Here is a 53,980-nt window from a genome sequence, read left to right on the forward strand (position 1 = left end):
AAAATCTTGGAAAAACCTCATAAATAAATTCCGGATCAATATCTATGAAATCATCACCATGAATCGTACCCGTGAAACCACTGTATCCAATCTGTATACAAGGAATCATATAAGACAGATCTCCAATATCTCCTGCAGCACTAATAGCATTATTATTCCAGATCTCTTCTATCTCGTTATTTTCATCAAATGCTTCACCAACAAATGTTGAAAGATACCTATCTTGAATAAACGGTAAATATCCCATTTGAGTTTTTGTCTCTACTTCCCCGTTTAGCGCAATAGCACTACCTTTGGCAGCTGCATCTAATTTACCAGCTACCTCTTTCATATAATCAACGGACCTTGTACGTAAATCGGTGCCTACAGTTATCTGATTAGGTATGACATTCGTAGACATATCTGACTCCATTACAATTGGATTAATTCTTACATTTTCCCCATCCTTTAATTGTTGTCTCCCTAACCCAACTGCTGTATTGAATAAAGTAGATATATTATAGGCATTTATTGATGAAAATGGATCAAAACCTGCGTGTGTCGCTTTTCCTTTAAACGTATATTTTTTATATAGAAATCCAGCTAAATCACAATTAATCTCAATTGTTCGTTTTGAAAACTCTCCTCCTATTGCATGCACACAAATTCCAATATCAATATCATCAAATACACCAAGTTTCATTGCTTCTGGCTTTCCACCATAATGACTGATTTTCTTCTGGCTCATTAACTCTTCTCTATACTCTAGATCTAAATATTCTTCCGCAGGTACAAAGATAAAAGTGATTTTGTAGGTTAAATCTTTATACGCTTTAGATTGATATAAGTAATTATAAAGACTTAGTGCAATCGCAACTTGTGTATAATGGCCACAATTATGTGCAGCACCTGTTTGTTCATCTGCGTACATATGAGAAGGAGCATAAACAGCATCTAATTCTGCAATAAAAGCAATATTAATATCCGCATGTTCACTTCCTAGCGACGTTCGAAAACCTGTCGTACTAAAGTAGTCCAACTTAATATTTGGATTAATTGTTGTTAAATAATTAATGATTGTTTGCTTTGTATTCTCTTCTTTATAACCTAATTCAGGATGATGATAGATCTTTTCTGCTATACTTTTTATTTCTTCATAATTATCTTTAAAGTACACTTTTTACCCTCTCCCTTTATAAAAATCATTAAATTTCCAATGACCAACAAACAAATTCCGAACATTTCTTAAGTTTAATTATAAAAATGTTCGCTTTTCATCAATAAATCTATCAATACTCACTTCAATTGTCAATATAAAATTCTTAAAATTATTACAAAAACTGACAAAATAATATTTAATTCGACAAAAATAACCAATAGCATAAAAAGTTTTATAGAATTGCAACTAATATTCTGGTTCAAACTAATACTGAATCAATTTACTAGACATAATTAATCTCATCTGTATACTAGGATATGTATTTATAGTTATTCATATAGGAGGAAAAAATGAGTCATAAGAATCAATCCAAATCGATAAAAGCATTAAATACGATAGAAAAGTTAGGGAATAAACTCCCTCACCCTGTAACAATATTCATCTTATTCACCTTAATTGTCATTTCCTTATCACATATTTTATATCTCATGGGAGTGTCAGTTTCATTCGAAGGTGTTAATAATGAAACAATGGAAAGAGAAACACTTTCAGTAGAGGCAATCAGTTTACTTACACCAGATGGTATTGCCCACATGTTTTCCAGCGTTGTCGGTAATTTCACTTCATTTGTAGCACTAGGACCAGTACTTGTTGCAATGCTTGGCGTTGGGGTTGCTGAAAAAAGTGGATATATTAGTGCTTTAATGACTAATACTGTATCTAAAGCGCCAAGACGTTTTGTTACACCGATTGTTGTATTAATGGGTGTACTTTCCAATGTAGCTGCATCTGTAGGGTATGTTGTACTTGTACCATTAGGAGCAATCATATTTTTAGGTTTTAATCGTCACCCTTTAGCAGGGCTTTCTGCAGCTTTTGCTGGTGTAGCTGGTGGATACTCTGCCAATTTAATAATAGGTACAAATGATCCTTTACTAGCTGGTATTTCTACAGAGGCAGCGAGAATTTTAGATGCAAGCTATGTTGTTAACCCAACAGATAATTGGTTTTTCATGCTGGCATCTACATTCATAATTGTAATTTTAGGTACAATTATTACAGATAAACTCGTTGAACCTAAATTAGGAACATACACTTCAGGTGAAGATTGCAATGATGATAATACCAAAGTAACTCAAGTAGAGAAAAAAGGACTTTTCTGGGCAAATATATCAATATTAATAACGATTATTGCCATAGCATTACTAGTCATTCCAGAAAATGGGCCTTTAAGAGGAGAGAATGGAAGTATTATTACTTCTCCATTTATGAGTAGTATTATTTTTCTAATGATGTTAATCTTTTTAATTCCTGGTATTGTTTATGGAATTGTTACGAAAACTGTTCGCAATGACAAAGATATAGCGAGCCTAATGACTTCCTCTTTAGAGACAATGGCCGGATTTATCGTATTGATATTTTTCGCCGCACAATTCGTTGCATTTTTCAATTATACTAACTTAGGTACTATTATTGCTGTAAACGGGGCTAACCTATTGGAAGCAATCGAATTAAATGGCGTATTCTTACTTATTGCTTTAATTTTGATTACCGCCATCATTAATTTATTTATCGCAGCTGACTCTGCAAAATGGGCAATTATGGCACCAGTGTTTATTCCAATGTTTATGCAGATGGGGATCTCTCCAGAAGTAACACAAGTAGCATACCGAATTGGCGATTCTGCAACAAATATTATCGCTCCATTAATGCCATTTTTTCCACTTGTTGTAGCATTTGCTCAAAGATATGGAAAGCAAAATGGAATAGGTACTGTAATTTCACTAATGCTTCCCCATTCAATAGTAATTCTGATTACATGGATGATATTCTTTTCTATCTGGTACATTCTTGGAATACCTGTTGGACCAGGAACAAGCTTAAACTATTAAGAAAGGATGATAAAGATGAAAGTGACTACTAAATGGACTGGCGGTAGAGCATTTACTGCTACGGGTGATTCAGGATATGAAATAAATATGGATGCAACAGAAGCTTACGGGGGCCTAGGTAAAGGCGCTACTCCAACCGAAATGCTTTTAAGTTCATTAGCAGGTTGTATCGGTATTGATGTAACGATGATATTGAGACCACACCTTGATAAAATAACAAAGATAGAAATAGAAACTGACGGTATTAGAAAAGAAGAAGCTCCGAAAGGATTTACGGATATTGTTGTTACTTTTATTATCGATGGTGATATTGATAGCAAAAAAGTATGGCGTGCAATCAATTTAGGAGAAGAAAAATATTGCTCTGTATCCGATTCATTAAAAGCAAATATCTCATTTGAATTAATTCTAAATGGAGAGAGCAAAACCATATAATTTAAAAAAGCGCTTAGAGATTAAACTCATTCTAAGCGCTTTTTTTATATCTTAAATAAGATGAAATCTACAACGCCTTCACCATACCGCCATCAACTAATAACGATTGTCCAGTTATATACGTATTGGCACCCGAACATAAGTATACTACTAAATTGGCGAATTCTTTGGGCTTCCCATAGCGTCCTATTGGAATGGATGATTCCGCTTTTGATTTTACGTCTTCATAACTTATGTCTTGCTGTTCTGCTACAAATTCATCTAAATGCTTTACACGATCTGTTCCAATTCTCCCTGGCCCAATCGTGTTGATTAAAATGTTATCCGGGGCTAATTCTTGTGATAAACTCTTCGCCAAACCAATAATTCCTGCTCTAAATGTATTAGATAGGATTAAATTATCAATAGGTTGTTTAATAGACGATGAAGCAATATTTACAATATGCCCACTTCCCTGTTTTCGCATATGAGGCAATACTTCTCTTATTAAACGCACGAAGCTAAGTAAGTTTAATTCAAATGCACCGGTCCAATCCTCATCACTTACACTATCAAAGTTTCCGGCAGGCGGACCTCCAGCGTTATTAACAAGAACATCAACAGTTCCATTTAATTCAATTGTCTTTAACACTAATTCTCTTACAGACGTTGGATTAGTAATATCGCAAACAATATAGTTCACATTGTGATTTCCAGTTACTGAACGAATTTCATCTTGTGCTTTCTCTAATTCTTCTTGATTACGACTCGAAATAATAACCTTTGCCCCTTCTGCAGCAAATTGCTTTGCAGACGCCTTTCCTAACCCTTTACTAGAAGCCGCAACAATTACTGATTTCCCATGCAAACCTAAATCCATAATGTTTTCCCCTTCCCCTTCTCTAAAAAGAGAAATTTAATCTCATTTTAGATACCCTTTTTAATTATTGTACCAATAGTTCCATTCCAGACAAAACTAGAATTTTAAGTCTACTAGCTATTACTAAATCAAGTTAATTACTTAACTCCTTAACCACTACCTTCGTCGCTTTTTCTATTAATTTATCATCATAATCTGCATCTTCTACATCGCGACTAGACATTATTGCAATAACAATTGGTTCTTCGTTATCTTCTGGCCAAATGATACCAATGTCATTTCTCGTTCCATATCCTCCTGCTCCAGTTTTATCTCCAACAGTCCAACCTTCAGGTACACCGGCACGAATTAGCGCATCACCTGTCGTATTGTTGATAAGCATGTTTGTAAGAATTTCTCTTCTATCTGCATCTAGCACATCTTCTAATACATATTGTTGAAGACTGTTTGCCATTGCTTTCGGTGTACTTGTATCACGAATATCACCTGGAGTTGCCTCATTTAATTCTGTTTCATAACGATCTACTTCAATTATTTCATCACCAATATCTCTTAACTTAGTCTCTAATTCATCAGGACCACCTATGGCTTCTAAAAGAAGGTTTGCAGCAGTATTATCACTATAACGAATCGCTGCATCGGAAATTTCTAGAAGAGTCATGCCTTCATCCACATGTTTCTCCGTAATTGGTGAATACGTAACCAAATCTTCTTCGGTATATCTAATCACTTCTTGCAATTCTGGATCTGACTTTGTTTGCAAAATGGCCCCAACAGCCAAAGGTTTAAATGTTGAAGCATACGCAAACCGATCATTTTCTTGATAATTAATTTCTTTATTTGACCCTGTATCGATGGCATACACACCTAACTTTACATCAAATTCGTCTTCCAATTTTTTAAAGGCCTCACTTCCTTTATCAGTTTTCTCTTCAACTACTTTTGGATTTTCTTCTTTACTTTCTGCTTCTTTCGAACACGCCATCAATACTGCTCCTACTAACATTAATAGTAGTAGTAGTACGCTACTTCTTTTTAAAATACTCATCATCGAGTTCCCTCCTTGAAAGTTTTAGATTACATCCGTAATCTTATATTACATATGTAATCTTAATAGGTCAACAATAATTTATAATTATTGAATACTACATATTAGAGTGCTACACTCTAAATATTACAAATGTAATAATAATCGAAACGGAGACGAGAAAATGTTTATAGACTTCCTAGTAATTGGATTTATCATTTCAACTGTCACAATTACAATTATTTTGTTCACTAGAAAACTATTTTATAGACAGATGTCCTCTAAGTGGAGATATAACATATGGTTTTTACTACTCGTCGCACTAGCAATTCCTTTTCTGCCAAGTCAACTTTTACATACAATTCAATTGTCAATTCCTTTTGAGAATAATCTACCTTCTTCTTGGAGTAGAGCTAATTTAGATCATAATGAAACAACTTCTGCTATGAACTCAAACTGGATGCAAGATTTCAGCGTATCGGTAAATCAGTCTAGTCCTGATTTCGTAAATATTTCACTAATGCTAATATGGATATGTGGAACTTTTATTTTTACTATTTTCGCTATTCAAGCATGGCTTAAATTAAGAAAAATAAAAATATCTATTGATAAAATAAAAAATAAAGATGTAACTGCAACATTTGAAAGCTGTAAAAAACAACTACACATCTCAAAAGATATTACATTAGGAACATCTTCATCTGTTCAATCACCCGTAACTTTTGGTTTCACTCATACCTATGTCGTATTACCAAGTCACATAGACAATCAGATGTCAAAAGAAGATTTACAACATATCTTCTTACATGAATTACATCATGTTAAATATAAGGATATTCACACTAATTACTTGATGATGTTTTATCAAATTATTTATTGGTTCAACCCTTTGGTATGGATAGCACTTAAAAAGATGCGCTTAGATCGTGAAATAGCTTGTGATACCTCTGTTTTAAATATGCTTGACGACTATGAACAAAATATAAAATACGGCAGAGCCATGATTAACTTCATCGATTTCACAGCAAAAAAACGTTATAACCATTTAACCAATGAATTCAATGGTTCAAAGAAACAGGTAAAACAACGATTGGAAGAAATTATGGCTTTTCAAAAAGAATCGAAACTGTTGAAATTAAAAAGTATGATTATCTTTATTGTAGTCGGTTTATTGATTACTAGTCTTATTCCATTCGTTTCCGTATTAGCTCATGACAGCAACCAATATGAAAATTTCACAGCAAAAAAAGTAATGTATGAAGATTTAAGCTCTTATTTTAACGAGAGTGATGGGAGCTTTGTGTTATATGATTTACGAGAAGATGAATTTTTAATTTACAATAAGGAAAAGAGTACAATGCGGGTTTCACCAGCATCTACCTATAAAATCTATAGTGCATTAATCGCATTAGAGGAAGGTATTATAACAAGTGAAGATAATACAATTGAGTGGAATGGTGTAGAACAAAACTATGAACAATGGAATCAGGATCAAACACTGACATCTGCGTTAACCTATTCTGTTAATTGGTATTTCCAAACACTTGATAAGGCATCTGGGCTAAATACAATTAAGGATTACTTAACATATATGAACTACGGTAATGAAGATATATCTGGCGGTATTGACGACCACTGGCTAGTGTCTTCATTAAAAATATCTCCTGTAGAGCAAGTGGAGTTACTCCAATCTTTTTATAATAATGCATTTGATTTTCAAGAAGAACATATTCAATCTGTGAAAGATGCTTTAAAAGTGGAAGAGACAGAGGCCGTAACGTTATATGGAAAAACTGGTACTGGAAATATAAACGGAAAAGATATCAATGGATGGTTTATCGGTTTTGTAGAAACCCATAATAAGACATATTTTTTTGCTACAAACGTTCAGGATATAGCAAATGCAACTGGTAGCAGAGCAACAGAGATTACATTATCCATCCTTAGAGATAAGCAAATATACTATTAGGAAATTGAAGGAGAATTTATATGAGTAAAGATGTCCCTAATATTTCAGAAGCGGAATGGGAAGTAATGAATGTCTTGTGGGAATCATCACCAAAAACAGCGAATGAAGTAATCTATTCCTTACAAAAGAAAACTGAATGGAAAGCAAAAACAGTTCGAACTTTACTAGATCGTCTTGTTAAGAAAAATGTAATTGGAGTCAATAAGAATCAACGAATCTATACGTTTTATCCACTTTATTCTCAAGACGAATGTCAAAAAGCAGAAGCAAAATCATTTATCCAACGTATTTATGGAGGAACTGTCAAATCAATGCTTGTTCAGTTTATGGAAGATGACAATTTATCAGAGAATGAGATTAAAGAGCTAAGAGAAATTCTAAATGATAAACCAAATAAAAGGAAATAAAAATACTTTACTGCCATTATCATGGCAGATTAGAGTGAAAAACTACCGAAAAAAAGCTGAGACTCTATTAGAATCTCAGCTCTTAGTTTCCAAATCTATAACTCTACTACCTTCTCACTCTTACTATGTTCTTGCATATACGTTAATGTAGCTCTTCCTAACACTTTTGCCGCAATAAGTAATCCTCTTTCATCAATATCGAATTTAGGATGATGATGTGGATAAGACTCTTCTCTTCCTTTTATCTCAGCTCCCGTAAAGAAAAATGTTCCTTTCACCTGTTGAAGGTAATAAGAAAAATCTTCACCACCCATAACTTGAGGTGATTCTTGCACCACTTCTACTCCAGGGATGTCTTTTGCTAGTTCTGCGACAAATAGCGTTTCTTTTTCATGATTGTCAAGGGTTGGGTACCCTCTACGATAATGTAGGATACCTTTAGCACCAGACAACTCACAGGTCGCAGAAACTACTCTTTTCATTTCTGCTTCAATCAAGTCTCGAACACCCTTCAATCATGGATTTTGCTCCACCAGGAATAACCTCTTCTGCATGCTGATGAATAAAAACAACGGTACCCTTTAATTCTTCTTTTATCCCATTCAATGCTTTTGCAAGCCCTAAAAGTGTGGCCGTATGTGCATCATGCCCACATGCATGCATAACTCCATCATTTTTAGATTGAAAAGACAATCCTGTTTCTTCTTTAATCGGTAATGCATCAAAGTCAGCTCGCATTGCAACTGTCGGCCCTGGCTTACCTCCTTCTAAATAAGCAACAACTCCATTTCCACCAACATTTGTACGAACTCGATGACCTAACTTCTCATGATATTCTGCAATATACCTTGGAGTATGTACTTCTCGAAATGAAAGCTCCGGATATTGATGCAGATATCGTCGTAGTTGCACGATTTCTTCATAAAGGGAATCTAGGGATTGATAAAGTTTTTCCATATTAACTACCTCTCTCTATTTACTGTTTTATAAAAAAATCAGAAAAATTAATATATATTATTTAAATATTAGAATCCTGAATCTACTTTGTCAATGATTCAACATAATATTATTTTGTTAACACCATGACAAAGAGAATTAACTAAAGATAAAATTACGTGTAGAATAGCTTAAGAATTATGAAGAAGATGCGTACATTCTTTAAAATGAGGAATATATGATTTATCCTGATTATCATACTAGTAGATCTCAAGAGGACGATATCTCAAAATAAAACAATTCATAACATGTGTGATCACTCTAATCCCTTTCCATGAGCTATTTCAGTGTATTATAATAAATATGAAATCGTGGAATAATTAAATTGTTTCAATCTACATTTGCGTCCACACTAGAGCTGTATGTAGCTACTTGGTTTATTCATAATATATCTAATTATTGCCGATTATTACACATAGATGTATAAGGGACAGCTTTACTATTTTTTTTAAAAGGATGATAAAAATATGCTAGATCAAATTAAAAATAGCTTGATTGTATCTTGTCAGGCATTATCTGAAGAACCATTGCATAGTTCCTTTATTATGTCAAAAATGGCACTTGCTGCAAAACAAGGTGGTGCAAAAGGAATTAGAGCTAACTCAAAAGAAGATATTATGGAAATAAAAAAAGAGGTTAATCTTCCAGTAATAGGTATTGTTAAAAGAGATTATAATGACAGTGAAGTTTTTATAACTGCTACTTATAAAGAAATTAATGAGCTATTGGAAAGTAACTGTGAAATGATTGCTATAGACGCTACTACAAGAAATCGTCCAAATAATATCAAACTCAAAGATTTAGTAGATTATACAAAACAATTAAATAGCAATGTTGAACTAATGGCAGATGTAGCGACTATAGAAGAAGCAAAGAATGCAGAAAAACTAGGCTTTGACTGTATCTCTACCACTCTATATGGTTATACAAAAGATACTTCTGATTTTAAATTGTATGATAATGATTTTAGTTTTCTTAAGAACATATTATCAGAAGTAAAAATACCGGTTATTGCAGAAGGAAATATAATAACTCCAGAAATGTTCAAACGATGTATAACACTTGGTGCCTATGCGTGCGTAGTAGGTGGTGCTATAACTAGACCAAAAGAAATAACGAAGCGGTTTATTGGATAATACAGTAAGGTTAGAACGCTAAAAGGTTTTGATCAAAAGACGGTTGATAGCTAAAACAAACGAAAGAATTCTACAGATATTCCTGTGGGAGCTAGCATAGGTGAGTCCCCGATACATAAACATTCGGCGGCTCACCAGCCACCACTGGATAAGTGGAATATATTTCTTAAACAGTCGTCATACTATTATCCCAGTCAACACTCTTATAGAATCAATCAATCTTTCGTACCCGGAAAATCAAATGTCAATTCATCTGATTCTTCTTGATCAAACCATCTTTCTGATATTGTCTTTGTTTTTGTAAAAAATCTTGCCGTATCAGGTCCGAACATTTGACCTTCACCGTACCTGGAAGATTTCCATCCTCCAAAATTATAGTATCCGACAGGAATTGGTATTGGTACGTTAACACCCACCATGCCTACTTCGATTTCTTGTGTAAACTTACGTGCATCCCTACCACTATTGGTGAATATAGTTACTCCATTTCCATACTGATGGTCATTGATTAAACCAATTGCTTCTTCTAGTGTCTCAACATTTACAACTATTCTTGCAGGACCAAATACTTCTTCTATATATACTTTCATATCTGGTTTTACTTGATCTAGAAGTGTTGCTCCCAGATAGAACCCTTCTTTATTCTCTACATCTGGATTTCTACCATCCACAAGCATATTCGCACCTTCCTCGAGAGCCATTTCAATGTCACGTAGAATGCTTTGTTTCGCTTCTTGACTAATAACAGCTCCAAAATCAGCATGTTCATCATCAAATGATCCAGCTTGTAATTTCTCTACTTTTACTTTTAGTTTCTCCTTAAATGTTTCCGCTGTTTGTTCCCCTACTGGCATGACAGTGGAGATAGCCATACAACGTTGTGATGCTGATCCATATGCAGCTCCGATAAAGGAATCAACAGCCTTATCTAAATTTGCATCTGGCATGACAACCATATGATTTTTCCCGCCACCAAATGCATTCACGCGCTTATGGTGTTTTGTACCAGTTTCATAGATAATTTCAGCGACTTTTGAAGAACCGACAAAACTGATTGCTTCGATATCTTGATGTGTGATTATTTCTTGAACCGTATCTTTATCTCCATTAATTACATTCCATACACCTTTTGGCAGTCCAGCCTGTTCCCAGAGTTCAGATAGAAATAAAGCAGAATAAGGTACCTTTTCAGATGGTTTTAAAATCATTGCATTTCCAACGGCTACAGCCATTGTGCTCATCGCAAGCGGTACCATCACAGGGAAATTAAATGGAGAAATACACGTTACTACTCCTAAAGGCTGCTTAATAGAATAAGCGTTAATTTCACCACCCACATTGGCAGAGTGTTCCCCTTTCAATATATGTGGTGCTCCGATAGCAAGGTCAACAGATTCAATCCCTCTTCCTATTTCCCCCTTCGCATCCGAGATTGTTTTGCCATTTTCCAAACCTATTAATCGTGCTAATTCTTCTGTATGTTCTACTATTAAATGTCGAAAGCGATGTAATACTTCTACTCGTTTCCCTATAGAAGTATTGCCCCATTTTTTAGCAGCTTGTTTAGCAAAATGAATTGCTTCATTTACTTCTTCTTTTGTCGCATAAGGAACCTCCGCAATTTTCTTCCCTGTTGATGGACTGTAAACATAACCAACTTGATCACTCTTTCCTTTTACTTTTTGTCCATTAATATAATGATTAATCGTATCTAAGGTTACAGATTCCATTTGATATTACCTCCTACATGATATCTAATTCCTTATGATTGATTCTCTGAGAATACTTTTTGCAGTACAGCAATCATAAACTCTACATCTTCTTCAGAACTAGAAAGTGGTGGGCTCAATGTTAAGATATTATTATATCCAGCCACGGTATCTCCGTTTTTACCAATAATCAGTCCATTGTCTTTACAATCAGAAATAATTTTTGCTAATCTTTCTTTCGATGCAGGTTCTTTTGTTGTTTTATCCTCTACTAACTCGATTCCGACAATCATCCCAATCCCACGTAAATCCCCTACAAAAGGATGGTTCTTCAAATCATCTAATCCTTGTAAAAGTTTGTCTCCTGATTCTGCCGAGCGTTCATATAAATTTTCATGTTCCATAATTTCGATATTCTTTAACGCCAATGCACATGCTGCCGGGTTCCCGCCAAATGTATTTACATGTCGGAAATGACTGGTATCATCTCCATTTTTAAATGTTTCATAAATATCTTTCCGAACGGCAGTAATAGATAACGGTAGATAAGCACTTGTTAACCCCTTAGCCATCGTTACGATGTCTGGTTTTATACCAAAGTGCTGGTGCCCAAACTTTTTCCCTGTTCTTCCAAATCCACAGATTACCTCGTCTATGATGAGAAGCACACCATGTCGATGACAAATTTCTTGGACTTTTTCCACATAAATTGGATGTGGAATAAGGACACCTCCGCCTGTAATGACTGGCTCCATGATTACTGCAGCAATTGTTTCTTTTTGCTCCCAAATAATTGTATTTTCCAGTTCCTCCGCTCGTTGGAGGTTATAATCTTCTTCCGTGATGCTATCTGGTTTACGATAATTATCTGGTGGAGACACATGTAAAAATCCTTGTATAAGCGGTTCATATTTATATTTTCTCATTGATTGCCCTGTAGCTGATAAAGCTCCCATAGAACTTCCGTGATACGCACGATAACGTGAAATAAATTTATGACGATCTACTTCACCGTTTTGCCGGTGATATTGTCGTGCCATTTTAAATGCAACTTCATTTGCATCAGAACCACTATTTGAATAAAAAATCATATAATCATCATCTAGCATCTCATTTACCTTCTCTGCTAATTCTATGGCTGGTTCATGACTCATTGTCATTGGTGCATAAGCTAACTTTTTGATTTGTTCATATGCTGCTAGTGCTAATTCTTCACGACCATATCCAACATTTACACACCAAAGACCCGACATTCCATCTAAATACCGGTTCCCTTGAGCATCAGTTATCCAAGATCCTTTCCCTTCTTCAACAACCATCGGAGGATTTTTCACGTTATAAGGAGAAATATGATGCCAAATTGAATTCCTATCTCTAGACGTAAGATCAGATACATTTGATACTTTCTTAATAGATTTCAATATAACTCATTCCTTTCTTAAAAAAATTCATTTCGAAACTAGAGTGTAGAACGTACATAAGAATGTAACTATTTCGCTAGAAAAAGATACCTCTCTTCTTTTTTACAAAACGTTAAATTCTTAACTTTCTAATTTGACATATTATTTTGTATATTTCATAATTAATTCTATTACGATTTAATTTTGTATTCACTTTACAATGTGTCACATCTTCTAATAAAAACATTAACGATATGAAAGGTGGCCTTTATATGGAAAAGTGGAAAGTAAGAATATCCGATATACTAAAAAGAGAACTGTTTAAACATGCAAAGCCAATTGCTGGAATCAATGGATTGGATCAAGAAATTAAATGGACCCACATATTAGAGGTCGGTGATGTTGAGTCACTGATCAACGGTGGAGAGCTAATTCTAACCACCGGATCGGGCACAAATTTCGACTCTCCTGAGGGGGTTGGTTTTATTGAAAAGTTACGTAGTAAGAGTGTTTCTGGAATCTGTATAGAACTTGGAACCCATGTCCGAAGTATCCATCCTGACATAATCTCATACGGAAATAGCTATGAATTTCCCATCATCATTTTTGAACAGATTGTAAAATTTGTCGATATTACCCAAGATCTCCATACCTTAATCATTAACCAACATCATCAAATGCTTCATCAACTAAATTCATTCTCACAAAAAATTAATGAACTTTCTTTATTACCAAATGGAATCATAAAAATATTACGAGAATTATATCTTCAATTAAACCATCCAGTCGCACTCGTTACTGATGAAATCAAGTCCCACTACTATCCTCCGATGATGAAAGACGATGTTCCGATCCTTCAATCTTTCGAAAAGACGTTAAGCGCAGGCCATTCGTTTGAAACACATGTCTATGACAATCATTATTATTTTCTTTTTCCAATTAAAGGACTTGGTCATACATGGGGATACCTATGGCTAAAAAGTTCCTCCATTGATGTAGATGAGTTCGCCCTTTCAATGATTGATAGAGTCCTACTTGCTATTGCCCAAATTATGCTTCGAAACAGAACCGTGGAAGAACGTAAACAAAATCAAGAAGAAGAAATTGTTCGTTCCCTTTTAAAAGGAAACCATTTTTATTCCTCAAGTAATCAAAAATTCTTACCAGAACCAGCTCAAAACCTAAATTATCGGTTAGTGCTTATCAATCTCCAACATCCAAACCAAGCAAAAGAGGAAGATTGGGAAGAAGTAAAGTTACAACAAACGATGATTATTCGCTCTCTTTTTAAAAGATTTGGCTTCATTCCTGCCATGTCCGTGAGCAGAAATGAAATTGCAGTGATTGCTTCCTTTTATAAGCATATAGAAGCAAAAAAAGATACAGAACGATTTATAAACACCGTAGAAGAAATGAAACAGATACAAGAGAAAAATGTATTTAATGGCGATGCATATACTTTTGGAATTAGTAATTTAAAGCATGATTATAATCACTTATCTACAAGCTACCGTGAAGCCAAAACTGTTACGATTATTCAATCCCTCAACCTTCTCCAAACGTATTTTTTTGAAAAAATTGGTGTGTATCGTATTCTATTAGACAATCCGCAGCAACATTTTTTAGAGGCTTATATCCAAGAATATTTAGGGCCTATTTTAGCTCATGACAAAGATACTAAAAGTGAATTACTGGAGACGGTTTCTACGTATATTAATTGTTTAGGATCTAAAAAAGAGACTGCTGAACAACTATTTATCGTCAGACAGACGCTATATCACCGTCTAGAGAAAATTGAACAACTATTAGGTGAAGATTTCATGGAACCAGTTAATCGTCAAGCCATTGAATTAGCATTAGCTGCCTATAAATTTTTAAAAAAATCGGTTCATCATAAAGCATTAAACTATAATAGCTTATTTATTTAGTTCAATAGCTTAGTCAACATATTTTGAATGCTTTAGAAATTATATTTAATCAGTGGGGGCAATTTGTATACCCTCACTGATTAAAGTAAATGTAATTAAATGAATAAATAAGAATAATATGGCCTTCTAGTTCAACATTTCTTATTTCTTAACCCTAAAAACCAATTAGATCTAACACGGTTTGCAAGACGACATTCACACCTTTTTCACAGTCTTCCCAGTAGGTTAGCTCATCTTCAGCATGACTCTTCCCATTTACACTCGGCACAAAAACCATAGCCGCTGGTAGATAAGTAGCGATAAACTGCGCATCATGTCCTGCACCACTCGGCATTCGTTTATAAGAGTAATTTAGAGATTTACATGATTTTTCGATAGATTCCACTAATTGATCATTGAACCACACCGTATCACGATCCCATAATTTGGTTGTCTTAACTTTACATACTTCATTAGGTACTGAATGAGATAATCCTTGAATAATTTCCTCAACTTCTTTGATTACACTTACTTCTTTATGACGTGATTCTATGCTAAATACAACTTTATTAGGGATTACTGTATGAATATTAGGACTAACATTCACTCTACCAATTGTGTACACGAGTTCTGAATCCAATTTACTCATTTTTTCACGGATTTCATTAATGAGACTATTGGTAGCGAATAGTGCATCTTCTCGCATATTCATCGGTGTCGTACCGGCATGATTCGAATCACCTGTCACTTCAATTTCATAACAACACATTCCTACTACACACTCTACGACCCCTATTTCAAATTTTTCCTTTTCCAGTACTGGGCCTTGCTCGATATGAAGCTCAATTAGTCCAGTAGCCTCATCTAAGCGATTTTCTTTTCCCCCTACAAATCCACTATTCTTCAACGCTTCTCCAAAAGTTATCCCATGTTCATCTGTGGATGCTAGCATTTTTCCTTTATCAAATTTCCCCGATATTACGCCCGATGCCATCATGGATGGTTCAAATCGCGCTCCTTCTTCATTCGTAAAATTCGCTACAATAATCGGAATCTGCGGCTTTATATCATTCTCCATCATTGTCTGTACTACTTCAAGACCAGTTAATACCCCAAGAACACCATCAAACCGGCCACCTTTTTTTACAGAATCAAGATGAGAACCAATAACAACGGGTGGCTTACCATTATCGATACCATCTAATCTCGCATACATATTTCCCATGTCATCCCATTTCACCGTCAATCCTAGGTTTTCACAGAGATTTTTAAAGTGATTTCTCACCTGAATATCTACATCTGAAAGTGCTAATCGTGTAACACCGTTATTCTCCGTTCTACCATAATCTGCAAACTCCTCTATCATTTGTTTTAACCGTTCTCCATTAATTAGTACTTGTTGTTTTTCCATCTTTACACCCTTTTCTAATTAATTTTTCTGTAATTGCTTCTTGATTAAGATTGTCGTCACATACTTTCTACTATTCGCATCTTTAAGTAGTATCGATTGTTTATCCGCAATATCATCTGTCTTCGTAAATTCAACGATATCCCCTTCTAATGTACCTTTGATTAAATGAATCGTATAACCATCATTAATAAACGCATCGATTTTCAATTTTTCATCCATGAATTCCTGATAGGTTGACATATCTTCTTATCCCTCCAACATGAAGTTTTCATTAAACTAGCTTATGAACCGAATTAGAATCTTCCGCTTCATTGTCTTCGATTGTCCAGTCCCTGCCAACAGTAATCCCTAAGTAATCTGCATCACTCGGATTAATTATTTCTGCTTGCGGGTATTTATTAAAATACCAATATTTCGCCAACACATAGTAAGCACCAGCCGCTACAACAAATCCAATAATAAATGAATAGGTCATAAACAATGTAGCAATAACCCCACCAATGCCCCAGGAGATAAACCCAACGACGTTAATACCTTTGGAATACTGATATTGACCATTATTTTTGTAAAGATCTGGGACATTCACTCGGCGTTTTCGTAGCAAATAATAATCAGCAAAGAGAATACCGCTCACAGACGATAAGACCGCCCCGATGATTAACAGCACTTGAGTTAGAACTTCATATACACTCCACGGCTGTATAACACTACCAATTATCCCAACGACAAATACAGAAATAACATTAGAAACTCTTGGACCAAAGACGTTCGAAAACACCGCAGCTGCAGGCAGTATATTCGCAGCTGTATTGGTAGACCATTGAGTTAAAACAATCATAAGTAAAAGCATTGCAAGCATCCATCCTGAAGCGGTCTCTTGTAATGCTGTTACGGGATTCGATGTTCCAGAAACAATAAATGCTGCAGCTCCGATCATAATCATAAATGCCTCTGTTAGAGGAAGGGCAATTAGACTTCCAACGACAGTTGTTTTATTTCGCTTGAACCAATTCCGTTCATATTTAGGAGCTTTAAAGTACCTTGAGATTGTCGGAATGTCACATCCAAGTGTTGCCCAATATCCCATATTCGCAAATATGACAACCATAAATGCAGTTACAGCAGCCCCTCCAGTTACTGGGCTAGACACCCATGCCCATACATTTTCTCCCTGTGCATTAATTTCTCCGGTTAAGTTTTGGTAGATAATCAGAGAGAAAATAACGATAAGTGGTGCTGATATGTCAGCAAAACGCTCTATCCATTTAATCCCCGAAGCGGTATTGATTAATTGAAAAAGTGCAAAAATAATGTAACATAAAAGCCAATTATCGAATCCTGCTACCATTGTATTCATGATGGCATTGATTGCAGTAGCACCAAAATAAGTGTTTATCCCGAACCAAAAAGAAGCAGTAATCGCCCGTGTTAACGAGGGAATATGCGTACCGATGATCCCAAATGGTGCTCTCATATAAACCGGAAAAGCCAATCCGTGTTCTACGCCAATATCACCAATAAGAGATATAAAGCCCCCAATTGCTATACATCCAACTAATGTGGCAAGTACCACCCAGGTAAGTGGAATTTCTTGTATTCCCGCAGCTCCTATATCAAATGTAGCCAAAAGAATGGCCATCCCTACCCACATTGCAAAGAACCCAATTACACCAATGGATTTCTTCTCATGATGAATCGGAAGTAAATCTGGCGACTTTAAATATGAATGCTTTTTTGTTTTTTTCTGCATTAAGAGCACCTCCTCCCATACTTTACTTATTTAAATCATTCTGTTTAATTTTTATTGCAGACCAGTTCAAAAAGAATGCTGCTTCATTGATGAATCAATCAAGCAGCTATAAATTCAATGGTAGTAATTTTTATTTTGTTACTACACTCTCTTTTTGTATTGCTTTATTAAATGTGGAGCGTTTCAAGAAATTACCCATACCTGGCTTTCCTACAAATTGTTTATCTTTAATGACATATTCACCACGAGATAATACAGAGACCGGCTCTCCAGTCACCTTCATTCCCTCTAGCGCATTGTAGTCAACTGCCATATGATGTGTCTCTGCTGAAATATAGCGTTCCGCATCTGGATCAAAAAGAACTATATCAGCATCGCTTCCGGGCGCAATTGTTCCTTTTTGCGGAAATAGACCAAATAACTTAGCAGCCTGTGTAGAGATCATATCCACAAATTGATTTAACGATATACGTCCTTTTTTGACTCCTTCTGAAAAGAGAACACTAAATCGGTCCTCTACAAATGGTCCACCATTTGGTATTTTTGTAAAATCATCTTTCCCTAAATCTTTCTGTCCAATAAAGTCAAAAGAACAGTGATCAGACCCAATCGTTTGTAATTGTCCGCTCTTCAATGCATTCCACAGTACATCCTGATTGGACTTGTCACGTAACGGAGGAGACCAAACGTATTTTGCACCTTCAAAGTTTTCTTTTTCCATATAAGATTGGTCTAGCACAAGATATTGTGGACAGGTCTCCCCAAATACACGGAATCCTTTACTGCGAGCATCAGCAATTTGATCCACTGCTTCTTTACAAGTTACATGCACGACATATAATTGCGCATCAGCAAGCGCTGTTAGTTTCGCTGCACGCCCTGTTGCTTCTCCCTCTAATTCAGGTGGCCGAGTTAACGCATGATAAATCGGATCGGTATTTCCTTGTTTAAGAGCTTCTTTTGTCAAATGCTCAATGACATCTCCATTCTCCGCATGCACCATAACCAGCCCTCCGTTATCTCTAGCAGTTGCTAACGTTTGGAATAGGGTCTCATCATCAGCTTGGAAGACATTTTTATACGCCATAAATACTTTAAATGATGTAACACCCTCTTCTTCTATAACACTCGGTATCTCTTTGAGAACATTTTCACTAGCTTCTACGATTTGCAAGTGAAAACCATAATCAATCACACTACGTTCATTCGATTTTTCATGCCACTTATCTAGTGCACTCTTCAATGTATTTCCTTTTTCTGTTAAACAAAAATCAATAATAGTTGTTGTTCCGCCATGAGCAGCTGCAATAGTTCCCGTTTCAAAATTATCCTTTGTTGTCGTTCCTCCGAATGGCATATCCATATGTGTATGTGGATCAATTCCACCTGGGAAGACATATTGTCCAGTCGCATCAATCACTTCTGCATAAACATCACTTAAATCATTTCCAATTGCTTTTATCTTCCCATCTTCAATTAAAATATCCGCCTGATACGTATCTGCCGCTGTCACAATCGTTCCGTTCTTAATAATTTTCTTCATTGCTAATTCCTCCTTTTTTTAAAAATTTTCAGGAATTTCTTTGAAGCATACTTATTGCTGATTCTCGATCGTTCCATGACATCGGTGGTTCAGTTGAAGTAAGATTAACCATATCGATAGCTCCTTCTACCGGACAAACGATAGAACAGAGATTACAGCCGACACAGTCATCCTCGCGAACTTGTAGATAGTCATTCCCATCTCCATCCTTTAGCATATCGATACATTGATGCGATGTATCTTCACATGCAATATGACACTTATTACAATTAATACAAATATCATTATTAATACGTGCAACAACCTTCGTATTTAAATCCAAATTGCTCCAATCGGTATATTTATTCACGGAAGCACCAACAATCTCACTCAGACTCTCAATTCCTTTCTCATCTAAATAATTCGATAGCCCTTCCGTTAAATCATCTATAATACGAAATCCATGATGCATGGCAGCTGTACAGATTTGTACACCTCCTGCGCCCATCAACATAAACTCCACGGTATCCTGCCAAGTTGAAACCCCGCCTATTCCAGATATCGGAATATTAATCTCTGGATTCCGTGCACTTTCTCCAATCATATTTAAAGCAATTGGTTTTACAGCTGGTCCACAGTATCCACCATGAGCTCCTTTTCCATTTACATTCGGTATCGTATCCCATGTATCCAGGTCGACACCTATTAAACTATTAATCGTATTAATCATACTTATCGCATCGGCTCCACCACGAACGGCAGCTTTGGCTGTCTCTCTGATATCCGTAATATTCGGAGTTAATTTCGTAATGACAGGAACAGTAGCTGCTTCTTTGACAAATCGAGTCGTCATCTCCACTAAATCTGGATGCTGACCAATTGCAGAACCCATCCCACGTTCCGACATACCATGCGGACAACCGAGATTCAATTCAATTCCATCAACGCCAACTTCCTCTACCTTCTTGACAATTTCGTACCATTTCTCTCGTTTTGGTTCTACCATTAAAGAAGCAATAATTACTCGGTCGGGATACATTTGCTTCGTTTCATAAATCTCTTTTAAATTAACTGCCAACGGTCGATCTGAGATAAGTTCGATATTATTGAACCCTGCAACCCTTTGTCCATTAAAGTGTGTAGCTCCAAAACGTGAAGTAACATTTAAAATAGGTTCTCCTAGTGTTTTCCATACAGCCCCACCCCAACCTGCTTCAAACGCACGTTGCACTTGATATCCTGTGTTCGTAGGCGGCGCAGAAGCAAGCCAGTATGGATTCAGCGATTGAATGCCAGCAAAATTGATACTTATATCAGCCATGATTCATCCTCCTTCTGTTATGCACTCTCGATTTTTTCTTGAAAACGTTGATGAATAGCTAGCGCAGTTTCTTTCCCTTGTTGAGCAGCAGATACAACCATTGCTTCGCCTACACCTTTACCAAAGATGACATCTCCTACTGCATACACCTTTGGATTGCTCGTAATAAATGTCTCTGAATCTGCCTTCACCACTCCGCCTTCATGTTCTAAACCGAAACTCTCAATCATCTGAACATGTCTGTTTTGTCCAATTCCTTTTACAATAAGGTCGACATCCATTAGAAATTCTGATCCAGGAATCTCAACAGGCCTTGCTCGTCCATCTTCACCGGCATCTTGTAACTCCATTCGAATGCATTCTAGTTGCCTAACGTGACCATCACTATCTCCAATCAACCGTTTTGGAGTCGTCAACCACCGAAATTCCACACCTTCCTGTTTTGCAAAATCATATTCAAAATCATACGCAGTCATTTCCGCTTCTGTACGACGATATAAAATCTTCACATTATCTGCTCCAAGTCGTATGGATGTCGTTGCCCCATCAATCGCGGTATTTCCAGCTCCAATCACTGCAACTCGTTGATTAACAAATTCTTCTTCATATATTCCATGTTTTGTTCGTTCCACTAGATCAATGGCATCATAAATACCATCAAGTTCTTCACCTTCAACCTCCAGCTTCGGCACTTCTGCCATACCAATAGCAAGTACAATGGAATCATAATTTTCAATTAAATCCTCAGCAAGGATATCTTTACCGATTTCTATATTCGTCCGAATCTGTACACCTAAGTTTTTCACTTGTTCCACTTCCCATAGAGAAATCTCTTTTGGCAAACGGAACGGAACAATCCCAAATGTATCCAATCCTCCAGCTTCACTTCGCTTTTCGAAGATAGTGACTTCATAACCTAAACGAGCTAAATCTCGCGCTGCGGAAAGTCCAGCTGGCCCACTTCCTACAATAGCAATACGCTTCCCATTCTTTTTACCTGATTTGAATAACTCTGCCTCGTTTTTAATTGCCCAGTCCGTAGCAAAACGTTGCAAATCACCAATTGGAATTGGGTTTGTTGAATGATTTAATACACAAGCTCCTTCACAGAGTTCCTCTGTAGGACAAACACGTGCACAACTAGCACCTACTGGATTCGATTCCATAATCGTGGTAGCTGATCCCTTCATATTTCCTGAGGCAATCTTCTTAATAAACGTCGGAATATCAATGTCTGTTGGACAAGCAGTAATACAAGGTGCGTCATAACAATAAAGACATCGATTCGCTTCATCTAAAGCTTCTTGCTGATTAAAACTCGGTTTTGCTTCCATAAAGTTTTCTTGTGTAGAATTAACATTATTAAGATGCTTTAATAAATTACTCAATGATAAACCTCCTTCATTAAGGTAAACACAGTAATGTGAGAAAAAGTGACATTTGCATTCAACATAGAATACAACTACCAAAAGTCTTTTATTCATTATTAAGGAAGTGAAATACTAGAAATGATATTGACTGAGTGCAACGAAGAGGAACTAATGAGTTATATAGTTTAGAAAATTCTAACTATAGTATTCTATTATAAAATGGATGCCATTGACTAACATTGGACAAAAAGTTAAACCTTTACCTCATTTATTATCCATAATGTAAACATAATATGTTAGTTTTTCTGACATAAAATGCGCAATTTGAGGTGTAAACCGAATAAGATAAAAAAGAAGCGTTCTACCCAGCCATTTGGATTGAACGCTTCTTTCATTTATAGTTGATACCACTACTTCAATTAAAACTTAAGAACTTTAAAAATATACAAACTGTCTCCTTTTATCCAAAAAAATGGCCGGTATGCACCCGACCGTTTTTTATAATCTGATTCTATTTCATAAATGCTAGGTTTAATTTAAAATGCGAACATTTTGTAATATTTATATATTAATGTTCGGATTATAACAATATGCTGGCTTTGATTGAGATGAAAGACGGAGACTCCTGCAGGAACAGCACGAGCTAAAGGACCACTTGAAAAGTGTTCTTCTTTTCAAGTTAGCTGAAGCCGTGCCTGCGAAAAAGCGTCCGTCAATGGAAATCAAACAGCGCAACATTCGGATTTTTCACCAAATATATTAATTATGAAATTGATTCACCTCTATAAAAAATTCAACATTAATTAAACTGTTTTCTTTTGAAGGTGTTTACTTTCCCCTATCTCTTCAATTTCCTCCAGTGAACGACCACGAGTTTCAGGGACACATAATCGAACAAATAGTACACCTAACAGACAAATCGCACCAAAGATTGCGAATACTGCTTCTTGTGCCATTGAAGCAACCATAATTGGGAATAATAATCCAACCAGGAAAGAGCCAATCCAATTAAACGATGAAGCTAACCCTGACGAACGTCCACGAATAATTAGTGGGAAGATCTCTCCTACTATCACCCATGTTAAAGGAGCCCATGTGAATGAATAAAAAGCAACATAAATACTTAAAAATACAACTATCATCATTGGACTTGCATTTGGAATTACAAGATTTAATATCGCTGGTAAAATAAACGATAATCCCATAACAGTTCCACCAAGTGTTAATAACGTACGTCGATTAAACTTGTCAGCAATCAGTAAAAATAGTAGTGAACCTAGAACTAGAATTACCCCTTGAATAATCGGCCACATGAGAGCTGAACTTGCTTCATTTCCCGTTGCATTCTCTACAATGAGTGGGATGTAATAGAAAATAGCATTTGCACCTTGGAATTGTTGAAAAGCAGCAACACCTAAACCAGCAATTACTAGATAACGATATTTACCACTTAACAGTGTACCCCAAGATGTTTTTTGACTTGCTTTTTCTTCCCATTTAGAAGATTCTTGGATTTTAGAAATTTCGCTTTCAATTTTTTCTTTAGGACGAATATAACTTAATACTTTACGCGCTTCATTAATTTTATTATTTTTGATTAGAAAACGAGGTGATTCTGGTAATCTTAATACCCCGAAAAATAGAATCAACGCTGGTACCGCTGCCAAACTAAGCATTAATCGCCAAGCCATTGTTTCCGGCAAATCTTTTAATACAAACGCAACAATATACGACAGCAACATTCCTGAAACAATCATCGTTTGATTAATTCCTGATAGACGTCCACGTAGACGCGCAGGCGCCATCTCAGACATATATGCTGGTACTAAAGCTGAAGCAGCTCCAACAGCAAGTCCTAATATAATGCGTGAAACAATCATGAATAAAATACCATTATGAGGGGATATCCCTGCCATTATCGAACCTAACGCAAATATAATAGAAGCTATTAAAATCATTTTACGTCTTCCTATACGGTCAGATATTTGACCAGACAGTGCACCCCCAAATATAGCACCTAGCATTAACGAAGACGTAATCCACCCTATTGCAGTAGGATCGTTTTGAAGATTCCAATCGCTTTGTAGAAAAGGTAAAGCCCCTGTCATAACACCAATATCATAACCAAAGAGAATACCACCAAAAGCCCCAAAAAAATAAATGAACTTACTTGATATTTTCTTTTCTTGAATCATTAACATTCACTCCTATAATGCTTAAACTCAGAAGTCCCACTAATAAAACGCTAACAAAATTAAAGATAATCTATTTTCGATATATTAAACGCTTTCATATTTTCTATAAATATGGGTTTTCTGTCTACTATCTAAGCTGCATTTATTTTTTTATTTAAATTACTATATTCACCCAAGGAAGGGTTACTTCCCTGGATGTTTTTTATATTACTTAATAATTATATAATCCAAACCTACAAGTTTAGCGTAAGACACAATTTGATCTGTAGTTAAATTCAATGACACAACTGTATGATGACCTCCACCATTTTCTATCCATGCCTTCACCCCATCTTGGAAATTTGGTTTTACTTCCCAAAGTACACGAGCTACTGGCAGGTTTGGAGCAGAAGTAGTTGGCTCAAACGCTGTAACTTCATTAATAAGAAGTTTAAAATGCGTACCAAAGTCAGCCATTGAGACAACGATACCGTCTCCAGCTTTTCCATCAAATACTAGTCTGGCAGGATCTTCGCGATCACCAATATCTAAAGGAAAAACAGTAATCTTCGGTTTACTGGATGCTAAGGTTGGATCTACCTCAAGCATATGTGATTGAAGGATAGCCTCTTTACCCTCAGCTAACTCATACGTGTAATCCTCCATAAATCCAGTAGATTGATTATGACTCATTACTTTTAATAAACGATCAAGAGCTGCCGTTTTCCAGTCGCCTTCACCAGCAAATCCATAACCTTGTCCCATTAATCGTTGAACTGCAAGCCCAGGAAGTTGCTTCATCCCATACAAGTCTTCAAAGTTAGATGTGAAGGCATTGTAACCACCGTCATCAAGAAAACGTTTAATGGCAATTTCGTAACTTGCTTGGACTCTGACACTTGCCTCCCAAGCTTCTTTACTGTAATTTCCATAATCAAACTCGTAACAATCTTTGTACTCTGCAAATAATGCATCAATTTCTTCTTCTTTTACAGCATTGACATATTGAACTAAATCACCAATTGCAAAGTAGTCTACTGTCCAACCAAATTGAATTTGTGCTTCAATTTTATCTCCATCCGTAACCGCAACGTTACGCATATTATCACCGAATCGAGCAACTTTAATATTGAAACTTTCATTATATGCTGCTGCAACATCCATCCATTCTGCAATTTGGCGTTGCACTTCAGATTTACCCCAATAACCGACTACAATTTTATTTTGTTTATTTAATCTTGCATTGATAAATCCATACTCACGATCTCCGTGTGCTGATTGATTTAAATTCATGAAATCCATATCAATGGTATCCCATGGTATACTTTCATTAAACTGTGTCGCTAAATGGAGTAAAGGCTTTTGTAATAGTTTTGTTCCACGAATCCACATTTTTGCAGGTGAGAATGTGTGCATCCATGTAATGACACCCGCAACCTCATCTCGATAGTTCACTTCTTTCATCACATTGGTAATTTGATCAGCGTTAATAGCTAAATCTTTTAAAATAATCGGATATGGCAAAGCACCACTTTTATTTAACGCATCTGTAATTGTTTGTGCTTGCGCTTTCACTTCTAGTAAAGCTTCCTCTCCGTATAATTGTTGAGAGCCAACTATAAACCAAAATTCTTTATCTTTTATCGTTAACATATTCATCCTCTTTTCATAGTTTAATTGTATCGCTCTATTATTTTTGTCCGTAGTAAGCATCTCCACCATGCTTACGTAAATAGTGTTTATCTAAAATCCGATTCGGCAATTCCGGTGCAAACCGGTTTAGTTCGCGAGCAAACAAATTCATTTTTGCCACTTCTTCTAGTACCACGCTATTTACAACTGCTGATTTAACATCTTTACCCCAAGTAAACGGTGCATGACCATGAAGTAAAACACCTGGGATTTCTAACACATCTAGTCCACGTTCTTCAAAAGTTTCTATAATTACATGTCCTGTTTCAGCCTCATACCCACGGTCAATCTCTTCTTGAGTCAAAAATCGAGCACAAGGTACCGCACCATAAAAGGTATCTGCGTGTGTAGTTCCCATCACCGGTACATCAAGACCTGCTTGAGCCCAGATAGTTGCCCAGGTAGAATGCGTGTGAACAATGCCACCTAGTTCAGGGTAACGTTTGTAAAGGACAGCGTGAGTTGCTGTATCAGATGAAGGATTTAGTTCCCCTTCGACAACATTTCCTTCTAAATCAACAACAACCATATCGCTGGCTTTCATTGTTTCGTAATCAACACCACTAGGTTTTATGACAAACAAACCACTTTCACGATCAAAGGCACTAGCGTTTCCCCATGTATATTTAACAAGGCCCTGTTTAGGCAAATCTAAATTTGCTTGAAAGACTTCTTCTTTTAACTGTTCTAACATGTCGGATCCTCCTATCTCATTTATTCTTTAAAATTGTCTACTGCAGCTTCTTCTATGGCTAAACCTTTTTTATAACGTTCCATAAACTTTTCAAAGCCTTCCACATCTATTCCATCAGGATAAATTTCTTTCGCAGATGCATTTTTAAAGACTTTTCCATCAAGGAATTCTTCTAAACTCTCATTTTGTTGTCTATTTCTCATGTAAGAAGCTAGAATCGCAACTCCCCATGCTCCACCGTCTCCAGCTGTTTCCATAACAGATACTGGGACATTCATAGCAGCAGATACAATCTTCTGCCCTACTAATGGCGTTTTAAATAAGCCACCATGTGCTAGGATGGAATCAATTGAAACCTTTTCCTCTTTCGTCAAAATATCCATTCCAATTTTCAAAGCACCAAATGCTGTAAATAGGTGTGTTCGCATAAAGTTTGCTAGATTAAAATTACTTTCCGGAGAGCGGACAAATAACGGTCGCCCTTTTTCTATTCCTGTAATATTTTCCCCTGAAAGGTATCCGTAACTAAGTAAACCACCACCATCTGGATCCGCTTTCATCACTTCCCCTAACATTACTTCAAATAATTGATCTGTATCCACAGTCTGCCCCATCGCTTCATAAAATTCACGGAACAAACCAATCCAGGCATTGAGATCGCTCGAGCAATTATTGGCATGAACCATTGCAACTGGGCTACCACTCGGTGTCGTCACCATATCAATTTCCGGGTAAACATTCTCAAGTTCATTTTCCATCACAATCATGGCAAATACCGAAGTTCCTACAGAGACATTTCCTGTGCGCTTCCTTACACTATTGGTAGCGACCATCCCCGTACCCGCATCACCTTCGGGTGGACAAAACGGTATTCCTGGTTGTAGATTTTTTGATTTATCAAGAATTTCCGCTCCAACTTGAGTTAGTTTACCTGCCTCTTCTCCCCCGTTAAGAACATTTGGAAGGATGTCATTCAATTGCCACGGGTACTGTTTACTATCAATTTTTTTATTAAATAGTTCCATCATTGGCTGATTATAGTCTTTCGTTGATTTGTCTATTGGAAACATCCCAGAAGCATCACCAATACCAATCACTTTTTCTCCAGTTAATAACCAATGAATAAAACCGGATAAAGTTGTAATTAAGTCAATACGAGGGAGATGTTTTTCCTCATTTAATATCGCTTGATAAAGATGAGCAATACTCCATCTTTCTGGAATATTGAAATGGAATAAATCCGTTAGTTCTTCTGCTGCAACAGTTGTTGTTGAATTGCGCCATGTCCTGAAAGGCACTAATAGCTCTCCAGTTTTATCGAAGGCCATGTATCCATGCATCATTGCAGACACTCCAACAGAACCTATCGTACGGATAGTAATGCCATAATCTCGCTCTACATTTTGTTTCATTTCACTATAAGCTGTCTGTAGTCCTGTTACTATATCAACTAAGTTGTACGTCCAAAAACCATTTTCTAAATCATTTTCCCATTCAAAACTACCAGAAGCTACTGTTCCAAATTCATTATCTATTAAAACTGCTTTTATTCGAGTAGAACCAAATTCGATACCAAGTGACGTTTCACCCTTAGCAATCAACTCTTTGATTTGTGCTTGATTTTTCTCCAAGTTAATCTCCCCTCTGATAGCGTCTTCATAAATTAATATGAAAAATTATGCGCTTTCTTTTTAATTCGTGGTATTTATTCACTCTGATTAAGTACAGTTTAAAACTTGTGCGTACATTTGTCAAACACAAATAAATATATACGAACAAGTTATTTATTCAGCTTTCTATTTCTAGAAAAAATTAATTCTCTAAACCTTCATTTGATATCTAGAAACAGCTATCTTCTTTTCAACACTTCGAAACTATGTCAAAATATGTACATACAAGTATCTCAACAGGACGTTCAGGCACGAACAAAAAGGAAGTGTTATTCATGAAACCTAAGTATCAAGTCATCATAGACGATATGAAAAGTAAAATTATTTCAGGAGAATACAATGTATTAGAAAAAATTCCTACAGAATCCGCCTTGCAACATAGGTATAATGTAAGTCGTCACACTGTCCGTAAAGCTATTCTAGAATTGTCTAATGAAGGGTTTTTACGAAGTGAAAAAGGATCCGGCACTTATGTAAGCAACCTTTATCAATCTAAACTTAGCGGAAATACTAGTAACAAAAAAACAATTGGTGTAATTACGACTTACATCTCTGATTATATTTTTCCATCGATTATTCGAGGCATTGAACGTAGACTAAATGAAGATAATTATTCTTTACTATTAGCTAGTACAAACAATGATGTAGAACAAGAAAAAAAAGCATTAGAGATGATGCTATCTTATGGAGTAGATGGCTTAATTGTTGAACCAACGAAGAGTAATTTATATAACCCAAATATATCCTATTATTTATTACTTATGGAGCAAGATATTCCTTTCGTTATGATTAATGCTTATTATGAAGAATTGGATGTACCATTTTTACGTTTAGATGATGTACAATCCAGTTATCTCGCAACCAAAGAGTTGATTTCAAAAGGACATAGACAGATTGGTCTTATTTCAAAAGAGGATGATTTACAAGGAAAGTACCGGATGAAAGGGTATATTAAAGCTCTTGGAGAAACAAAATTGCGTTTTCAACCTGAAAATGTGTTCTCTTACAATACAGAAACAAAAGCAAACTTATCTAATGACTTAAAAGATTTTATTAGTGAGAATAGAGATTTTTTAACTGCAATTGTATGCTATAACGATGAGGTTGGTTTAGTTGTTGCCAATTTATGTAAACAGCTCGGGATATCCATCCCAGAGGAATTATCTATTATTGGACAGGACAATTCATATATTGCTCAAAATGCGAATATCAAACTTACAACCTTGACGCACCCCCAAGAACAAATGGGAAATGATGCAGCAGACTGGGTTATTAGGAAATTACAAGGAAAGAAAGACTTACCTAAAGAGCATTATTATCAACCAGATTTAATTAAAGGGGAAACTATAAAAGAAATAGATTAAAGTAAAGCTTCCTTCAATGAGTGGAGATTCGTTCTTCCTCCATTGAATGTTATTCCTGCAAAAAAATTATCCGTTAGCAATGGAGATTAAAAAGAGTAACATTCGTATTTCAAATATAATTTCTTATTACGAAATATTCTATGCACTAAGTAATTCAGTTATTCTTCAAGTCAGTTACTTTTTATTGCCGTTTTATTTATAAAATCAAACATTTTTCGCATATTTAGAATACATTCAAATTCTTAAATTGAATCCTAAACCAACATCCATTAAAATGTTCGTACACATAGTAAAGGAGATGGGTTAATCTTGATTTATGACATTGCAATTATTGGAGCAGGATCAATGGGATTATCAGCAGGATACTATCTTTCAAAAGCTGGAAAAACGGTAGCACTTATTGACTCGAATGATCCACCTCATACAGAAGGTTCTCATCATGGAGAAACCCGTATTATACGACATGCATATGGTGAGGGCGCAGCATATGTACCTTTGGCATTGAGGTCGCAAGAATTGTGGAACGACCTTAATCAAACGTTTAATCAAGATGTGTTCCACCAAACAGGTGTATTAAATATAGGACCGGAGAATTCTGTATTTTTACATAATGTGATACAATCTGCTCGTCAATATAATTTACAAACTGAGATTCTATCAGCAGAGCAAATAAATAATAGATGGCCAGGATATCACTTACCAAATCATTTAATGGGGGTTTATGAAATTAATTCTGGAGTGTTAATGAGTGAAAATGCCCTTCAGACTTATCGAGAACTTGCTACAGCACTTGGCGCTACAATTTATACAAATACATGTATTCACCGTTTGGATGTAACGAATCAACGCATCACAATTCATTCATCTAGTAATACGATTAAAGCAAAACAGCTTATCATAACTGCTGGGAAAGGAACGAATCAAATCCTATCCTTACTTGGCTATCAGCTTCCGTTATTTCCAATACGTAAAACGTTCTCGTGGTTCTCAGCAGCCGAATCTATTTATCATTCTGATATCTTTCCTGCTTGGTCCTTTGATAATGGAAACGAAACATATTACGGCTTCCCGAGTATTGATAAAGCTGGTATAAAAGTTGGCAGACATGATGGTGGCCAACCTGTGAAGGCAGATGAACCTTTGAAAAAATTTGGTACATATTCCGAAGACGAACAAGATGTCAGCCAATTTGTTCATCGATATATGTCTCCTGAATTACAGCATAGACAAGGAAAAGTATGCACTTATACGAATACACCAGATGGCAATTTCATCATAGATCGACTTCCAAACTATCAACATGTACTAGTCGCTTGTGGGTTCTCTGGTCACGGATTCAAATTTAGCAGCGGCGTAGGAGAATTATTGAGTCAATTAGCCATTCGAGGAAAAACTAGTTTGGATATATCCCATTTTTCTTTAAATAGATTCGCATGAATTTAAAAACAAGGAACGCTGGCAACATCGGTTCCTTGTTTTTTAATATAGGATTAAACCCCCCGCTTGTTCCCCCACAAATAAGTGTGTAATTGTGGTAATACTCGAACATCCTTAAGTAACTTATTTTCCATCACACGATCGATCAATTTCTCATATTTCTCCAATAGATCAGATAATAAGCTTTCATTCTCATTCGCTTCTAGATTATCATTTCCTACCTGTAGAAATAATGTAACAGATGGATATCTTTCATGTATTTGTTCTGCGTAGGCCAAATCCTCTTCATCAAAAATAACGACTTTCAAACTAAAATGTCCATCTTGTTCCTTATGTAATCTCTCAATAATGTAATCAAGCGTAGTAAAATTAATTTTCATTCCTGAACTTGGTGGCTTAGGAGATAATGTTAGATCATCTATTTTTGTAAACCAATTTTGCCATCTACTTCCCTGTGTTTCCAGAGCGACTTCTATTTGGTGTTGATGCAATAAATCGACCAAACTATCTATTTGCTTCAATAATCCAGGGTTTCCACCTGAAATCGTTACGTGGCCAAATTTGTTGCCTCCTACTTCTTTTAAAGAATCAAAAATTTCTGCTGGTTCCAACATTTGAATCGAGTCTTTTTCCGATCCATCCCATGTAAATTTAGAATCACACCAAGAACAGGAATAATCACAGCCTGCAGTACGCACAAACATCGTTTTTCTGCCAATGACCATACCTTCCCCTTGAATAGTAGGACCGAATATTTCTAAAACAGGAATCTTCATGTTGATTTCTCCCCTCTCGGACGATAGATACAGTAACTAGTAGGAGTTTCTCGTAAATAAACCTGTATACATTTCGGTTTATTTTGCAAACCATCTAAATAATCCTGAATGATTTCATAAATTTTACGAGAGACTACTTCTGTGGTTGGAAAGTCAATTGCTTGTTCATCTGAAAAAGCAGAATCATGATTGATTACTCCATGATCAAAGCGTTTATGAATCAAATCCTTAATCTGTTTAAAATTTACTAAAAATCCAGTTTCATCGAGTTCATCTCCAACAACTGTTATATTTGTAAAATACGTGTGTCCATGCATTTGTTGACACTTACCTGCTTGATCTTGTGGAATATAATGAGCTGCTGAAAAATGAAAATCCTTATTAAGTTCATAAGCATACGAATGGGGGATAACAGGATATATTTGTTGCATCATTTCAATCTCCCCCTTATTTGTTGAACAATAGAAACTTTCGGCTTTTTAAACATATTATTTCTCCTCTCTTTTCCTCAAATATGAATCCATCCCATATAAAAAAGAAGAAGAAAATAATGTTTGCTGATGAGTGACCGTTTTACTTTCACAGTCCATACAATCAAAAAAAACAACACAAAGAAGCGTGTTGTTTATCTCCTTAGTTTTTTATAGAGGGATTTAAATCGCGAACCTCTCCTACAATACTGCAGTGTTCTATTTAATTCACAACGTTAGATTAACATATTTCCGCTTGAAAATATAGGTAAGTTTACTTTGATTTTAATAGTTTTACCAATGTTCTATACTTTGAATATTTTATTTTATGAACATTTAAATAATTCCTCTTATTTGATGCACACAAATATAAACGATATAATTTTTTACAATCGTTCAGATAGCTATCGTTATTTTGAAAGGAGAAAAAGCATGGGACATGTTTGCAATAGAGATTTCAACTGTGAAAAAGAATTAACATTAGCAGTAATTGGCGGTAAGTGGAAAATGCTAATTCTTTGGTATTTAGGAAAAGAAGGTACGAAGCGATTTAACGAGTTGAAATCACTCATGCCTAATATTACCCAGCGTATGCTCGTAAATCAGCTTCGAGAATTAGAATCTGACTTTATTGTTCATCGTGAAGTTTATCCCGTCGTACCTCCGAAAGTAGAATATTCGCTGACGGAACGAGGAGAAACATTAATGCCGATATTAGAAGCAATGTATGATTGGGGTAAAGATTACAAAGATTTTTTAGAAGACCATCTAGATCGTTCTAAAGAAAATTCAACGAATAACACATAATCAACCATGTACAAATGTATATGGTTTTTTATTTGCAACAAATAATCCTGATTTTTACAGTATACTTTTTGTCACTATATGAGTTAAAAGTGCGTACTTCCGTTCATGATAGTTAGAACTTATAATGGACATCATACTTTAAAGTTAACCAAAGAAAGGAAGAGTTCAATATGAAATTACAACTAGCATTAGATCTTGTCAACATTCCAGAAGCAATCGAATTAGTAAAGGAAGTTGAATCATATATTGACATCGTAGAAATTGGCACACCCGTCGTTATTAATGAAGGACTTAAAGCAGTAAAAGAAATGAAGGCTGCTTTCCCGAACTTAACGGTATTAGCTGATCTCAAAATTATGGATGCAGCTGGATATGAAGTAAGTCAAGCTTCTCAAGCAGGAGCTGATATTATTACAATTCTTGGTACAGCCGAAGATCAATCGATCAAAGGAGCCGTGGAAGAAGCAAAAAAACATAACAAAAAGATCCTTGTCGATATGATTGCCGTAAAAGATATTGAAACACGTGCAAAAGAATTAGATGAACTAGGTGTAGATTACATCTGTGTACACACTGGCTATGATTTACAAGCTGTAGGTAAGAACTCTTTTGAAGATCTTGCAACCATTAAAAGTGTTGTTAAACAAGCCCAAACAGCTATCGCAGGCGGAATCAAGCAAGAAACACTTACAGAAGTAATTAAGCACCAACCCGACCTCATCATTGTAGGTGGCGGAATCACAAGCAAAGAAGATAAACAAGCCGTTGCTCGTGAAATGAAAGAATTAATCCAATTAGGATAGTGATAAATAATGAAAACAACACAGTATGCTTCTGAAATCATACAGGAATTAAGCCAGTCAATCCGGTTAATTTCTGATAATGAATCAGAGAAATTAATAGATAGTATCACAGAATCTAATAAAATTTTTGTCGCTGGTGCCGGAAGATCTGGGTTTATGGGAAAATCTTTTGTGATGAGAATGATGCATATGGGAATTGATGCATATGTAGTGGGAGAAACCGTAACTGCTAATTTAGAAGAAAACGACTTGTTAATTATCGGATCAGGTTCAGGAGAAACAAAAACCTTAGTTTCCATCGCTGAAAAAGCCAAAAACTTTAGGGGCACGGTTGCGGTAGTAACTACTGCACCGGAATCCACAATTGGAAAGTTAGCAGATATTGTAGTTCATTTACCCGGAGCTACGAAAAATCACACAGAAAATAATTACCAAACTATCCAACCAATGGGCTCTCTTTTTGAGCAAACAATGATGTTATTTTACGATGCTCTAATTCTGAAGTTTATGAACAAAAAAGGATTAGATTCTCAGACCATGTACGGCAAGCACGCAAATCTCGAATAATTCACAGAGAGTTATATAATTAATCACAAAAATATTTTGGGATTAATTACGTAAATCTGCTTGCTAGTTAGCCCTGGTTTGCTATTAAATGCAAACCAGGGCATTTTGTTTTCCAACTTATTTTAGATTTAACTTTGTTCTGTTTATTTTGATTTCTAAAGAATTATAGCTTTTAGAACCACTCTATTCACTACTTTTCTTCGGATTATAAGGCTTTTTTCGTTTTTAGAGCCACTTTATTCACTACTTTCTTCGGATTATAAGTAAGTTATGTTTTTTACAACTGCTCTCTTTTCTACTTCTCACAAACTTTAGGCTTATTTTGGTTTTTACAACGAAGCTATATTATAAATTTATATCCAATCTTATAAAATTACTTATTTTTGCTTATTTATAATTACAAACACTTAATTTTATTGTATAATTACTTAAAAGGAGGAGATTTCTTTGTATCAAGAAGAAAGATTGTTATCTATATTGGATTATTTAAAAGAAAATAAAAGAATTTCCGTTGAACAAATATGTTCACTTTTCAATATATCGAGAGATACTGCGCGTAGAGATCTGGTGAAGCTTGAAGAAGAAAGCAAAATTGTGCGCACTCGTGGTGGAGCTCTCCTCCCTTCCATCCATACAGAAATTAAAAATTACTCCCATCGACTAAACATTGTTTCAGATGAGAAAAAGGTGATTGGTAAAAAAGCAGCATCGTTAATTTATCCGGGTGACAGGATAATCTTAGATGCTTCAACTACAGTACAATCATGTGCTGAGCATATTAACAATACCGAATGTACGATAATCACCAATTCTATTAATCAAGCAGAAGTATTATCCTCTAATTCAAATATCAATATTCAGTTGTTAGGTGGGATTTTGGAAAAAGAGCATCGATATGTATATGGCTCTTCTGTAATAGATAAACTTTCCGAATACAATGTAGATAAAGTTTTTATTGGAGTTGTAGGTATCTCTGAAAGTGGATTAACAATTGCACATGAAGAAGATGGTGCAGTGAAAAGAAAAATGATACAACAGGCTAAGCAGGTAATCGCATTAGCTGACAATACTAAATTAGGAAATACGGATTTTTTCCGATTTGCGGATTTACAAGATATTGATTTATTAATTACAGATAAAACACCGCCACAAGCATTTAGGGAATTGCTGCATAAACATCATGTTGAACTTTTAACAGCAGAGATTAATGATCAAGGAGATGAATGATATGGTGAATTTAATTGCCGTAGACTTAGATGGTACACTACTTAACGAACGGAATGAAATCAGTAAGACAAACTTAGAGTCGATTAAATCTGCTCAGGCCAACGGAGTAGAAGTAGTAATTGCTACTGGGAGAGCACATTTTGACGTTCAATCTATTTTTGAAACAACTGGAATAAATACCTGGATTATTGGTGCGAATGGTGCAACGATACATCGACCAAATGGAGAATTATTTCATTCTACATCCATAAACAAGAATGATGCTATTGATGTTCTCCGTTGGCTGGAGCAAGAAAATTTTTATTACGAAATTCTTAGTAACCAATCTATATTTACTCCTAAAAAAGGCAGAGATCTTTTAGCCGTTGAAATAGACAAGGTAATTAGTGCAAATAAAGAAGTTAGCATCGATGATCTTCAAGCAGCTGTGAATAAACAATTTAGTCAATATGGTTTTTCGGTTATCGATTCTTATCAAGATTTGATTGATTATGATATTGACTTTTATAATGTTCTGGCTTTTTCATTTCACCAAGAGAAACTTCAAAAAGGTTGGGCACATTTTGAGCAGTTTGAGGGTTTATCAATTGTAAAATCTGCTCAAAATAACTTTGAACTAGAGCACAAGAATGCTTCAAAAGGAAATGCACTTAAAATGCTTACAAATAAGTTGAATGTAGATTTAACCAATACAGCTGCAGTAGGTGATAGCTTTAACGATATATCTATGTTAAAACTAGCTGGAAGAAGTGCAGCAATGGGGAATGCTCCTAAAGAAATACAAGATTATTGTAATGAAATTACCCTTTCAAATACTGAAGATGGAGTTGCACACTTCATCTATTCCTTAATTTAGTTCAATTTTTCTAGCATCCAGCTATAGCTCTTATCGGCGTGACGGATTAGCGGCGTGACGATAAGAGTTTAGCATATAAGAGAGAGATTTATAGTATTTTTTTGGAGTGTTCGAATGAGAACACTCTTTTTTCATTTCGATCACTTCAAAAATGATAGTCTTAATGGAAATTATTCATTTAAAAACTTTTTCATAGCCTTATCAATTTCCTCAAAATACGATTGTACAGGAATCGGTTGAAGAACTACTTCCTTCTTTATTTCCACGTTTTCATAATTCAAGTGCCAAATATAATTATTAGCCGGTAACAAGAATTGAACTTCATCAAACTCTGACTGGTCTTTTACATAATTGGATACCATAAAAGAAATATTATCGAATTCTTGACCGTTTTTCAAAAAATCACTTACGAATTCACGCAATGGAATAGCTTGATTTTCATCTTCTTTCATTGCATGTAAAATTTCAGGATCTGTAGTATGTAATTCATCAAACATCTCATCTGTCATTTGTATTGGTTGCCATCCCTCCACGTTAATTTCGATATTCGCCATTCCATAATGATTACGAAGAATATCATAAAATCCATCTCCACTGTGATGGAATGAAAATGTATGCTCCCCCGTCTGTATTCTTTGAAGAAGTGCATTATTGTTGTTTAACGAATGAATAATCAAAACTTGTTTTTCTCGCATCTGAATGCAACGAACTTTTTTCTTTGAATGGACAAGTAGATAAAGCAAATCCTCTAATCCTTTCGCTAGATTGGATTCTCTGTTATCATCCCAATAGCCTTTCTGTTTTAGTTTCGTTTCCGTTTCATCTATGAAACGAGTAAATTCAGTTTCATTTTTTATTAATTCCTGCTCATTTATCACTTGTCTAGCCATTGAATCATAACCACACAGTGCAAGAGCAGAAACAAATTCATGCATGGAAAGTCTAATTTCTTCTGTTCTTTGCATCGTTTGCCCTCCTTTAATTACACAAATCAGATTTTCATATTAATTTATCACTCAAACAATCCTATTACACCAAATGCTTGCCACAATAATAACAAAACAAAAACAATAGCTATTAATTTATTTATAAACAGTGGCAGCTTTAATAATGTAATTTGTACATAATAATTTATTCCTGAAAAGAAAATTGCTATGTATTTGAAAATGTAATCAAATACTGTTGATTTCTCAGAATAGACATTCGCTTCATAAAACCCTATCGCAACTGGATGAAAAAACACAGAGTAAAGGGCAACCATGAAGTTTGTCATTAATATCAAGAAAATTATTGTACTTGGATAAGGAATATTTGCACCTAAGAAAATTAGTGAAAACGATGATAGGAAGATTATCACAATCGATAATGCAATCCACTCTTTTGGTTGTTCTTTATCAAATTCTATTTTTTTAATTTTTTCATAAGGTTTAAAGCAATTTATTGTTGAATATAAAATGATAAATGGTTCCGAAAAAATTATAAATATAAATATCGAAACTTTACTATCGTCGTTCCATGCAAAATAATTAATAAAGAACATAAGTACGATAAGAAATAGTACTATATTTAATTTCACAAAGGATTTAATCCCAGAACCTATAGAGAATATTTTTTCTTGATATTGATTATTCACATCGATAGCTCCCCGTCCTAAAAATTAATTAAAAATACCGGAAACAAAATCACCTACACTGGATACTAGTTTTTCTGATTTTTCTTCAACCCAATCTACAGCATCATTACCCCAATCTTTTACATCTTCATAACGATCATCAACCCAACGACCAGCACTTTCTCCCCAATCTTTCACAGTATCTTCAGCAAGCCATGAACCGACAATACCAACTCCGGCTCCAACTGCGCCACCTATTATAGTACCGACTCCTGGACAAATCAATGTCCCTATACCTGCACCTACCGTCGTAACCCCTGCAACCCCTGCATCTAAACCTATGCCTGCTGCAAACCTTCCTGTTTTTTCAGCACCCGATTTATGTTTATTTTCATCACTATAATACTCCCCTGAATTCGTACCAATGGAAAACGCTATTCCAACATAAGGAATTCTTTTAGCAAATTTAGCTAAACCACCTTGTGTTGATAATTGATTTGCGGTTCCTTTAACATCCACTTTCATTCCATAATTCTTTAGTTCATTTTTATCAAATACTAAAACACTAGAAGAATAACTATCTGCTATTTTCCCAAAACCTATTCTGTTCGTAGCACTATTTAAGCCTATAATTTCTCTAAGTACACCACTAGGAGATCTACCCGCTTTTCCAATATAACGTTTTAAAGGATTAATGGAATTTTTGTCTCCATATTGCAATAACTTGTAGACTCTCTCTGCTAATTTTGAATTATATTTTCCACTCTTGTTTTGTGTCCAAGCATCGGTTGCTCTTACAATAAAGTTTCCTTTACCGTCTTTCTCCATTGTAAGCATACCGCTATTTAAAATTTGAAAAGCAAGAGCGCCTTTCGCTACATTATATGCACCATTGAACTTACCTAAATTAGATAACCAGGTTGCTATCTCTCCTTGTATAGTCGAATCTCCTTGTTCAACGGATAGTTTGGTTGCACTATCAATCATATCTTGTATTACATTTGACTCTAAGAAATAATCTTCTACTTCTTCAATCTGAGATGAAGTTAAAAACACCCCATTTTTAGTCCAGCCCTTAATCTTTGAAATAAAAGCTGATATTTCATCCAATGAAGCTGAGGAACTTTGTAAATTTGAAGTGCTATTCTCATCCAGATCAGCAAATTTAGTTAGTGTATCGCTTAGTACAGTTCGTGTACTTGCTATTTGATAATCAAATTGAGATGTTCTCACAGAACTATTAGGGACCAAGTCACTGACTTCATTATAATGACTGTTAATATCATTTACAATTTCATGTGTTAAATCTTCTAATCTCGTTAAACCATTCTTTATATCACTCTCTATAAACTCTTCACGCACAACACCGTTCTCATTTTCAAATGAAAGAACTAATTTCTTTATCTGCTCCAATACTTTGATATACTCTTCCAAAAACAAGTTAAATAGAGTGACAGCAGGAAAGTGCAATGTCATAAAATGTTCTTTAATTGCATCTCCTCCCTCTCCCTTCAACGCATCATTAAGATCTATTATCTTATTCAATCCATCACGGATGCTTAGAATTTGCTCTTTTTCTTTTGTTTTTATATCAATGATCTTTTCTAAACCACCTATAACCTCATCAACTTTGATTACTTTCATTGTATAAACTCCTTATCCACTTGATACAGTTCTTTTTATTTAACAGGAAGAGGTCCTATTTGTTTCGCAAGATTTTCATCAGTTTCTACGTAAGCTTGAACAGCTTCATCTACACTGGATTCTACTTTAATCAGTGCATCCTTATAATTATTTAATGTAGAATAGTAGTTTTCCTCAATCGACTGAATCTTTATTAGTAAGTCTAAATCAGATGTTGAAAATGTCGGATTTGGATTGCTAGTTTCTAAATCTTCTGTTTTTCTTTTTAAATTGTTTAATATAGGTGTTACTTTATCCGGGTCAACTTTAATCTCTGGCATAATCAATCCTCCTCCATTTGTCTTAATGTACGAATCCTATTTTGATTCGTTTCAATTAAACTAGATAAATTTGCATTCGTACTCTTTAATTGCCTAATTGCCTCAGAAATATTATCAAGTAGCACGTTAACATCGTTATTCATTATATTGTTATATTCCTTTTTAATACTTTCCCTTTTATTCATAAAGTCATTGGCATGTTTTCCATGCCATAAATCCGTTGTTATTTCAGGGCGATTAGCCTCTCCTTTTTGCATACTGAGTTCATCTTGATCTCCTAATATTTTTGTATACGAGTTTTCAAGCCGATTAATTTTTTCATTATTTGCTTGTATCGTAGCATTATAATTTGAGATTTCACTTGTTAACTGACTTATTTGAAAAGAAGCATCCATAGCAATTCCCTCTTTACATTAATATAGTTATAATTTCTTAGACTCTGTTATTAAAACAAGTATAAACAATTAGGAAAAATGATTAAATCAATAGTAGAAAATAATCACAAAATGCATCTTTATTCCTACATATATTCCATTAATATGTATTTAAAATATTCCGTTTTACTTATATTACTAATATAGATAAGTACAAATAAAATAGTCCACACTTTTTTGGTGCGAACTATTTTATCCTTCCATTTACTATTGTTTAATATCAACCATAACTCTAAACCTTGCTGCTATAATCGAACTTAAGTGTAATTTAATTTGTGATAAAGCAGTCGATATAAGTAGCAAGTCCTGGACGATCTTAAATATTCATTAGTTAAATAAACACCTTTACCAATAGAGAAGACGTTCAAAAAATAAGGTTACTATTCTATCAAATGGCTTATAGTAGCTTCATATTATTTTAGCTCGTTCTTGTCTACATGATCCATATCATCAAAGGTATAATTTTCACCGGCCATTGCCCAAATAAATGTATAATTTTTAGTTCCAACACCTGAGTGAATAGACCATGGTGGTGAAAGAACCGCTTGCTCATTTGATACTATAATATTCCGTGTATCATTTGGCTTGCCCATAAAATGCATTATCTTTTCGTCTTCTTCTAAATCAAAGTATAAATAAGCCTCCATTCTTCTGTCATGAACATGCGGCGGCATGGTATTCCACATATTATTTTCTGATAAGAAAGTCATCCCCATCATTAATTGACAACTTTGAATTCCATCTGCATGTATAAATTGATAAAGATCTCGTTTATTCGATTGGGCGTCATCTCCCAAGTGTCTATGAGTTGCTTCTTGTAAAGATTTTTTTTGAGTAGGATAATTCTTATGAGCAGTTGCAGAAACGATATAAATTTTTGCTGGATTATTTGAATCTATACTTTCAATTAAAATGTTTTTATTTCCTTTTCCTACATATAAACAATCTCTATGATCTAACTCATATACTTCACCATCGACAGTAATTTTCCCTTTACTATTTGAAATATTAAAGAAGCCTACCTCTCTTCTCTCTAAAAAGAATTCTGTTTTCAACGTTTCTTTATCTTCTAACCGTAAAGGAGAGCTTATTGGAACAGCGCCCCCAACAATTAAACGATCATAGTGAGAATAGACCATATTTATATTTCCTTTTTCAAAAAGATTGTTTATTAAAAAATCCTCTCTAACTCGCTCATTATCATAATTTTTAAAATCTCTTGGATTTGTTGCATATCTTATTTCCATTTTAACATTCCCCTTCCTAAGATTATTATCTTCCTAAATATCCACCATCCACAGCTACAGTAAATCCATTCATATAATCAGATGCTCGTGATGCTAAAAATATTGCGATACCTTTTAAATCATCTGGTTTCCCCCATCTACCTGCAGGAATTCGTTCTAAAATACTATTGTAACGCTTCTCATCTTCAATAATTGCTGTGTTCATATCTGTTTCAAAGTAACCCGGTGCAATACAGTTAACATTAATTCCAAATTCCGCCCATTCATTAGATAAAGATTGAGTAAATTGCTTAACAGCTCCTTTACTCGCAGCATAAGCTGGCACGAGATAACCACCTTCATATGAAAGCATCGATGCTAGATTAATAATTTTTCCACTCTTCCTCTCTAGCATATGTTTACCGAATGCTTGGCAGAGAAAAAATACAGCATTTGTATTAATATCAATAACAGCATCCCAATCATTCTTTGGAAATTCAACAGATGGATGACGAATTTGTACGCCAGCGTTATTCACTAAAATATCAGCTTTTCCAAATTCTGCTATTACTTTTTGGACCACTGTTTCGTACTCTTGAAAGTTCGATAAGTCAAAATTAATACCTATCACATCAACCCCTTCTTTTCTTATTTCATGAAGTACGTCTTCACCAACATTTCTAGCAATTATAACTATATTTGCCCCAGCACTAGCCAACCCAGATGCAATACTTTTCCCAATTCCTCTATTTCCACCTGTTATTACAGCTACTTTTCCTGTCAAATCGAACAATTCATTCACTACAATTGCCTCCTATTGAATTCATACATTACTTTCACTGCATCTGTTTGCCTTGTTAATAACTCAAAGCCTTTCTCGGCTTCTTCTGGTTGTAGGACATGCGTTATTATTTCTTCATACTCCTTATGATCGCCTACTAAGTCAATCGCTATTTGAAAATCTTTATCTGTATATACTCGCACAAATTTAATAATTAATTCTTTAAACATTCCTTGTCTCATATCAAGAATGGGGGGTTGCTTATACATAGCTACAACAATTATATTGCCCCTTACTTTTACAACATCTGTAATAGCTTCGACTACAGAAGGATGCCCCGCACAATCAAAGACATAATCTACACCAACATTACCGGTTTCTTCTAATATTTTTTCCGTTATACTATCAGATAATGGATCAATCGTTTGAAAACCAAGTTCTTTCGCCTTCTCTATACGTAATTTATTCGGTTCAACAATTATTAACTTCTTTGCTCCATAAGATCTTAAAGTTAAAGCTACACAAAGACCTATGGTTCCTGCTCCGAATATTACTACACTATCACCAGATATATAATTACCTTGTCTTATCGCATGCACAGCAACTGCAACAGGTTCAATTAGCGCACCTAATTTCATTGAAATGTTATCTTTCAACGGTACGATGCTATGTATAGGAACTTTCACATACTCCCCCATTCCACCATCACAATCAATACCAACTAGCTTTAAGTTCTCACATACATGGCTATAGCCATTTCGACATGGATGACATTCACCACAGCGCAATAAAGGATTAACCGTTACCCTAGTTCCCTTCTTTAAAGTTGGGTGACCTTCTTCAATGGTACCCGAGAACTCATGTCCCATAACTAAAGGGGCTTCTGCACGTGGATGTACGCCTGCAAATATACTTAAATCACTTCCACAAATCCCAGCATATGAAGTTTTTATAATTGCCCAACCCTTGGTTAGAGTTGGGTTTTGATTTTTCTGAAATAAAATATTCTTTGGTCCAGCATAAATTACTGTATCCATAACACATTTCCTTCCATCTGAATATTTAATTTTCTACAATATAATTTCTAATCTAATACCCCAAATAATTTAGGAATAGAAAGAGATATAGCTGGAACAAAAGTAACCAATAATAATAAGACAATCGTCACAAGAAAGAATGGTGCTAATGGCTTAATAACATTTTCTATAGGTAATTTAGCAACTCTAGCTCCAACAAATAGAACTGGTCCAACAGGAGGAGTAATTGTTCCAATACTTAAATTTAGTACCATCATAATCCCAAAATGGATTGGATCCATTCCTAAATCTAATGCGATAGGTAAAAAAATGGGTGTAAAAATAAGTACTGCCGGTGTCGGATCCATAAAGGTACCAATTATAAGTAAAACGATATTCATGATTAATAAAATAATAATCATGTTATCCGAAATGGAAAGTAATAGATCTGCTATTAGTCCTGGAATGTTTGTAAAAGACATTACCCAAGACATAATGGTAGAAACACCTATTAAAAACACCACAATTGAAGTTGTTCTAGTAGCTTCTAATAAAATGTTTGGTAAATCTCTTATCTTAATTGACCGATAAACAAATGATAATAGTAAGGAATAAACTACTGCTATAGCCGATCCTTCCGTGGCTGTGAACACCCCGCCTACTATACCTCCAATTACTATTACAATAAGCAAGAGGCTTGGTAACGCATCCAATATCACTAATAATTTTTGTTTCCAACTTATTTTTATTTGGCTTTTATAACCTCTCTTCTTAGCAATAATGAGGGCTACAAGAATACAAGCAATCCCCCACAATAGTCCAGGTACGTATCCGGCTAAAAATAAAGCCGCTATAGAAGTACCACCACTTACAAGTGAGAAGACAATCATTATATTGCTAGGTGGTATGAGCATACCTGTTGGGGCTGAGCCTATATTTACAGCTGCACTAAACTCTCTTTTATACCCTTCCTTTTCTTGTTGCTCTCCCATCGTACTTCCGACTGCAGCAGCTGCAGCTACAGCAGATCCACTAATAGAACCGAATAACATATTAGCTAAAATATTTGTATGCGCTAATGATCCAGGCATTTTTCCACTTAAAATTTTCGCACAATTGATTAATCTCGATGCTATGCCTCCATTATTCATAATTACTCCTGCTAACACAAAGAACGGGATTGCTAGCAACGTAAATGAATTAATACCAGTGAACATTCGTTGTGCCGATGTGAGAAGACCATTATCAAACTCTAGTATTGTAAACATAGCAAGAACAGAACTTACTCCTACACTAATTGCTATTGGTACCCCTATAATGAGTAGAAACACAATACCCACTAGGAGAATTAATCCTGCTTGAACAGCTATATCCATATAGTAATCTCCTTCCTATTAGAACTAAAGCTGTTCTATGGTTTTGTTGTTCTTAATTATATTAGTGATATTATATATACAATAAAATACAATAAATAAACCACTAATCGGTATGCCTGCGTATAAATATCCTACCGGTATTTGTAGTGAAGCAGAAAGCTGATTCCATGCTACATCTACAGCTAAATATCCCCCTATCAGGAGTACAGTTAATGCAAATAGAATCGTGATAACTTCTATTAGAATCTCAATCATCAATTTAACCTTAGTCGGAAATTTATTCTTTATAAATTCAACAGCCATATGACCTCTTTCACCAAAGACAAATGCAGCACCAAATAAAACTAACCATACAAAACAATATTTTGCTAACTCTTCTGAGAAAACACTAGGGTTATTCAAAATAAACCGAGTAAATACTTGCCAAGTAACTAGCAATACTAAAAAACCAAATAATCCAATGCAAATGACTGCAAGCGTTTTATCTAAAGCTTTTTTTACTGCTTCCATATACATCACTCCATCTATTCAACTGCTGTTCTTACTTCCTCATATAACTCTTTAGCAGTTTCAGCAGTCAATTTTTCTTGGATTAAAGGCTCTACTTCTTTTTGAAAGACAGAAATATCTACATCGTTAAATTCAGAACCTTGTTCTTCCGCTTCTTTTTTAGCAGCTTGTACATCCTCATCAAATTGATCTACTTCCATATCGATTGCTTTAGATAATTCTTCTCTAAATATTTCTTTGTGTTCATCACTCATCCCATTGAATAGATTTGAATTAATAATTAGATAATCTGGAACCATCAAGTGTTGCGTATAGCTATAGTAAGAGGCTACTTCTCCATGTTTCAGGTCATTATAGACTAGTTCGTTATTTTCTCCACCGTCTAGAACTCCTGATTGAATAGCTGTATACACTTCACCTTGCCCCATCGGAGTACCTACTCCTCCCATTAACTCCATCATTTTAACGTTTGTATCACTTTCCATAACACGAATTTTTAATGCTTCCATATCTTCTGGCGTATGTATAGGCTGTTTATTATTATAAACATTACGTACTCCTCCATGAAAAGCACCTAAAACTGTCATACCGTCTTCCTCGACTGATTTATATAAGTCACCTACAATTTCCTGGTTGTTAACCACAGACATTTGATGTTCTACTGAATCAAATACATATGGCAGATTAAATACGGAAAAATCCTCGTTAAAGTTTTCCATCAAACTTCCGCCGACAATGGACATGTCTATTGTCCCTGATTGAACAAGTTCAATTGTCTCTCTTTGGGCACCTAATAGCTCATTCGGAGAAACCTCCACTTCGTATTGACCATCCGTTAATTCATTTAACTTCTCGCCAAAAGCTTCCATCGCTTTAAATTGTGGGTGACTTTCAGGTTGATTAAATGCTACCTTTAATAATTTTGTGTCTCCACTTTCTCCATCTGCTGTTGCATCATCACTTCCACAAGCAGCTAGCATGATAGTAGAAGTTAGTAGAACTACCATTAAGAATGATTTTCTAAGTTTCCTCATTGAATACTCTCCTTTTCGTTTTTGAAATTAATTGGGTAATGTACTTGATCTCCATTCATATATCGAATAGATTCCTCTGCAACTTTTCTTTTTAGTTCTAATGCTGCTTGCTCTGAATACCATCCCATATGAGGTGTACAAATAAAATTATCATGTTCTAGTAACGCTGATTCTGGTTGTAGTGGTTCGTTCTCCGCAACATCTACTGCGGCCCCAGCGATCCAATGATTAGTTAATGCCTTGTTTAGAGCTTTTTCATTAATAATTCCACCTCTAGAGACGTTGATTAAATAGGCTGTTGGCTTCATTTTAAGTAACTCTTTTTCATCTATTAGATTGCGTGCTTTATCTAAAGGACAGTGGATTGAAACAACATCGGCTTGCTCTAATAGTTCATCTAATGACAAGAATTCATCAATATATTCGGGTGATTTTTTAGATTTATTGTCTAAATACTTCGTATCGTAAGCCACGACTCTGCAACCTAAAGATTTTACTTTCTTTGCAAAAGAACTACCGATTCTACCAACTCCGATAACCCCTACTGTTTGTTCACTATGCCGGTATAGAGGCACACTTTTTTGATAATCCCAAATCCCCTTACGAACATAACTATTCATTAGAGATATACTTCTAGTAAAATTCAACATCATCGCTAATGCTTGATCAGCTACTTCATTCATTCCATAATCCGGAACATTACATACCTGAACACCATGTTCAGTTGCTGCATCTGTATCAACGTTATCCACACCAACACCATATCGGACAACTAGTTTTAGATCAGGTAAGTTTTCTATAACTCTCCTTGTGATTGGTGCATACTGATTAATAAATACTTCATAACCCTTACCTTTTGAAATTAAATCGTCTTCTGTATTACACTGTTCCAATTCAAAAGAAATCCCTTCTTTTTCGAGTGTTTCTTTTTCAACATCTACATTTCCATGATCGCAATCAGTTATTAAAACCTTCTTCTTTAACATAAAATTACTCTCCTCTCTTTACTTATCAGAGAATCTAATGTAAGCGATACCATTAAAGTATAAAACTTACTTATTAAAACCTCCTTATCTTTCTTTTTGTTCCGTAATACGGAATCAAGTTCCACAAATAATTATAACAAGCGCTTACATTTTTAACAATACAAAAATTAAAAATAAATTGAATATTTAACTTACTAATCGAAACTCAATTTACAAAAGATAATTTATCCTCTACTATTAAGTGGTAGCAATATCTTTAAGAAAAGGGTGAGAACAATATGTCAAACGTTCAATCTATTGAACGTGCTTTTACAATTTTAAAGGTACTTTCAAATAATCCCGATGGTTTAAGAATAACTGTATTGGCTGAAAATTCTAGCTTAACAAAAAGTACAACACATAGAATTACTTCAACACTTGTAAATTTAGGTTATGTTCAACAAGATCCTGAAACTGAAAAATATATGCTTGGTAATCAATTAATAAAATTAACAAGTGTGATGTTAAACAACATGGATGTAATTAAGGTTGCAGAACCCTACCTTGTTAATTTATCTAGAGATGTTAATGAAACGGTTCATTTATGTGTGGAAAATAATGGGGAAGTCCTTTATGTAGATAAAAAAGAAAAGAATCAGAACATCAGGATGTATTCTACAATCGGAAGTCGGGCTCCCCTCTATTGTACTGCTGTTGGTAAAGTTCTTCTTTCTGGCATGAATCCAATTTATTTTGAAGAAGTTATTAATAACATGACTTTTGAATTACGGACTGCACTAACCATTACCTCACAAGAGAAGCTTAGGAAGGAAATAGAAAAAGTAAAAGTACAAGGATATGCATTGGACAATGTTGAAAATGAAGAAGGAATTCGCTGTATAGCTTCACCTATTTATGATTACAAAGGTAATATAATAGCAAGTTTTAGTATATCAGGTCCTACTAATAGAGTGTCGCTTGATAGAGTAAATACTGAATTAGTAAAAAAAGTTAATATGACTTCTAAGTTAATTTCTGAACAATTTGGATACATAAAAAAAGAAAGTATTTAGTTCCACCTATCTTTATAACAAAATTAATTAGAGATCGGCAATAAACGACCAAATTGCTATAAAGGAATATGATGTTTTTTTGAATTGTACTTTTTTCTTATATGAAATACAAAAAAGGAAGCCCTTAACAGCTTCCTTTTTCATATATACATCTAATTCTGTTAACGATTCATCAACCAAGATACGGAAATTTATTATCCGTTAACTCAAATGAGTAATCTTCCGAGACAACAGATCCTACGATTTTGTCACTATCATATAGTTGAAGCAAAAAATCAGCCATTTCTTCACTGGTATGATATTTATCAAATGCCTGGTCCATATCAAAATCTTTATCGCTATTAGCAATTTTGGCAAATTCAGATTCTGTTGCGGCAGGAGCTAATACTTTAGCTTGCATTTTCGCACCATTTTCTCTTAACTCAAGGGCAAGGTTTTCCGTAAAGGAACTAACGTAAAATTTCGTAGCACTATATATGACCGCAGTTGGAGCCATATTATAACCCGCTGTTGAGGAAATGTTAATTAATTGCGTTCCTTCTACATTAGCATAATCTTGAACATAAAGAGTAGATAGTATCGTTAACGCTTCGATATTCAAGTGAAGCATATTTTGTGCTCGTTCGATATTTTCATCTTTCATCAGTGTATGAATACCAAACCCAGCATTATTAATCCATGTTTCAATGTGGTATTGCTTTAAGGATTTATATAGCTGAATAACTTCCGTTGCATTAGATAAGTCAGCGACTTTAATCACTACATCGACTTCAGGATGATCCTCCAAAATTTCATCCTTTAATTGATGTAATAACGTTTCACGGCGGGCTATAATGATTATATTTTTTCCTCGGTTTGCAAATTTTTTGGCAGCTGCATAACCAATTCCTGAACTTGCTCCCGTTATGGCTGTATATTTTTGCTTAATAATAAATTCCTCCTTAAACCTTACTCACCTTTTCATTGTACCCGCGATGTATTTTTATTAACCTTTTTCGGTACCAAAGAACTGAAAACAAAAATTGTTTCATAGAATATAACCAGCATTTTTTTAGAGACATAAGAATTTCATTAAATGTCTAAGGCAGGATTCTCCAATAGGTTGCATACCAAATAGTTATTTTCCTTTTGTCCACTATATGAAGGCAACTAAAAAAAGCCTTTCCCAAAAAATGAGAAAGACCTTAAAAATACGTATTCACAACTAACTTGAAGCTAAGGAATTATCCTACTCTACCAACTTATTCTGAAATGCATAAATTACAGCCTGCGTACGATCATGCACCTCTAACTTCCCTAAAATATTGCTCACATGTACTTTTACTGTTTTTAAAGCAATATACAATTCATTAGCAATTTCTTGATTCGACTTCCCTTTTGCCATCAATAATAAAATTTCTTTTTCTCGTTCAGTTAATTGCTCGTGAAGTGCGGTATCCTGACCAGCACGCATACGATTCATGATTTTTCCAGTCACTTCTGGCTCTAAAATGGACTGTCCCTCATACGTCGAACGAATGGCTTTCGCAATTTCACTTGCTTTCGATGTTTTTAACATATAGCTTGTCGCTCCAGCTTCTAACGCAGGATATACTTTCTCATCATCTAAGAAACTCGTTACTATGATGATTTTTGCTTCTGGCCACGCCTCGATTATCTTTTTCGTTGCTTGAATTCCATCCATTTCTTTCATGACAAGATCCATTAAAATAATGTCTGGGCGTAAATCTAATGCAAGGTCTACAGCCTGCGTACCATCATCTGCCTCTGCTATTACATCAATATCAGGTTGTGAAGAAAGATATGCAGATACGCCAATTCGTACCATTTCATGATCATCGACAAATAAAACTTTAATCATTGGATGTATCTTCCTTTCTTAAGATAGGTACTTTTACTTCCAATCGTGTTCCTTCATTCGGTACGCTTATTATCTTGAATGTACCGCCAACTTCGTACGCGCGTTCACGCATATTCTGCATACCATAAGAGCTTGTTTTGACATCTTCTGCTTGAAATCCAATACCGTCATCCGACACACGTAAAATAATATTTTGGTCTCGCTCAATTAAGAGAACCTGTAACGTAGTTGCTTTCGCATGGCGTAACGTATTTGAGATAGACTCCTGGAAAATACGAAATAGCTGATCTTCTACTCCTTTATCTGTGTTAAAATCCTCTAGTTTTGCATCAATTTCTAATGGAACTTTTTGCGTTAATTCATGTAGGAGCTCCTCGACTCCCTCTTGCAATGACTTTCCTTTTAAAGCTACGGGTCGTAAATGCAATAATAATGCCCGCATTTCGAGTTGTGATTGGTGGATCATTTTTTCTACCATATTTAACTGTTTATTTAAGTTTTCATCTTCAGAAGTTCCCGCTTCATTAATTGCTGACATCATCATCGAAGCAGCAAAAAGCTGTTGACTTACAGAATCATGTAATTCTCTTGCAAGTCGATTTCTTTCCTGAACTACCACTTCCTGCAAGCTTTGTTCACGTTCATTTGCTCTTTCGGTCGCAATCCGTTGCGCATGTTCTGTTTGGACTCTTAATTTATCTTGAAGCTGGTTCATGCGGTTCGAAATAGTATCCATTTCTTTCGGAATTTCTTCTTTTTCAGGATGTCTGTCTCCTTGAATTATTCCGTTTAACATTTTTTCAATTTGCTTCAGGTTCTCTTTCCAATACCAGCCAATAATCGTACCAATGACCGTACCGAAGATAATCGTTAAAGCTACTAATGTTAATAAGAAAGATACATCTCCTATTTTCGCTTCCCATAATGCACTCCATCCGATGGAATCGTTTAAGGAAAAGGTTAAAAAAGTCATGACCACAAATGTAAACCCTAAGAAAAAACTACAAGCAATTGACAAGAGGACATATCGCATAATCGTCTTCATACGCGTTTCACCTCAATGTCTCCAGAAAATATCGAAGTAATGATTTTTACTCTTGGGTACGTTACACTGTAAGACTCAGTCTCATAATGAATAGATTTATTCATTAACCTTTGATGATACTCCCCAAATATCGATGCTCTTCCAAAAACGGAACTATGATGGATACTGACTTCAACTTCATATGGAACATAAATTTCAATATTACCAATTAGGTGACGAATGGATATTACTGCTGTATCATTCGGAAGCACGGTATTACTTAAATCAATAATACGATCACCGAAAATGCCATGCATGTTAACATCTTTCCACTGATAAGCAGTTTCTTCTGTTCGATAATCATCAAAAAAACGTTCATCGAATAAAGGCTCTACATATGTCATGGTTTCACGCTCGTAATCCTTTTCCGGAAATTCTGGTGTTTCCTGACTAGGTTCTTGAGTTGATTTAATATAATTCAATATGAAAAAGACAATCGCCGCAACAATGAAGAAACGTATTGCCAATAAGTTGAAAAATGAAAAGGTGAAACTAATTAAAGAAATCGCAAATACAATTTTCCACCATAAACTGTGCAGCCTTTTCCAACTAAAATACACGAAGAATCCAGATATTAGTGCGGAAAACAAGGACCCACCGTGGAAGAATATAATTTCAAAAACAAAGAGAATAGCCCCGATGATCAATATCCAGTTAAAATATTTCGTGCTGAGTTGTTTGAACATCTGCCATTCTCCTCTCTTTTTGTTTTGTTTAAATGCTTTTGTTCATTATAACTAATCTAATTTTAATATGTAATAAATACAGGCGCAAAGTAAATACGCCTGTATTAGTATATCATGAAGATTTCCTATCTACCGAATCTATTTTACTTCATTTTCTTTCTCTTCTAATTTCTTCTCAAGCGCTGCAATCTTATTATCGAACGTACTTTGATAGTAAGAGCTATTTACTCTATACTCTAGATTTTCAATATATTGTTCCATTTCTTCAAACTTGGAGTAAGGTTTTTCTGCTGAATCTGTAACCACACGGTTAATCTGATGATTCGCTTTTGCGATATTCTCACGCCCCATTAGTTCCATTCTGCGCAAATGCATATCTTTTAAGCGATGCTTCATTTCTTCGTATTTTTGCTCTAAATCTTCTAGTTGCTTCATCGCTTCTTCTCTCGATGCTTTCATGCGATCTGCGCGACCTTGGTATTCTTCATATTCTTTTAAAGCAAATTCATGCATTTCTTCTTCCTGCGCACGATCGGCAACTCCCGCCTGTTTTAATCTTTTATCTGCAAGATCTTGTGCTTTCATGTATTCGCGTGTGAATTCTTCCTTTAATTTATACTGACGGTCAATAAGCTTTCTTACTTTTTCCTTTTCTTGTTCACTTTGACGTAGATAATGGTTTAATGCTGCAATTGGATTCTTTTGTTCCTTTTTATCCATCATGGTGTGAAGATCCGCGGAAACTGAGTCCTTTATTCGTGTAAAAATATTCGTTGCCATAAAAAATCTCTCCTTTTAATGTTATTTTATTTATTTAATTCTGCCCATTGTCGTTCAAAATTGGTAAATGGGTCATCATCTTCTTTTACTTCATGAACGATATCACTGTCTGTTGAATTCCAATTTTTATATATAAGATAAAGCGCATAGGCAGCTGCTATTCCAATAACCGCATAAATGTTTGAAAAGGTAATGCTTAGAACAATTAATCCAAGGATCACCCACCCAACTTTTGCAGCTGTGGAATCCGTTTGGATGAATTTTTTGAAGCATACATAAAGTAACCCTACACTGATTGCTAGTAATACCATCGGACCGAGATTGACAAGCAAGATGAATAATGCAACCATTCCACCGAGAAATAACATAAATTTTTTCATTGCCGTTTTCCTCCTTTCATTATCGTATCTTTATCTTACCGACTATACCGTTCCCCGATAATGAGCTTGAGAAATATCTTTTACTAAGACTTAAGATGTATATGGGGCTAAACTATCTACTTTTTATGCAATGTTAGAAAAAAATGACTTTGATCGATTGATGAAGCATTACATAAGATATTGAGTTATCGTGATGAATCAATTGTTTGTTCATGACCATATAGAAGATCGTGTGTTAAAGTATTTAGAATAACTTACACACTTTAGTTGACAGCCCCAGTGATTAAGAATGGGTCTGGTCTATTCACTACTTTTTTGGATTTCCAAAGCGGTTTTGGTTTATAGATCACGTCTATTCACTACTTTTAGATTTCCATTGCTGTTTGGTTTATAGAGCGCTTCTATTCACTAC

The 53,980-nt window shown here is 35.1% G+C and carries 51 protein-coding genes and 1 riboswitch (1 of these 52 cut by a window edge); of the genes, 14 read left to right on the forward strand and 37 right to left on the reverse strand.

Features of this window, described 5'->3' with window-relative positions; all coding sequences use genetic code 11:
• Positions 1-1,156: the 5' portion of a M20/M25/M40 family metallo-hydrolase gene (locus tag C794_RS15000; protein WP_017797975.1), read on the reverse strand. The gene continues 119 nt to the left of window position 1, outside the view; 1,156 of the gene's 1,275 nt are visible here — the first part of the coding sequence; it begins with the start codon at positions 1,154-1,156; its stop codon lies off the left edge, out of view.
• A gap of 332 nt (positions 1,157-1,488) precedes the next feature.
• Between C794_RS15000 and C794_RS15005 the strand changes: the two genes are divergently transcribed.
• Positions 1,489-3,030 carry an AbgT family transporter gene (locus tag C794_RS15005; protein ID WP_017797976.1) on the forward strand — a complete coding sequence of 514 codons (1,542 nt, stop codon included), beginning with the start codon at positions 1,489-1,491 and terminating at the stop codon, positions 3,028-3,030.
• A 15-nt stretch (positions 3,031-3,045) separates the two neighbouring features.
• Positions 3,046-3,465 (forward strand): OsmC family protein, encoded by a 420-nt coding sequence (locus C794_RS15010; protein WP_017797977.1) that lies wholly within the window; start codon positions 3,046-3,048, stop codon positions 3,463-3,465.
• Between the two features lie 67 nt (positions 3,466-3,532).
• Here the strand turns inward: C794_RS15010 and C794_RS15015 are convergent, their stop codons facing one another.
• Both C794_RS15015 and bla read right to left on the reverse strand, forming a co-directional pair.
• Entirely contained in the window at positions 3,533-4,324 is a 792-nt protein-coding gene (locus C794_RS15015; protein ID WP_017797978.1) for an SDR family oxidoreductase, read from the reverse strand.
• A 133-nt stretch (positions 4,325-4,457) separates the two neighbouring features.
• Entirely contained in the window at positions 4,458-5,375 is a 918-nt protein-coding gene (gene bla / locus C794_RS15020; RefSeq protein WP_017797979.1) for a class A beta-lactamase, read from the reverse strand.
• A gap of 160 nt (positions 5,376-5,535) precedes the next feature.
• Between bla and C794_RS15025 the strand changes: the two genes are divergently transcribed.
• A complete protein-coding gene (locus tag C794_RS15025) occupies positions 5,536-7,320 on the forward strand; it encodes a BlaR1 family beta-lactam sensor/signal transducer (RefSeq protein ID WP_017797980.1) in 1,785 nt (594 codons plus the stop codon).
• Positions 7,321-7,340: 20 nt separating this feature from the next.
• Positions 7,341-7,727, forward strand: coding sequence for a penicillinase repressor BlaI (gene blaI, locus C794_RS15030; RefSeq protein ID WP_017797981.1), 387 nt, complete (start codon positions 7,341-7,343; stop codon positions 7,725-7,727).
• A gap of 95 nt (positions 7,728-7,822) precedes the next feature.
• On the opposite strand, the gene C794_RS21375 is transcribed toward blaI, so the two are convergent.
• Positions 7,823-8,224 (reverse strand): M20/M25/M40 family metallo-hydrolase, encoded by a 402-nt coding sequence (locus C794_RS21375; RefSeq protein WP_051042465.1) that lies wholly within the window; start codon positions 8,222-8,224, stop codon positions 7,823-7,825.
• On the reverse strand, positions 8,217-8,684 hold the full coding sequence (locus C794_RS21380; protein WP_051042468.1) for an amidohydrolase: 468 nt from the start codon (positions 8,682-8,684) through the stop codon (positions 8,217-8,219). Before C794_RS21380 ends, C794_RS21375 begins: the two co-directional genes overlap by 8 nt.
• Before the next feature lie 506 nt (positions 8,685-9,190).
• Here C794_RS21380 and C794_RS15040 point away from each other — a divergent pair.
• The gene (locus C794_RS15040; protein WP_017797982.1) at positions 9,191-9,859 is read left to right on the forward strand and encodes an N-acetylmannosamine-6-phosphate 2-epimerase; all 669 of its coding nucleotides are present in this window, start codon (positions 9,191-9,193) and stop codon (positions 9,857-9,859) included.
• Positions 9,860-10,074: 215 nt separating this feature from the next.
• Here C794_RS15040 and C794_RS15045 read toward each other — a convergent pair whose 3' ends face one another.
• Together C794_RS15045 and C794_RS15050 are read right to left on the reverse strand one after the other, a co-directional pair.
• Positions 10,075-11,589: a CoA-acylating methylmalonate-semialdehyde dehydrogenase gene (locus C794_RS15045; protein WP_017797983.1), complete on the reverse strand. Its 1,515-nt coding sequence runs from the start codon at positions 11,587-11,589 to the stop codon at positions 10,075-10,077.
• A gap of 32 nt (positions 11,590-11,621) precedes the next feature.
• Positions 11,622-12,989, reverse strand: coding sequence for an aspartate aminotransferase family protein (locus tag C794_RS15050; RefSeq protein ID WP_017797984.1), 1,368 nt, complete (start codon positions 12,987-12,989; stop codon positions 11,622-11,624).
• Positions 12,990-13,240: 251 nt separating this feature from the next.
• Here C794_RS15050 and C794_RS15055 point away from each other — a divergent pair, with 251 nt between their 5' ends.
• A complete protein-coding gene (locus C794_RS15055) occupies positions 13,241-14,896 on the forward strand; it encodes a PucR family transcriptional regulator (RefSeq protein WP_017797985.1) in 1,656 nt (551 codons plus the stop codon).
• A gap of 154 nt (positions 14,897-15,050) precedes the next feature.
• Here C794_RS15055 and C794_RS15060 read toward each other — a convergent pair whose 3' ends face one another.
• From C794_RS15060 to C794_RS15105, 10 genes are all read right to left on the reverse strand, one after another.
• Positions 15,051-16,286 carry a Zn-dependent hydrolase gene (locus C794_RS15060; RefSeq protein WP_017797986.1) on the reverse strand — a complete coding sequence of 412 codons (1,236 nt, stop codon included), beginning with the start codon at positions 16,284-16,286 and terminating at the stop codon, positions 15,051-15,053.
• A gap of 18 nt (positions 16,287-16,304) precedes the next feature.
• Positions 16,305-16,526: a hypothetical protein gene (locus tag C794_RS15065; RefSeq protein WP_017797987.1), complete on the reverse strand. Its 222-nt coding sequence runs from the start codon at positions 16,524-16,526 to the stop codon at positions 16,305-16,307.
• A 31-nt stretch (positions 16,527-16,557) separates the two neighbouring features.
• A complete protein-coding gene (locus tag C794_RS15070) occupies positions 16,558-18,036 on the reverse strand; it encodes an NCS1 family transporter (protein WP_017797988.1) in 1,479 nt (492 codons plus the stop codon).
• Between the two features lie 130 nt (positions 18,037-18,166).
• Entirely contained in the window at positions 18,167-19,579 is a 1,413-nt protein-coding gene (gene hydA / locus C794_RS15075; RefSeq protein WP_017797989.1) for a dihydropyrimidinase, read from the reverse strand.
• Between the two features lie 28 nt (positions 19,580-19,607).
• Positions 19,608-20,879 carry an NAD-dependent dihydropyrimidine dehydrogenase subunit PreA gene (gene preA / locus C794_RS15080; RefSeq protein WP_017797990.1) on the reverse strand — a complete coding sequence of 424 codons (1,272 nt, stop codon included), beginning with the start codon at positions 20,877-20,879 and terminating at the stop codon, positions 19,608-19,610.
• 17 nt (positions 20,880-20,896) lie between these two features.
• Entirely contained in the window at positions 20,897-22,213 is a 1,317-nt protein-coding gene (locus C794_RS15085; RefSeq protein WP_051042535.1) for an NAD(P)-dependent oxidoreductase, read from the reverse strand.
• 839 nt (positions 22,214-23,052) lie between these two features.
• Complete coding sequence (locus tag C794_RS15090) at positions 23,053-24,444, reverse strand: sugar porter family MFS transporter (protein ID WP_017797992.1); 1,392 nt, start codon at positions 24,442-24,444, stop codon at positions 23,053-23,055.
• Positions 24,445-24,651: 207 nt separating this feature from the next.
• Positions 24,652-26,076: an L-arabinose isomerase gene (araA, locus tag C794_RS15095; RefSeq protein ID WP_017797993.1), complete on the reverse strand. Its 1,425-nt coding sequence runs from the start codon at positions 26,074-26,076 to the stop codon at positions 24,652-24,654.
• 37 nt (positions 26,077-26,113) lie between these two features.
• Positions 26,114-26,809 (reverse strand): L-ribulose-5-phosphate 4-epimerase, encoded by a 696-nt coding sequence (locus C794_RS15100; protein WP_017797994.1) that lies wholly within the window; start codon positions 26,807-26,809, stop codon positions 26,114-26,116.
• 20 nt (positions 26,810-26,829) lie between these two features.
• Complete coding sequence (locus C794_RS15105) at positions 26,830-28,440, reverse strand: xylulokinase (protein ID WP_017797995.1); 1,611 nt, start codon at positions 28,438-28,440, stop codon at positions 26,830-26,832.
• 314 nt (positions 28,441-28,754) lie between these two features.
• Between C794_RS15105 and C794_RS15110 the strand changes: the two genes are divergently transcribed.
• Both C794_RS15110 and solA read left to right on the forward strand, forming a co-directional pair.
• Positions 28,755-29,843, forward strand: a complete 1,089-nt coding sequence (locus C794_RS15110) for a GntR family transcriptional regulator (protein ID WP_017797996.1) — start codon at positions 28,755-28,757, stop codon at positions 29,841-29,843.
• A 309-nt stretch (positions 29,844-30,152) separates the two neighbouring features.
• On the forward strand, positions 30,153-31,280 hold the full coding sequence (solA, locus tag C794_RS15115; protein WP_017797997.1) for an N-methyl-L-tryptophan oxidase: 1,128 nt from the start codon (positions 30,153-30,155) through the stop codon (positions 31,278-31,280).
• Positions 31,281-31,333: 53 nt separating this feature from the next.
• Here solA and queE read toward each other — a convergent pair whose 3' ends face one another.
• Together queE and C794_RS15125 are read right to left on the reverse strand one after the other, a co-directional pair.
• Positions 31,334-32,056, reverse strand: a complete 723-nt coding sequence (gene queE / locus C794_RS15120; protein ID WP_017797998.1) for a 7-carboxy-7-deazaguanine synthase QueE — start codon at positions 32,054-32,056, stop codon at positions 31,334-31,336.
• Entirely contained in the window at positions 32,053-32,490 is a 438-nt protein-coding gene (locus tag C794_RS15125) for a 6-pyruvoyl trahydropterin synthase family protein (protein ID WP_017797999.1), read from the reverse strand. Before C794_RS15125 ends, queE begins: the two co-directional genes overlap by 4 nt.
• A gap of 193 nt (positions 32,491-32,683) precedes the next feature.
• Positions 32,684-32,731, reverse strand: a riboswitch (PreQ1 riboswitch).
• A gap of 227 nt (positions 32,732-32,958) precedes the next feature.
• Here C794_RS15125 and hxlR point away from each other — a divergent pair.
• From hxlR to C794_RS15150, 5 genes are all read left to right on the forward strand, one after another.
• Positions 32,959-33,333 carry a transcriptional activator HxlR gene (gene hxlR, locus C794_RS15130; RefSeq protein WP_017798000.1) on the forward strand — a complete coding sequence of 125 codons (375 nt, stop codon included), beginning with the start codon at positions 32,959-32,961 and terminating at the stop codon, positions 33,331-33,333.
• 170 nt (positions 33,334-33,503) lie between these two features.
• Entirely contained in the window at positions 33,504-34,136 is a 633-nt protein-coding gene (gene hxlA, locus C794_RS15135) for a 3-hexulose-6-phosphate synthase (protein WP_017798001.1), read from the forward strand.
• A 9-nt stretch (positions 34,137-34,145) separates the two neighbouring features.
• Positions 34,146-34,703, forward strand: coding sequence for a 6-phospho-3-hexuloisomerase (gene hxlB / locus C794_RS15140; RefSeq protein WP_017798002.1), 558 nt, complete (start codon positions 34,146-34,148; stop codon positions 34,701-34,703).
• Between the two features lie 447 nt (positions 34,704-35,150).
• Entirely contained in the window at positions 35,151-35,930 is a 780-nt protein-coding gene (locus C794_RS15145) for a DeoR/GlpR family DNA-binding transcription regulator (protein WP_017798003.1), read from the forward strand.
• Between the two features lies 1 nt (position 35,931).
• On the forward strand, positions 35,932-36,786 hold the full coding sequence (locus C794_RS15150) for a Cof-type HAD-IIB family hydrolase (protein ID WP_017798004.1): 855 nt from the start codon (positions 35,932-35,934) through the stop codon (positions 36,784-36,786).
• 170 nt (positions 36,787-36,956) lie between these two features.
• Here the strand turns inward: C794_RS15150 and C794_RS15155 are convergent, their stop codons facing one another.
• The 12 genes from C794_RS15155 to C794_RS15210 all read right to left on the reverse strand — a co-directional run bounded on the left by C794_RS15155 (position 36,957) and on the right by C794_RS15210 (position 47,725).
• Positions 36,957-37,751 (reverse strand): hypothetical protein, encoded by a 795-nt coding sequence (locus C794_RS15155; RefSeq protein ID WP_017798005.1) that lies wholly within the window; start codon positions 37,749-37,751, stop codon positions 36,957-36,959.
• Positions 37,752-37,798: 47 nt separating this feature from the next.
• The gene (locus C794_RS15160; RefSeq protein ID WP_017798006.1) at positions 37,799-38,419 is read right to left on the reverse strand and encodes a hypothetical protein; all 621 of its coding nucleotides are present in this window, start codon (positions 38,417-38,419) and stop codon (positions 37,799-37,801) included.
• A 24-nt stretch (positions 38,420-38,443) separates the two neighbouring features.
• On the reverse strand, positions 38,444-40,042 hold the full coding sequence (locus tag C794_RS15165; RefSeq protein WP_017798007.1) for an LXG domain-containing protein: 1,599 nt from the start codon (positions 40,040-40,042) through the stop codon (positions 38,444-38,446).
• A gap of 35 nt (positions 40,043-40,077) precedes the next feature.
• Positions 40,078-40,362 carry a YwqI/YxiC family protein gene (locus C794_RS15170; RefSeq protein ID WP_017798008.1) on the reverse strand — a complete coding sequence of 95 codons (285 nt, stop codon included), beginning with the start codon at positions 40,360-40,362 and terminating at the stop codon, positions 40,078-40,080.
• Positions 40,363-40,364: 2 nt separating this feature from the next.
• Positions 40,365-40,757 carry a YwqH-like family protein gene (locus C794_RS15175; RefSeq protein WP_017798009.1) on the reverse strand — a complete coding sequence of 131 codons (393 nt, stop codon included), beginning with the start codon at positions 40,755-40,757 and terminating at the stop codon, positions 40,365-40,367.
• A 452-nt stretch (positions 40,758-41,209) separates the two neighbouring features.
• Positions 41,210-42,043, reverse strand: a complete 834-nt coding sequence (gene kduI / locus C794_RS15180; protein ID WP_017798010.1) for a 5-dehydro-4-deoxy-D-glucuronate isomerase — start codon at positions 42,041-42,043, stop codon at positions 41,210-41,212.
• Positions 42,044-42,068: 25 nt separating this feature from the next.
• The gene (locus C794_RS15185) at positions 42,069-42,824 is read right to left on the reverse strand and encodes a glucose 1-dehydrogenase (protein ID WP_017798011.1); all 756 of its coding nucleotides are present in this window, start codon (positions 42,822-42,824) and stop codon (positions 42,069-42,071) included.
• Positions 42,824-43,840 (reverse strand): zinc-dependent alcohol dehydrogenase, encoded by a 1,017-nt coding sequence (locus tag C794_RS15190; protein ID WP_017798012.1) that lies wholly within the window; start codon positions 43,838-43,840, stop codon positions 42,824-42,826. Before C794_RS15190 ends, C794_RS15185 begins: the two co-directional genes overlap by 1 nt.
• Before the next feature lie 47 nt (positions 43,841-43,887).
• The gene (locus tag C794_RS15195) at positions 43,888-45,195 is read right to left on the reverse strand and encodes a TRAP transporter large permease (RefSeq protein ID WP_017798013.1); all 1,308 of its coding nucleotides are present in this window, start codon (positions 45,193-45,195) and stop codon (positions 43,888-43,890) included.
• A gap of 24 nt (positions 45,196-45,219) precedes the next feature.
• A complete protein-coding gene (locus C794_RS15200; protein WP_017798014.1) occupies positions 45,220-45,705 on the reverse strand; it encodes a TRAP transporter small permease in 486 nt (161 codons plus the stop codon).
• Positions 45,706-45,719: 14 nt separating this feature from the next.
• Positions 45,720-46,739, reverse strand: a complete 1,020-nt coding sequence (locus C794_RS15205; protein WP_017798015.1) for a TRAP transporter substrate-binding protein — start codon at positions 46,737-46,739, stop codon at positions 45,720-45,722.
• Complete coding sequence (locus C794_RS15210; protein ID WP_017798016.1) at positions 46,736-47,725, reverse strand: C-terminal binding protein; 990 nt, start codon at positions 47,723-47,725, stop codon at positions 46,736-46,738. Before C794_RS15210 ends, C794_RS15205 begins: the two co-directional genes overlap by 4 nt.
• 278 nt (positions 47,726-48,003) lie before the next feature.
• On the opposite strand from C794_RS15210, the gene C794_RS15215 reads away from it, so the two are divergent.
• Positions 48,004-48,777: an IclR family transcriptional regulator gene (locus C794_RS15215; protein ID WP_017798017.1), complete on the forward strand. Its 774-nt coding sequence runs from the start codon at positions 48,004-48,006 to the stop codon at positions 48,775-48,777.
• A gap of 172 nt (positions 48,778-48,949) precedes the next feature.
• Here the strand turns inward: C794_RS15215 and C794_RS15220 are convergent, their stop codons facing one another.
• The 6 genes from C794_RS15220 to C794_RS15245 all read right to left on the reverse strand — a co-directional run bounded on the left by C794_RS15220 (position 48,950) and on the right by C794_RS15245 (position 53,568).
• Entirely contained in the window at positions 48,950-49,708 is a 759-nt protein-coding gene (locus C794_RS15220) for an SDR family NAD(P)-dependent oxidoreductase (RefSeq protein ID WP_026133819.1), read from the reverse strand.
• A gap of 297 nt (positions 49,709-50,005) precedes the next feature.
• Positions 50,006-50,638: a response regulator gene (locus C794_RS15225; protein WP_017798019.1), complete on the reverse strand. Its 633-nt coding sequence runs from the start codon at positions 50,636-50,638 to the stop codon at positions 50,006-50,008.
• Positions 50,631-51,683, reverse strand: a complete 1,053-nt coding sequence (locus C794_RS15230; RefSeq protein WP_017798020.1) for a sensor histidine kinase — start codon at positions 51,681-51,683, stop codon at positions 50,631-50,633. The genes C794_RS15225 and C794_RS15230 overlap by 8 nt, the downstream gene beginning before the upstream one ends.
• Complete coding sequence (gene liaF / locus C794_RS15235; protein WP_017798021.1) at positions 51,680-52,408, reverse strand: cell wall-active antibiotics response protein LiaF; 729 nt, start codon at positions 52,406-52,408, stop codon at positions 51,680-51,682. Before liaF ends, C794_RS15230 begins: the two co-directional genes overlap by 4 nt.
• A gap of 138 nt (positions 52,409-52,546) precedes the next feature.
• The gene (locus tag C794_RS15240; protein ID WP_017798022.1) at positions 52,547-53,188 is read right to left on the reverse strand and encodes a PspA/IM30 family protein; all 642 of its coding nucleotides are present in this window, start codon (positions 53,186-53,188) and stop codon (positions 52,547-52,549) included.
• Positions 53,189-53,214: 26 nt separating this feature from the next.
• Positions 53,215-53,568, reverse strand: a complete 354-nt coding sequence (locus C794_RS15245) for a lmo0954 family membrane protein (RefSeq protein ID WP_017798023.1) — start codon at positions 53,566-53,568, stop codon at positions 53,215-53,217.
• Between the last annotated feature and the right edge of the window lie 412 nt (positions 53,569-53,980).

It is taken from the genome of Oceanobacillus kimchii X50, from assembly GCF_000340475.1.
In the GTDB taxonomy this organism is placed as follows: Bacteria; Bacillota; Bacilli; order Bacillales; family Amphibacillaceae; genus Oceanobacillus; species Oceanobacillus kimchii.

Excerpts from the sequence above, each read along its gene's own strand:
- C794_RS15005 (WP_017797976.1), top strand. The coding sequence starts at position 1,489 with ATGAGTCATAAGAATCAATCCAAATCGATAAAAGCATTAAATACGATA.
- C794_RS15010 (WP_017797977.1), top strand. The coding sequence starts at position 3,046 with ATGAAAGTGACTACTAAATGGACTGGCGGTAGAGCATTTACTGCTACG.
- C794_RS15015 (WP_017797978.1), bottom strand. The coding sequence starts at position 4,324 with ATGGATTTAGGTTTGCATGGGAAATCAGTAATTGTTGCGGCTTCTAGT.
- bla (WP_017797979.1), bottom strand. The coding sequence starts at position 5,375 with ATGATGAGTATTTTAAAAAGAAGTAGCGTACTACTACTACTATTAATG.
- C794_RS15025 (WP_017797980.1), top strand. The coding sequence starts at position 5,536 with ATGTTTATAGACTTCCTAGTAATTGGATTTATCATTTCAACTGTCACA.
- blaI (WP_017797981.1), top strand. The coding sequence starts at position 7,341 with ATGAGTAAAGATGTCCCTAATATTTCAGAAGCGGAATGGGAAGTAATG.
- C794_RS21380 (WP_051042468.1), bottom strand. The coding sequence starts at position 8,684 with ATGGAAAAACTTTATCAATCCCTAGATTCCCTTTATGAAGAAATCGTG.
- C794_RS15040 (WP_017797982.1), top strand. The coding sequence starts at position 9,191 with ATGCTAGATCAAATTAAAAATAGCTTGATTGTATCTTGTCAGGCATTA.
- C794_RS15045 (WP_017797983.1), bottom strand. The coding sequence starts at position 11,589 with ATGGAATCTGTAACCTTAGATACGATTAATCATTATATTAATGGACAA.
- C794_RS15055 (WP_017797985.1), top strand. The coding sequence starts at position 13,241 with ATGGAAAAGTGGAAAGTAAGAATATCCGATATACTAAAAAGAGAACTG.
- C794_RS15060 (WP_017797986.1), bottom strand. The coding sequence starts at position 16,286 with ATGGAAAAACAACAAGTACTAATTAATGGAGAACGGTTAAAACAAATG.
- C794_RS15065 (WP_017797987.1), bottom strand. The coding sequence starts at position 16,526 with ATGTCAACCTATCAGGAATTCATGGATGAAAAATTGAAAATCGATGCG.
- C794_RS15070 (WP_017797988.1), bottom strand. The coding sequence starts at position 18,036 with ATGCAGAAAAAAACAAAAAAGCATTCATATTTAAAGTCGCCAGATTTA.
- hydA (WP_017797989.1), bottom strand. The coding sequence starts at position 19,579 with ATGAAGAAAATTATTAAGAACGGAACGATTGTGACAGCGGCAGATACG.
- preA (WP_017797990.1), bottom strand. The coding sequence starts at position 20,879 with ATGGCTGATATAAGTATCAATTTTGCTGGCATTCAATCGCTGAATCCA.
- C794_RS15085 (WP_051042535.1), bottom strand. The coding sequence starts at position 22,213 with ATGGAAGCAAAACCGAGTTTTAATCAGCAAGAAGCTTTAGATGAAGCG.
- C794_RS15090 (WP_017797992.1), bottom strand. The coding sequence starts at position 24,444 with ATGATTCAAGAAAAGAAAATATCAAGTAAGTTCATTTATTTTTTTGGG.
- araA (WP_017797993.1), bottom strand. The coding sequence starts at position 26,076 with ATGTTAACGATAAAAGATAAAGAATTTTGGTTTATAGTTGGCTCTCAA.
- C794_RS15100 (WP_017797994.1), bottom strand. The coding sequence starts at position 26,809 with ATGTTAGAACAGTTAAAAGAAGAAGTCTTTCAAGCAAATTTAGATTTG.
- C794_RS15110 (WP_017797996.1), top strand. The coding sequence starts at position 28,755 with ATGAAACCTAAGTATCAAGTCATCATAGACGATATGAAAAGTAAAATT.
- queE (WP_017797998.1), bottom strand. The coding sequence starts at position 32,056 with ATGAAGATTCCTGTTTTAGAAATATTCGGTCCTACTATTCAAGGGGAA.
- C794_RS15125 (WP_017797999.1), bottom strand. The coding sequence starts at position 32,490 with ATGATGCAACAAATATATCCTGTTATCCCCCATTCGTATGCTTATGAA.
- hxlR (WP_017798000.1), top strand. The coding sequence starts at position 32,959 with ATGGGACATGTTTGCAATAGAGATTTCAACTGTGAAAAAGAATTAACA.
- hxlA (WP_017798001.1), top strand. The coding sequence starts at position 33,504 with ATGAAATTACAACTAGCATTAGATCTTGTCAACATTCCAGAAGCAATC.
- hxlB (WP_017798002.1), top strand. The coding sequence starts at position 34,146 with ATGAAAACAACACAGTATGCTTCTGAAATCATACAGGAATTAAGCCAG.
- C794_RS15150 (WP_017798004.1), top strand. The coding sequence starts at position 35,932 with ATGGTGAATTTAATTGCCGTAGACTTAGATGGTACACTACTTAACGAA.
- C794_RS15155 (WP_017798005.1), bottom strand. The coding sequence starts at position 37,751 with ATGCAAAGAACAGAAGAAATTAGACTTTCCATGCATGAATTTGTTTCT.
- C794_RS15165 (WP_017798007.1), bottom strand. The coding sequence starts at position 40,042 with ATGAAAGTAATCAAAGTTGATGAGGTTATAGGTGGTTTAGAAAAGATC.
- C794_RS15170 (WP_017798008.1), bottom strand. The coding sequence starts at position 40,362 with ATGCCAGAGATTAAAGTTGACCCGGATAAAGTAACACCTATATTAAAC.
- C794_RS15175 (WP_017798009.1), bottom strand. The coding sequence starts at position 40,757 with ATGGATGCTTCTTTTCAAATAAGTCAGTTAACAAGTGAAATCTCAAAT.
- kduI (WP_017798010.1), bottom strand. The coding sequence starts at position 42,043 with ATGGAAATAAGATATGCAACAAATCCAAGAGATTTTAAAAATTATGAT.
- C794_RS15190 (WP_017798012.1), bottom strand. The coding sequence starts at position 43,840 with ATGGATACAGTAATTTATGCTGGACCAAAGAATATTTTATTTCAGAAA.
- C794_RS15195 (WP_017798013.1), bottom strand. The coding sequence starts at position 45,195 with ATGGATATAGCTGTTCAAGCAGGATTAATTCTCCTAGTGGGTATTGTG.
- C794_RS15200 (WP_017798014.1), bottom strand. The coding sequence starts at position 45,705 with ATGGAAGCAGTAAAAAAAGCTTTAGATAAAACGCTTGCAGTCATTTGC.
- C794_RS15205 (WP_017798015.1), bottom strand. The coding sequence starts at position 46,739 with ATGAGGAAACTTAGAAAATCATTCTTAATGGTAGTTCTACTAACTTCT.
- C794_RS15210 (WP_017798016.1), bottom strand. The coding sequence starts at position 47,725 with ATGTTAAAGAAGAAGGTTTTAATAACTGATTGCGATCATGGAAATGTA.
- C794_RS15215 (WP_017798017.1), top strand. The coding sequence starts at position 48,004 with ATGTCAAACGTTCAATCTATTGAACGTGCTTTTACAATTTTAAAGGTA.
- C794_RS15225 (WP_017798019.1), bottom strand. The coding sequence starts at position 50,638 with ATGATTAAAGTTTTATTTGTCGATGATCATGAAATGGTACGAATTGGC.
- C794_RS15230 (WP_017798020.1), bottom strand. The coding sequence starts at position 51,683 with ATGAAGACGATTATGCGATATGTCCTCTTGTCAATTGCTTGTAGTTTT.
- liaF (WP_017798021.1), bottom strand. The coding sequence starts at position 52,408 with ATGTTCAAACAACTCAGCACGAAATATTTTAACTGGATATTGATCATC.
- C794_RS15240 (WP_017798022.1), bottom strand. The coding sequence starts at position 53,188 with ATGGCAACGAATATTTTTACACGAATAAAGGACTCAGTTTCCGCGGAT.
- C794_RS15245 (WP_017798023.1), bottom strand. The coding sequence starts at position 53,568 with ATGAAAAAATTTATGTTATTTCTCGGTGGAATGGTTGCATTATTCATC.